This window comes from Gordonibacter sp. RACS_AR49 (genome assembly GCF_030418435.1).
Taxonomy (GTDB): Bacteria; Actinomycetota; Coriobacteriia; order Coriobacteriales; family Eggerthellaceae; genus Gordonibacter; species Gordonibacter urolithinfaciens.
In genome coordinates this window covers 288,358-345,132 of sequence record NZ_JAIUDM010000001.1, presented here as the reverse complement: position 1 = coordinate 345,132, position 56,775 = coordinate 288,358, and the positions used below count along the sequence as shown (strand labels likewise).

General features: G+C 67.2%; 52 protein-coding genes (2 of these 52 cut by a window edge). 42 read left to right on the top strand and 10 right to left on the bottom strand.

All coding sequences use genetic code 11. The features are described 5' to 3' along the window. On the top strand, window positions 1–469 hold the final stretch of the coding sequence (locus LB310_RS01445) for a folylpolyglutamate synthase/dihydrofolate synthase family protein (protein ID WP_227153799.1). Its footprint begins 851 nt before the window's first position; 469 of the gene's 1,320 nt are visible here — the last part of the coding sequence; its start codon lies beyond the left edge, outside the window; the stop codon is at window positions 467–469. Window positions 470–658: 189 nt separating this feature from the next. Here the strand turns inward: LB310_RS01445 and LB310_RS01440 are convergent, their stop codons facing one another. Further along, on the bottom strand, window positions 659–877 hold the full coding sequence (locus LB310_RS01440; RefSeq protein ID WP_301154138.1) for an acyl carrier protein: 219 nt from the start codon (window positions 875–877) through the stop codon (window positions 659–661). Between the two features lie 120 nt (window positions 878–997). Between LB310_RS01440 and LB310_RS01435 the strand changes: the two genes are divergently transcribed. Then, window positions 998–1,609 carry an SOS response-associated peptidase gene (locus LB310_RS01435; protein WP_301154137.1) on the top strand — a complete coding sequence of 204 codons (612 nt, stop codon included), beginning with the start codon at window positions 998–1,000 and terminating at the stop codon, window positions 1,607–1,609. Window positions 1,610–1,627: 18 nt separating this feature from the next. On the opposite strand, the gene LB310_RS01430 is transcribed toward LB310_RS01435, so the two are convergent. Together LB310_RS01430 and raiA are read right to left on the bottom strand one after the other, a co-directional pair. Next, complete coding sequence (locus LB310_RS01430) at window positions 1,628–3,166, bottom strand: serine hydrolase (RefSeq protein ID WP_301154135.1); 1,539 nt, start codon at window positions 3,164–3,166, stop codon at window positions 1,628–1,630. 18 nt (window positions 3,167–3,184) lie between these two features. After that, window positions 3,185–3,760 carry a ribosome-associated translation inhibitor RaiA gene (gene raiA, locus LB310_RS01425; protein ID WP_087189928.1) on the bottom strand — a complete coding sequence of 192 codons (576 nt, stop codon included), beginning with the start codon at window positions 3,758–3,760 and terminating at the stop codon, window positions 3,185–3,187. A gap of 338 nt (window positions 3,761–4,098) precedes the next feature. On the opposite strand from raiA, the gene nhaA reads away from it, so the two are divergent. The 4 genes from nhaA (at window position 4,099) to pth (ending at window position 9,510) form a co-directional block, all read left to right on the top strand. Beyond that, on the top strand, window positions 4,099–5,919 hold the full coding sequence (nhaA, locus tag LB310_RS01420; RefSeq protein WP_087189927.1) for a Na+/H+ antiporter NhaA: 1,821 nt from the start codon (window positions 4,099–4,101) through the stop codon (window positions 5,917–5,919). Window positions 5,920–6,203: 284 nt separating this feature from the next. Next, window positions 6,204–7,583: a bifunctional UDP-N-acetylglucosamine diphosphorylase/glucosamine-1-phosphate N-acetyltransferase GlmU gene (glmU, locus tag LB310_RS01415; RefSeq protein ID WP_278806959.1), complete on the top strand. Its 1,380-nt coding sequence runs from the start codon at window positions 6,204–6,206 to the stop codon at window positions 7,581–7,583. Between the two features lie 397 nt (window positions 7,584–7,980). Further along, the gene (locus LB310_RS01410) at window positions 7,981–8,946 is read left to right on the top strand and encodes a ribose-phosphate pyrophosphokinase (RefSeq protein ID WP_015539507.1); all 966 of its coding nucleotides are present in this window, start codon (window positions 7,981–7,983) and stop codon (window positions 8,944–8,946) included. Window positions 8,947–8,952: 6 nt separating this feature from the next. Then, window positions 8,953–9,510: an aminoacyl-tRNA hydrolase gene (pth, locus tag LB310_RS01405; protein WP_227153796.1), complete on the top strand. Its 558-nt coding sequence runs from the start codon at window positions 8,953–8,955 to the stop codon at window positions 9,508–9,510. A 209-nt stretch (window positions 9,511–9,719) separates the two neighbouring features. On the opposite strand, the gene LB310_RS01400 is transcribed toward pth, so the two are convergent. Next, window positions 9,720–10,382, bottom strand: coding sequence for a DUF1648 domain-containing protein (locus LB310_RS01400; RefSeq protein WP_227153795.1), 663 nt, complete (start codon window positions 10,380–10,382; stop codon window positions 9,720–9,722). A 248-nt stretch (window positions 10,383–10,630) separates the two neighbouring features. Between LB310_RS01400 and LB310_RS01395 the strand changes: the two genes are divergently transcribed. The 4 genes from LB310_RS01395 (at window position 10,631) to LB310_RS01380 (ending at window position 16,832) form a co-directional block, all read left to right on the top strand. Then, on the top strand, window positions 10,631–12,007 hold the full coding sequence (locus tag LB310_RS01395) for a DHA2 family efflux MFS transporter permease subunit (RefSeq protein WP_227153794.1): 1,377 nt from the start codon (window positions 10,631–10,633) through the stop codon (window positions 12,005–12,007). Window positions 12,008–12,407: 400 nt separating this feature from the next. Then, window positions 12,408–12,842 carry a PadR family transcriptional regulator gene (locus tag LB310_RS01390; protein WP_227153793.1) on the top strand — a complete coding sequence of 145 codons (435 nt, stop codon included), beginning with the start codon at window positions 12,408–12,410 and terminating at the stop codon, window positions 12,840–12,842. A gap of 244 nt (window positions 12,843–13,086) precedes the next feature. After that, on the top strand, window positions 13,087–13,467 hold the full coding sequence (locus LB310_RS01385) for a NifB/NifX family molybdenum-iron cluster-binding protein (protein WP_227153792.1): 381 nt from the start codon (window positions 13,087–13,089) through the stop codon (window positions 13,465–13,467). A 455-nt stretch (window positions 13,468–13,922) separates the two neighbouring features. Then, on the top strand, window positions 13,923–16,832 hold the full coding sequence (locus LB310_RS01380) for a hypothetical protein (RefSeq protein WP_301154128.1): 2,910 nt from the start codon (window positions 13,923–13,925) through the stop codon (window positions 16,830–16,832). A 9-nt stretch (window positions 16,833–16,841) separates the two neighbouring features. On the opposite strand, the gene LB310_RS01375 is transcribed toward LB310_RS01380, so the two are convergent. Then, window positions 16,842–17,771 (bottom strand): LysR family transcriptional regulator, encoded by a 930-nt coding sequence (locus tag LB310_RS01375; RefSeq protein WP_157005578.1) that lies wholly within the window; start codon window positions 17,769–17,771, stop codon window positions 16,842–16,844. 441 nt (window positions 17,772–18,212) lie between these two features. Here LB310_RS01375 and LB310_RS01370 point away from each other — a divergent pair, with 441 nt between their 5' ends. The 14 genes from LB310_RS01370 to LB310_RS01305 all read left to right on the top strand — a co-directional run bounded on the left by LB310_RS01370 (window position 18,213) and on the right by LB310_RS01305 (window position 32,936). Further along, window positions 18,213–19,076, top strand: coding sequence for a respiratory nitrate reductase subunit gamma (locus tag LB310_RS01370; RefSeq protein WP_227153790.1), 864 nt, complete (start codon window positions 18,213–18,215; stop codon window positions 19,074–19,076). 6 nt (window positions 19,077–19,082) lie between these two features. Then, window positions 19,083–20,699, top strand: a complete 1,617-nt coding sequence (locus LB310_RS01365) for a (Fe-S)-binding protein (RefSeq protein ID WP_096227826.1) — start codon at window positions 19,083–19,085, stop codon at window positions 20,697–20,699. Window positions 20,700–20,804: 105 nt separating this feature from the next. Continuing rightward, a complete protein-coding gene (gene hemA / locus LB310_RS01360) occupies window positions 20,805–22,166 on the top strand; it encodes a glutamyl-tRNA reductase (protein ID WP_278806955.1) in 1,362 nt (453 codons plus the stop codon). Beyond that, window positions 22,163–23,092, top strand: a complete 930-nt coding sequence (hemC, locus tag LB310_RS01355; protein WP_278806953.1) for a hydroxymethylbilane synthase — start codon at window positions 22,163–22,165, stop codon at window positions 23,090–23,092. The genes hemA and hemC overlap by 4 nt, the downstream gene beginning before the upstream one ends. Window position 23,093: 1 nt before the next feature. Next, complete coding sequence (cobA, locus tag LB310_RS01350; protein WP_278806952.1) at window positions 23,094–24,626, top strand: uroporphyrinogen-III C-methyltransferase; 1,533 nt, start codon at window positions 23,094–23,096, stop codon at window positions 24,624–24,626. After that, window positions 24,623–25,600 (top strand): porphobilinogen synthase, encoded by a 978-nt coding sequence (gene hemB, locus LB310_RS01345; RefSeq protein WP_301154125.1) that lies wholly within the window; start codon window positions 24,623–24,625, stop codon window positions 25,598–25,600. Before cobA ends, hemB begins: the two co-directional genes overlap by 4 nt. Window positions 25,601–25,652: 52 nt before the next feature. Next, window positions 25,653–26,939 (top strand): glutamate-1-semialdehyde 2,1-aminomutase, encoded by a 1,287-nt coding sequence (gene hemL, locus LB310_RS01340; protein WP_096227831.1) that lies wholly within the window; start codon window positions 25,653–25,655, stop codon window positions 26,937–26,939. Window positions 26,940–27,002: 63 nt separating this feature from the next. Next, window positions 27,003–27,191, top strand: a complete 189-nt coding sequence (locus tag LB310_RS01335) for a 4Fe-4S dicluster domain-containing protein (protein ID WP_087189912.1) — start codon at window positions 27,003–27,005, stop codon at window positions 27,189–27,191. A gap of 37 nt (window positions 27,192–27,228) precedes the next feature. Next, window positions 27,229–28,419: a dissimilatory-type sulfite reductase subunit alpha gene (dsrA, locus tag LB310_RS01330; RefSeq protein ID WP_096227832.1), complete on the top strand. Its 1,191-nt coding sequence runs from the start codon at window positions 27,229–27,231 to the stop codon at window positions 28,417–28,419. 51 nt (window positions 28,420–28,470) lie between these two features. Then, window positions 28,471–29,526, top strand: coding sequence for a dissimilatory-type sulfite reductase subunit beta (gene dsrB / locus LB310_RS01325; RefSeq protein WP_087189910.1), 1,056 nt, complete (start codon window positions 28,471–28,473; stop codon window positions 29,524–29,526). Between the two features lie 149 nt (window positions 29,527–29,675). After that, a complete protein-coding gene (locus tag LB310_RS01320; RefSeq protein ID WP_087189909.1) occupies window positions 29,676–31,037 on the top strand; it encodes a YeiH family protein in 1,362 nt (453 codons plus the stop codon). Window positions 31,038–31,040: 3 nt separating this feature from the next. Then, window positions 31,041–31,415 carry a hypothetical protein gene (locus tag LB310_RS01315; RefSeq protein WP_087189908.1) on the top strand — a complete coding sequence of 125 codons (375 nt, stop codon included), beginning with the start codon at window positions 31,041–31,043 and terminating at the stop codon, window positions 31,413–31,415. A gap of 99 nt (window positions 31,416–31,514) precedes the next feature. Next, window positions 31,515–32,390, top strand: a complete 876-nt coding sequence (locus LB310_RS01310) for a hypothetical protein (protein ID WP_278806947.1) — start codon at window positions 31,515–31,517, stop codon at window positions 32,388–32,390. 69 nt (window positions 32,391–32,459) lie between these two features. Continuing rightward, entirely contained in the window at window positions 32,460–32,936 is a 477-nt protein-coding gene (locus LB310_RS01305; RefSeq protein ID WP_278806946.1) for a hypothetical protein, read from the top strand. A gap of 109 nt (window positions 32,937–33,045) precedes the next feature. Here the strand turns inward: LB310_RS01305 and LB310_RS01300 are convergent, their stop codons facing one another. After that, window positions 33,046–33,690: a bifunctional precorrin-2 dehydrogenase/sirohydrochlorin ferrochelatase gene (locus tag LB310_RS01300; protein WP_278806945.1), complete on the bottom strand. Its 645-nt coding sequence runs from the start codon at window positions 33,688–33,690 to the stop codon at window positions 33,046–33,048. 105 nt (window positions 33,691–33,795) lie between these two features. Between LB310_RS01300 and LB310_RS01295 the strand changes: the two genes are divergently transcribed. The 10 genes from LB310_RS01295 to hisS all read left to right on the top strand — a co-directional run bounded on the left by LB310_RS01295 (window position 33,796) and on the right by hisS (window position 43,318). Further along, the gene (locus tag LB310_RS01295) at window positions 33,796–34,191 is read left to right on the top strand and encodes a hypothetical protein (protein WP_278806944.1); all 396 of its coding nucleotides are present in this window, start codon (window positions 33,796–33,798) and stop codon (window positions 34,189–34,191) included. Window positions 34,192–34,200: 9 nt separating this feature from the next. Beyond that, entirely contained in the window at window positions 34,201–34,713 is a 513-nt protein-coding gene (locus LB310_RS01290; RefSeq protein ID WP_087189903.1) for a hypothetical protein, read from the top strand. Further along, on the top strand, window positions 34,710–35,699 hold the full coding sequence (gene dsrM / locus LB310_RS01285; RefSeq protein WP_096227838.1) for a sulfate reduction electron transfer complex DsrMKJOP subunit DsrM: 990 nt from the start codon (window positions 34,710–34,712) through the stop codon (window positions 35,697–35,699). The genes LB310_RS01290 and dsrM overlap by 4 nt, the downstream gene beginning before the upstream one ends. Window positions 35,700–35,704: 5 nt before the next feature. Further along, the gene (dsrK, locus tag LB310_RS01280) at window positions 35,705–37,369 is read left to right on the top strand and encodes a sulfate reduction electron transfer complex DsrMKJOP subunit DsrK (protein WP_191411631.1); all 1,665 of its coding nucleotides are present in this window, start codon (window positions 35,705–35,707) and stop codon (window positions 37,367–37,369) included. After that, window positions 37,362–37,751 (top strand): sulfate reduction electron transfer complex DsrMKJOP subunit DsrJ, encoded by a 390-nt coding sequence (gene dsrJ, locus LB310_RS01275; protein ID WP_096227840.1) that lies wholly within the window; start codon window positions 37,362–37,364, stop codon window positions 37,749–37,751. The genes dsrK and dsrJ overlap by 8 nt, the downstream gene beginning before the upstream one ends. 55 nt (window positions 37,752–37,806) lie before the next feature. After that, window positions 37,807–38,583: a sulfate reduction electron transfer complex DsrMKJOP subunit DsrO gene (gene dsrO / locus LB310_RS01270; protein WP_087189899.1), complete on the top strand. Its 777-nt coding sequence runs from the start codon at window positions 37,807–37,809 to the stop codon at window positions 38,581–38,583. After that, window positions 38,576–39,841: a sulfate reduction electron transfer complex DsrMKJOP subunit DsrP gene (dsrP, locus tag LB310_RS01265; protein WP_227153785.1), complete on the top strand. Its 1,266-nt coding sequence runs from the start codon at window positions 38,576–38,578 to the stop codon at window positions 39,839–39,841. The genes dsrO and dsrP overlap by 8 nt, the downstream gene beginning before the upstream one ends. Window positions 39,842–39,914: 73 nt before the next feature. After that, window positions 39,915–40,229, top strand: coding sequence for a TusE/DsrC/DsvC family sulfur relay protein (locus LB310_RS01260; protein WP_123673287.1), 315 nt, complete (start codon window positions 39,915–39,917; stop codon window positions 40,227–40,229). A 53-nt stretch (window positions 40,230–40,282) separates the two neighbouring features. Continuing rightward, window positions 40,283–41,821 (top strand): cobyrinate a,c-diamide synthase, encoded by a 1,539-nt coding sequence (locus LB310_RS01255; protein WP_123673285.1) that lies wholly within the window; start codon window positions 40,283–40,285, stop codon window positions 41,819–41,821. A gap of 135 nt (window positions 41,822–41,956) precedes the next feature. After that, window positions 41,957–43,318, top strand: a complete 1,362-nt coding sequence (gene hisS, locus LB310_RS01250; RefSeq protein WP_278806376.1) for a histidine--tRNA ligase — start codon at window positions 41,957–41,959, stop codon at window positions 43,316–43,318. Between the two features lie 64 nt (window positions 43,319–43,382). Here hisS and LB310_RS01245 read toward each other — a convergent pair whose 3' ends face one another. Together LB310_RS01245 and LB310_RS01240 are read right to left on the bottom strand one after the other, a co-directional pair. After that, entirely contained in the window at window positions 43,383–44,345 is a 963-nt protein-coding gene (locus LB310_RS01245; RefSeq protein WP_096227844.1) for a D-2-hydroxyacid dehydrogenase, read from the bottom strand. Between the two features lie 708 nt (window positions 44,346–45,053). Next, complete coding sequence (locus tag LB310_RS01240) at window positions 45,054–46,220, bottom strand: TDT family transporter (protein ID WP_162611496.1); 1,167 nt, start codon at window positions 46,218–46,220, stop codon at window positions 45,054–45,056. Window positions 46,221–46,726: 506 nt separating this feature from the next. Between LB310_RS01240 and LB310_RS01235 the strand changes: the two genes are divergently transcribed. From LB310_RS01235 to LB310_RS01200, 8 genes are all read left to right on the top strand, one after another. Further along, window positions 46,727–47,683 carry a homocysteine S-methyltransferase family protein gene (locus LB310_RS01235; RefSeq protein ID WP_224767913.1) on the top strand — a complete coding sequence of 319 codons (957 nt, stop codon included), beginning with the start codon at window positions 46,727–46,729 and terminating at the stop codon, window positions 47,681–47,683. A 3-nt stretch (window positions 47,684–47,686) separates the two neighbouring features. Further along, window positions 47,687–47,956 (top strand): hypothetical protein, encoded by a 270-nt coding sequence (locus LB310_RS01230; protein ID WP_087189892.1) that lies wholly within the window; start codon window positions 47,687–47,689, stop codon window positions 47,954–47,956. Window positions 47,957–48,277: 321 nt separating this feature from the next. Continuing rightward, window positions 48,278–50,605 (top strand): anaerobic ribonucleoside triphosphate reductase, encoded by a 2,328-nt coding sequence (locus LB310_RS01225; RefSeq protein ID WP_087189891.1) that lies wholly within the window; start codon window positions 48,278–48,280, stop codon window positions 50,603–50,605. A 282-nt stretch (window positions 50,606–50,887) separates the two neighbouring features. Next, on the top strand, window positions 50,888–51,433 hold the full coding sequence (gene nrdG / locus LB310_RS01220) for an anaerobic ribonucleoside-triphosphate reductase activating protein (protein WP_301154114.1): 546 nt from the start codon (window positions 50,888–50,890) through the stop codon (window positions 51,431–51,433). A gap of 85 nt (window positions 51,434–51,518) precedes the next feature. Then, window positions 51,519–52,088, top strand: a complete 570-nt coding sequence (locus tag LB310_RS01215) for a helix-turn-helix domain-containing protein (protein ID WP_087189889.1) — start codon at window positions 51,519–51,521, stop codon at window positions 52,086–52,088. An 85-nt stretch (window positions 52,089–52,173) separates the two neighbouring features. Beyond that, on the top strand, window positions 52,174–52,881 hold the full coding sequence (locus LB310_RS01210; protein ID WP_301154111.1) for a zeta toxin family protein: 708 nt from the start codon (window positions 52,174–52,176) through the stop codon (window positions 52,879–52,881). 203 nt (window positions 52,882–53,084) lie between these two features. Beyond that, the gene (locus LB310_RS01205; protein WP_123673277.1) at window positions 53,085–54,041 is read left to right on the top strand and encodes a mechanosensitive ion channel family protein; all 957 of its coding nucleotides are present in this window, start codon (window positions 53,085–53,087) and stop codon (window positions 54,039–54,041) included. Then, on the top strand, window positions 54,038–55,123 hold the full coding sequence (locus tag LB310_RS01200) for a DUF2804 domain-containing protein (RefSeq protein ID WP_157005548.1): 1,086 nt from the start codon (window positions 54,038–54,040) through the stop codon (window positions 55,121–55,123). Before LB310_RS01205 ends, LB310_RS01200 begins: the two co-directional genes overlap by 4 nt. A 181-nt stretch (window positions 55,124–55,304) precedes the next feature. Here the strand turns inward: LB310_RS01200 and LB310_RS01195 are convergent, their stop codons facing one another. After that, a complete protein-coding gene (locus LB310_RS01195; protein WP_301154109.1) occupies window positions 55,305–56,378 on the bottom strand; it encodes a type IV pilus twitching motility protein PilT in 1,074 nt (357 codons plus the stop codon). Between the two features lie 10 nt (window positions 56,379–56,388). After that, window positions 56,389–56,775: the 3' portion of a S4A5 electrogenic sodium bicarbonate cotransporter 4 gene (locus tag LB310_RS01190; protein WP_087189884.1), read on the bottom strand. 81 nt of this gene lie beyond the right edge of the window; the window shows 387 of its 468 coding nt (coding positions 82–468); its start codon lies off the right edge, out of view — the gene reads right to left on this strand; the stop codon is at window positions 56,389–56,391.

Genomic DNA, 56,775 nt, shown 5'->3' with positions numbered 1-56,775 from the left:
GGGCGTCGCCGAAACCGTGTGGCCCGGGCGCTTCGAGATCGTGCGCGCGGCGGCGGGCGAGCCCACGGTCGTGGTGGACGGCGGTCATAACCCGCAGGGGGCCCGCGCGCTCGCCGATTCGCTGGCCGACGTGTTCCCCGGCTGCAAGCCCGTGTTCGTCGTCGGCGTGCTGGAGGACAAGGACTACCCGTCCATGCTGGAGACGGTGCTGCCGCTCGGCGCGGCGTTCGTGTGCGTGGCGCCCGACAATCCCCGCGCGCTTCCTGCCGACAAGCTGGCCCGTGCCATCCGCTGGACGGGCCAGGACCTCTTGGGATGCTCGGCATGCACGCGCCCCTACGTTGCGCGCGACATGCCCGACGCGCTCGCTCGTGCCTGCGAGCTGGCCGGCCCGGACGGCCTCGTGTGCGCCTTCGGCAGCCTTTACTCGGTAGGGTCGGTGAAGGCGGCGCTCGGGACGCCGGCTTGAAGGCTCTACCGCAGGATCGTCCCGCGTAGCAAGGGCTTCGCCCTGACGTCGATCGGGACCGTCCCCTAGGTCGCGGCAAGGGCGGATCCCTTGCCGCGCGTTCAACCCGCGAGAATCGGTGGGGCGGAGCTTTCGCTACAGCTTCTTCGAGGGCGCATCCTGCGCCGCCGGCGTGCTAGGATGGAGGCGCTACAGGGAATCGACGTATGCCACGAGGTCGCCCACCGTGTTCAGGCCCTCGGGCTCTCCGAAGTCCACCTCGCAGGTCTCCTCGAGGTCGCAGATGAGCTCCACCATGTCGAGCGAGTCGATGCCGAGGGAATCGAAGGTGGACTCCGCGGTCACGGTGGACGGGTCGATGTCGAGATTCTCCTGCAGGATGTTCGTGATGGTGTCGATGGTGGCCATGGGCCTTCCTTTCTATGGGAAAACGTCGGCACTCATGGTAGCAGACGCGGGGGGCGTGCGCAGCCCCGCGCACGGAAAGGGCGGCGCTCGGAGTTCGGGCTCCGCGGTAAGGAGGCGGCGATGTGCGGACGGTTCGTCATGATCCCGCGCGACGTGGTGGAGCGCATCGTGCGCGAAGTGGAGCAGGGTTTGCCGCCTGACGTTCCCGACTACGAGCTGGCCGGCCTGGACGCGTTCCCCGGCGCGTGCGTGCCCGTGGTGGTGCCGGGGGAAGGCGCGAACGGGTCGGGGCGCCTGGCGGTGGCGGAGCTCGATTGGGGGTATCCGGTGAGCTGGGCGAAGCGGCCCGTGTTCAACACGCGCGTGGACACGGCCACCGGCCCGCGCGGCCAGATGTGGCGCGAGTCGCTTGAGCAGCGCCGCTGCGCCGTCCCCACGTTGGGCTTCTACGAGCCCCACCGAACCGAGCGCGCCGTGAGCCCCAAGACGGGCCGCGAGGTGAAGGTGCAGTGCGCGTTCGGCCTGCCGGAGAACCCGGTCACGTTCTTGGGCGGCATCTACGAGGACGGCCATTTCTCGATCATGACCTGCGAGCCCAACCGCTGGGTGCACGACGTGCACGACCGCATGCCCCTCGTGCTGCGCCCGTCCGAGCTGGGCGATTGGCTGGGCCCGCGCTACGCCGACCTGTTCGACCGCCGCGACGTGGAGCTGGCCTGCCGCGTGGCGTGACCGGACGAGGCGCGTCCCCTACGCCAGGTCGCCGCGCGCGGCGAACACGGCGGCGATCACCACCTCGAACAGGTCGACGTTCGAGGTGGTGTACGGTATGTTCGACATGACGCTCACCAGGTAGCGGCGGCCGTCCTTCGCCACGATGCCCGCATCGCACAAGGCGTTGTACTCGCCGTTCTCGAACGATTCCATGGACCAGCCCGGCTTGCTCTGTACCTGAACGCCTTCGTCCTTCAGAGCTTCGCGCAGGTAAGATGTCTCGTCCCTCTCGAGCAGCCCCGCGAGCCACTGGGCCGTCTCGGTGCCGGAGGACAGGTACTCGCTCGCGTTCAGCCACAGCCGCACGCCGTCGCGCACCGTATAGTGCGGGAACCACGTGTCGTAGGCCAGCGCCGGGTCGACGCCCAGGCCCTCCAGGTACGCTGCCAGCGCGTCGTCGCTGTAGTCGTAGCGCAGGGCGCCGTAGGTGTCGTTGCTGGAGAACAGGATGGCGCTCTCTATCATGCTGCCTATGAGGTCGGAGCCCTGCGAGGAGAACACGCCCGACTCGCTCATGACGCCGCTCGTGACGAAATCGTCGCGGGTGACGAGGCCCGTCTCTATCTGGCTTTGGCAGAAGTAGACGCAGTACGGCCCCTTGAACGAGCTGGCCCCGTAGAACACGGCGTCCACGTTGCTCGCGATGCCGCGGCCGGTGCCCAGGTCCACAAGCGCGAACCCGAAGGAGCGGTCGTTTTCCGCGAAGGGGGCGAATGCCTGGTCGATCGCCGCTTTCGACGCGTCGGACAGCACGGGCTGCACGGCCACGGCGCTGCCTTCCGCCGGGGCGGGGGCGAACGCTTGCGGCTCCGTACCCGTCGGAAGGTCCAGCTCGGCCAACCCCGTCTCGACGGCGGGCAGCGCCGCAAGGCGCTCCTCGGGTGTGGGAGGGCTCTCGGCCTCGGCCTCGGCGGCGGGCTCCTCTTCCGTCGGGGGAGCAGAGCAGGTGCTGAACAGGTTTGATATCCCGAAAAAGAGCAATGCGCACGCGGCTACGACGCCTGCGACGAGCACGATCCTCCGCAGCGGGTTCTGGTCGGGCCCGCTGCCGGCGTAGAGCGTGGGGGCGGGGCGCGCGGAGGAGCGGGTCGCCGGGCGCTTGGACGGGCGGGCGGCGGCCTGTCCGGCGGGATGGGCGTCGGGGCGCGGTGCGGTGCGGTTCGCGGGGCGCTTTGAAGCCGAGGAGGTACGCTCGGCCGGCCGGGACGCTGGGCGTTCGGTCACGTGCGCGGAAGGCCGGGCCGAGGGGCGCTGCGGGCGGTTCGACCGGGTCTGCGGCCGAACCGCATCCCCGTTCTCGGGTGCCACTGCCTCGCCGCACGTGCGCGTCTGCGCGTCCTCCGGGGTCGACGACCTCCGGTTTCCCGCATTTTCCGCGGCCGGGCCGATCTGCTCGGCCGTCTGGCCGGGGGTGCTCTTCAGGTAGTCCCGGGCGGAGAGCACGACCCGCCCCGCCCGGGCAGGGCGGGGAGAACGGGAGGACCGAGCGTCATCGTGCTTGTTGGGACCGGTCACCGTTCTCCCCTTCGGATGCTAGGCTTCTTCGCGCTGCTTGAGCAGGCCGTAGCCGCCGTCGTCGCGGCGGTAGAGCACGTTTACCATGTTGGTGTCGCGGTCGGTGTAGGCGAAGAAGTCGTGGCCCAGCAGGTCGATCTTCACGAGCGCCTCCTCCTCGGTCAGCGGCTCGAACTCGATCTCCTTCACGCGCACAACCTCTTCGTCGGCTGCAAGCTCCTCCATGAGCTGGTCGAGGTCCTTGGTCGGCACGGGCTCGGTGCGGATGGTCTCGTCCACGGCGCGCAGTTTGCGGTCGATGACCTTCGTCTTGTACTTGCGCAGCTGGCGGACCACCTTGGCGGCGGCCACGTCGATGGCTGCGTACATGTCCTCTTCGCATTCCTCCACGCGGATGATATGGCCCTTCGTGCGCAGGGTGACCTCGCAGCAGGCAGGACGGGGATTCGCGGGATTCTTCTCCACGTACAGAACAACCTCGGCAACGAGAGGGTCGATGTCCATGACCTTCATCGAGTTGCCGATCTTCTCCTCGGCGTATTGACGCAGTGCATCGGTTACGGGCATTTTGCGTCCGGCTACGGTAATGCTCATAGCACTCACCTCTTACCTCGTGGCGAATAAAAAAAGCTTGGCCGGAAGCCCTGGCCGAGGTCGTGCGGGGCGGATACCGATATGCCGCTCATGCAAGACCCAAGTCGACTCCTCACGCCAAACTGATGGGTACAGCATAGCGCAAAACGCCCGACTGCGGCAGGGTATTTTAGAGTCGTTGGCAAAACGGCGCACGCGGCGGGGGCATGCGGGGTGCCGTCTTGGAGAGAATGCGCTACGTTGTGAAATCGGGTTGGAAACGAGTGGCGAATGCGTGGCCCACGAGGGTGTATAAGGGATAATACGACCTTCAGGCATTGTCGACAGATAGGGCGGACATGGCATCCACACCGGCCAAAGAGCAGAAGCTGTTCATCAACGAGGTGCAACGCCATCAGGCGCGCTACCGCAAGCTCATCCAATTCACGCACTCTTCGACGAAGGCCGCGGGCGCCATGCTCTTGGCGGCCGTCGTGGCGCTGATCGTGGCGAACACCGGGGCGTACGAGGCGTTCCTGGACTTCTGGCACACGGAGGTGGGCGTTTTCTTCGGCGATGGGTTCGCCGGCATGTCGCTCGGACACGTCATCAACGACATCTTCATGGCCATTTTCTTCCTGCTGGTGGGCCTGGAGGTGAAGTACGAGCTCACGGTGGGCGAGCTCACGAACATCCGCCAAGCGCTGCTGCCCATCGTGGCGGCCGTGGGAGGCGTGCTGGCTCCCATTGGCATCTACCTGGCCTTCAACGCGACGAACCCGGAGACGGCGCACGGCTGGGGCGTGCCCACGGCCACCGACATCGCGTTCGCGCTGGGCATCCTGGCGCTCTTGGGCAACCGCGTGCCGAACGGCGTGCGCGTGTTCCTGAGCACGCTGGCCGTGGCCGACGACATCATCGCCATCTTGGTCATCGCCATCTTCTACGGGCACAGCCCGTCGCTGCCGTGGCTGGCCGTGGCCGCCGTGGTGCTGTTCGTGCTCGTGCTCATGAACCGCAACCACATCTACTCGCTCATTCCGTACCTGCTGGTGGGAGCCGTGCTGTGGTACTGCGTGTACATGTCCGGCGTGCACGCCACCATCGCCGGCGTGCTGCTGGCGTTCACCATTCCCTCGGGGTCGCGCGTGAACATCAAGAGCTTCCTCACCTGGTCGGGCGACAAGGTGCGCGAGGCGCGCTCGGCCTACCAGCCCGAGACGCCCGTCATCGCGCAGGGAGGCTACATCGAGACGGTGCAGGACCTGAGCCGCGTGGCGCGCCAGGTGGTGCCGCCGGCCACGCGCCTGGAGCACCGGCTGTACCCCTGGGTGTACTTCGGCATCCTGCCGCTGTTCGCCCTCACGAACGCCGATGTGAGCTTCCTGGGTGTGGACGTGGGCGCCATGCTCTCGAGCCCGGTGCTCTACGGCGTGCTGCTGGGCCTGCTCGTGGGCAAGCCGCTTGGCATCATGCTGTTCAGCATGGCGGTGGTGAAGTCGAAGCTGGCGTCGCTGCCGGAGAACGTGAACTGGTTCCACATGCTGGGCGCGTCCATCCTGGGCGGCGTGGGCTTCACCATGGCCATCTTCGTGGCGAACCTGGCGTTCCCCGACGAGGGCCTGGTGGCCACGGCGAAGCTGGGCATCCTGGCGGCGTCGCTCCTGGCCGGGGTGCTGGGCTTCGTGCTGCTGCTGCTGCAGGCGAAGGCGGCGCAGAAGCGCGGCGTGGCGTACCTGTCGTCGAGCGCCGACGACATCACGCGCCAGACGGCGGGCGACGAGGCCGCGCGCGAGGCCGAGGAGCTGCTGCGCGATTTGGAGGATCCGGCGATCAAGGACGAGGTCGAGGCGGCGAAGAAGCGCGGCGGCGTGTTCGAGATAGCCGTGGACTTGGGACCGACCGGCCTTTTGGGCGGCGGCTCCATCGGGGACGTGCGCGAGGCCGTGCGCAACGAGGTGGTGCGCGTGCTGCGCGAGGAGGGCAAGGACGACCTCCTGGAGAAGGTGCAGGAGGAGTTCAAGGAGCACGCCGGCGAGCCCCCGCTGGCCAGCGTGGAGGAGACGCTTCTGCGCGAGAGGGGCGAGGACGCCCTTTTGAGGGCGATTCGCCGCGAGAGCGACGACGTCGTCGGCATGAGCGGTGGCAAGGGCGGGGACGAGGACGAGCCGCGGGATTAACGGCCTCCGGTATCCACGCAGGGGGGGGGCGTGCCGGTGCCCGGTATGCGCCCGTCCAGGCCGCCGAGCTTCCGTTCTCCGCGCGAGCCGTGCCGCACCTGCGCCATGCCGCGACCGCCGGTGCCGCGCTTCCGCACTGCCTCAGGCTGCGCTGCGCGCGAGCCCCGAGAAACGGTTGGCCGGAGCCTCGCTGTCCGCGTGGCTTCTGCGTGGGGTTCGCGCCCGCCGTGCGAGCCCTGCGCTATACTGTACGGTCGAAAATGCCATGCGAACGAAGGGAAACCATGGAAGCTGCCGCCATCGTGCTCGCCGCGGGTGCCGGAACCCGCATGAAGTCGAAGAAGCCCAAGGTCGTCCACGAGGTGCTGGGCAAGCCGCTCGTGCGCTGGGTGGTGGATGCCGCCCACGAGGCCGGCATCAGCCGCGTCGCGACCGTCGTGGGCCACGAGCGCCAGCAGGTGGAGCCGCTTGTGGAGGCCGACACCGACGTGGTGGTGCAGCCCGAGCGCCGCGGCACGGCCGACGCCGTGGCCGTGTGCGCCGAAGCGCTCGCCGGGTTCGACGGCTCGCTCGTGGTTCTCTCGGGCGACTGCCCGCTCATCACCGCCGACACCATCCGCCGGCTCGTGGACATGCGCGAGCAGGCCGACGCGGCCGTGGTGGTGCTCACCATGGAGCTGGAGAACCCCTACGGCTACGGGCGCATCGTGCGCGACCGCGTGGGCGCCGTGGAGCGCATCGTGGAGCAGAAGGACGCGAACAGCGCCGAGGCCGCCATCTGCGAGTGCAACTCCGGCTTCTACTGCTTCGACGCCCGCGCGCTGTTCGACGCGCTCGGCCAGGTGGACGACGACAACGCCCAGGGCGAGTTCTACCTCACCGACGTGCTGGCCATCTGCCGCGCCGCCGGCCGCCCCGTGCTGGCGCTCCCCACCGACGATCCGTCCGAGTGCCTGGGCGTGAACTCGCGGGCCCAGCTGGCCGAGGCCACGAAGTTCGCCCAGCGCCGCATCAACGCCGCGCACCTGGCGGCCGGCGTGACCATGACCGACCCCGACCAGGTGTGGATTGGGCCCGACGTGGTCATCGAGCAGGACGTGGAGCTGCTGCCGCAGACGTTCCTCATGGGCAGCACGTCCGTGGGCGAGGACAGCGTGATCGGCCCGAACTCGCGGTTGACCGACACGGTGGTGGGGCGCGGCTGCACCGTGGACGAGACGGTGGCCGTGGAGGCGCTCATCGACGACGGCGCCTCGTGCGGCCCGCGCGCCTACCTGCGCCCGGCTGCGCACCTGTGCGAGGGCGCCAAGGCCGGCACCCATGTGGAGATCAAGAAGTCCACGGTGGGCAAGGGCTCGAAGGTGCCGCACCTGTCCTACATCGGCGACACCACCATCGGCGAGGACGTGAATATCGGCGCCGGATCCATCACCTGCAACTACGACGGCAAGAAGAAGTGGCCCACCGTCATTGGCGACGGCGCGTTCGTGGGGAGCGACACCATGATGGTGGCCCCGGTGAGCATCGGCGCGGGCGCTATCATCGGCGCGGGCTCCTGCATCACGAAGGACGTGGCGGCCGACGCGCTGGCCCTGACGCGCCCCGAGCAGCGCGAGATCTCCGGCTGGGCCGCCAAAAAGCGTGAGCAGCAAGCCCAAGGGTAGGTCTGCCGCTTCCTGCCCAAGGGTTCTTCGCGAAAACGGGGTCGGAAAGTCACCGTTTTGGCCGCTGTGAAGTGTTTTGACGCGCCCGGAGGCCCTCCGGGCGCGTTTTTCGTGGAGCACAAGCGCATTTCCCCTGGTCGGCGAAAGCACGTGGCCCACTTTAGGCGTCCGAGAGCTTCACGGCGTCCAAAACTGTGCATCGAGTTCCCTGAAAGGTCGAAATGCCCCGAAGGGGGGGCAATTCCCGATCAGGATATTTCGTTGCGCTCAATCTGCGAAGATACCGAAGTTGTCACTGTGCGGGCACGCTGCCTGCGGATACAATAGTGCCCATGTGAGAGGGGGCGACTGCTGCGGCGGGCGCGGCGGCCCCGCGGCAACATGAAGGAGCGCGCACATGACGGAAGTGCAGAAGAGCATGGCCTTGTTCTCGGGGTCGGTCAACCCCGAGCTCGCCGACGAGATAGCGAAGCACCTGAACGCCTCGCTCGGCAACGTGAAGCTGGAGAAGTTCGCGAACGGCGAGATCTACGCGCGCTACCAGGAGAGCGTCCGCGGCGCCGACGTGTTCCTCATCCAGTCGGTGTGCGGCGCCGAGGGCTACGACGTGAACGACGCGCTCATGGAGCTGCTCATCATGACCGACGCCGCCAAGCGCGCCTCCGCGCGCTCCGTGTCGGCCGTCATCTCGCACTACGGCTACGCGCGCCAGGACCGCAAGGCCGCGCCGCGCGAGCCCATCACGGCGAAGCTGGTGGCCGACCTCTTGGCCGCGGCGGGCGTGGACAACGTGATCACCGTCGACCTGCACCAGGACGCCATCCAGGGCTTTTTCGACCTGCCGGTGAACCACATGACGGCCATGCCCATCTTCGTGGACTACTACCGGTCCATGGGCTTTGACCCCGAGCAGCTGTGCGTGGTGTCGCCTGACGTGGGCCGTGCGAAGGCGGCGAAGAAGTTCTCCACCATGCTGGACTGCGACATCGCCATCATGCACAAGGATCGTCCGAAGCACAACCAGGCCGAGATCACGGCGCTCATCGGCGACGTGAAGGACAAGGTGTGCATCCTCAACGACGACATGATCGATACGGCCGGCTCGCTGGTGGCGGCCGCGTCCACCCTCAAGGCCAAGGGCGCCGCGCAGGTGTACGCGTGTGCCACCCACGGCCTGTTCAGCGGTCCGGCATACGACCGCATCGCCAACTCCATCATCGAGGAGGTCGTGGTGACGAACGCGGTGCCCGTGCCGCTGGAGCGCCAGACCGGCAAGATCAAGGTGCTGTCGCTGGCCTCCCTGTTCGCGAAGACCATCAGCAACGTGTACGACAACGGCTCCGTGGCCTCGCTGTTCGAGTAGGGCGCAATGTACCTGATCGTAGGCCTGGGGAATCCGGGCGAGGAATATGCGCACACGCGCCACAACGCCGGGTTCGACGCGGTGGATGCCATCGCGGGCGAGGTGGGAGCGCGCTACTGGAAGACGGAGTGCGGGTCGCTCACGGCCAAGGGCGCCTACCGCGACGTCGACCTCGTGCTCGCCAAGCCCCAGAGCTACATGAACACGTCGGGCGGCCCGGTGAAGCAGCTCATGAACGCCTACGGCGTGGACGCGGAGCACCTTATCGTCATCCACGACGAGCTGGACATCGATCCCGGCACCGTGCGCGTGAAGTTCGGCGGCGGGCATGCGGGGCACAACGGCCTGCGCTCCATCTGCGACAAGCTGGGCACACGCGATTGGAGCCGCGTGCGCGTGGGCATCGGCCGCCCGCCGGGACGCATGCCCGTGGTGGACTGGGTGCTGTCGCTGCCAAAGAAGGATGCCGCCGACGACTTCGCCTACGCCGTGGACCGCGGCGCCCAGGCCGCGCTCTCGCTGGTTACGGCGGGCTTGGAGAAGACCCAGCAGGCGTTCAACTAGGGGAAGCGCCGATTCTCGCCGCATTGGCGCTGGTGCTGTAAAGCAAGGGCTGGGCCCTCGTTGGAAACCTACGGTATGTTACCTGTTGAGCGGCAAAGGCAGTGCCCCTGCTCTGCGGGACGGCTGCGGCGCGCCTAGCGCTCGCCCCGATGCGGATGCGCGGGTTTGCGCTTCAGCAGCTCCTTGTCTGCAATAAAGCCGTTTCTCGCTCATCTCATCGTCACTATCCACACCACGAGCAAGAACGCCGTGACAAGCAGCAGCAGCGCGCCGATGGCGCGCGCCTGCTGCTTGTCGGCTCCCAGCTTCCGCTCCAGCTCGCTCGATCCCGGGTGGGAGTTCACGAACTGCAGCCCCTTGCCCGTGATCAGCATGTACAGCGAGAACGCGAGCAGGCCGAACACGATCGCGCCCATCCCGAGGTCGACGAGCAGTTGCGCCACGTCGACAGGCGCGGCGAACCCGGCTTCCGCGAAGCACATCGCCACGCTTGCCGCCTGGAAGAGGTCGAGCACGGCGAACACGCCGGCGACGACGGGAAACGACATCTGACCGCCGAAGCTGTCCGACACGAGCCAGTCCTCGCGCCCGGTCGCTCGCTGACGCTCGAAGACGGCGAACAGGAGAGCGACCGCGATCTCGATGACGAAGAGAATGCCAGCGCCGACGAAGAGCTCTGCTTTTGATCCCCAACGGTCGGGCCCGTCCACGTCGAAGTGCACGGGAACCGTCTCCGGCAGGAACGGGTGGGCGGCGGCGGTGAGGACGAGGGGAAGCGCGGCGAGCGCGATGAGGGCCGCGATGCGCCAGCGGCTCCGCCGTGCAGGGACTTGACCATCGGCAACGCAGTTGTGCTCGGAGTTGGAAGACATGGCCGCCGTCCTTTCGAACGCTCGCATAAGCATATTTAGCAATACTAAGTATAGACGAAGAGGAATCAACGAGGCAAGCGGGTCCCGGGCGCTGCGTCCTGCCGGGCGCTTGACGGCAGGACGCCTGCCCAGGGAGCGCACCTCGGCCGCTCCGTCCGGAGCGTTTCCCCGATTTAGGAGCGTTTGGGCCGCGGCGCTTGGGCTATACTTGAAGGGATGGCGAAGGTACGGAGGCAAAGGAGGCTGCGGTGCGGGAGTTGGTCAAGGGCGAGCGGGGGCGCGTGTACGCGCTGTTCGCCATCGTGATGCTGGCCTCCGCTTTCGGCAACCTCTCGCAGACGGCCGTGAACGCCATGATGCCCGAGATCATGGGCGAGTTTGCACTCGACGTGAGCTTGGGCCAGTGGCTTACCACCAGCTACATGCTGGTGCTGGGCATCGCGGTTCCCGCGGCCACGTTTTTGGGGAAGCGGTTCACCACGCGCCAGCACGTGTTCATCGCCCTGGCGTTCTTCCTGGTGGGGGCCCTTGCCGACTGCCTGGCCTCGAATTTCGCCGTGCTGCTGGCCGGGCGCATCTGCCAGGCCGTGTCCACGGGGCTTCTGCTTCCGCTCATGCAGACTATCGCCATGACGCGCTTTCCCGAGGGTCGCCGCGCCACGGCCATGGGCATTGCGGGCATCGCCATGGGCTTTGCGCCGAACATCGGACCGACTGTCGGCGGGGCCTTCAGCTTCTCGTTCGGATGGCGCAGCTTCTTCGTGCTGCTGCTGGCAGGCGTGGTGGTGCTGGGGGTTGCCACGGCGCTGCTCGTGCGCGGCGGGGAGGGCAACCGCAGCGAGCGGTTCGATACGCTGTCGTTCATGCTGTCGGCGCTGGGCTTCGGCGGCTTGCTGCTGGGGTTCTCCGAGGCGAGCAGTTTCGCGCTCACCAGCCCGTTCGTCTGGGGCCCGCTCGTGGCGGGCGCGGTGTTCCTCGTGCTGTTCGTGCAGCGGCAGAAGCGCGTGGACGATCCGCTCATCAACATGGACATCTTCAAGTCGGGCCAGTACACGGTCGGTTTCGCGGTGTTGTGCCTGCTGCATGCCTCGTTCATGGGCGTGACGCTGGTCATCCCGCTGTACGTGGAGGGGCCATGCGGCGGCACGGCGCTCGACGCGGGGATCGTGCTTTTGCCCGGCACGTTGGCGGCGCTGTTCCTGAACCCGCTGGCCGGCGTGCTCACCGATCGGTTCGGCATCCGTCCCGTGACGCTGGCATCGGGCGCGCTCTTGGCGGTCGGATCGGTGCTCATGGTGTTCCTGGACGAGGAGACGCCGCTCGCCGTCACCACGTTCTGCCAGGCCGTGCGCGCGTTCGGCGTGTCGGGGCTCATGGGCCCGCTCATCTCGTGGAGTCTCGCCGGCCTGCCGGGGCGTATCGTTACCGACGGTAGCTCGTTCTCCATCGCGGGGCGCCAGGCGTGCGCCTCGCTCGGCACGTCGGTCATGGTGCTGCTCATTGCCCTGGCGGGCACCTCGGCTGCCGCGGCCTCCAACCCTGCACTGCCCTACCAGCTGGCGTTCGCCTTCTCGGCTGTGTTCGCCGTGGCCACGTTCGTCGGCATCGTGGCGAAGGTGCGCTAGGACCGCTTCGGGCACGCTCTGGGACGGATAGCGCTGCTGCAGCTCACCTGCTCGGGTATCGCCGAACCAGGCTGTGGCTGGCGCGGGCATGTTGATATCAGCGCAACGACCGGATGACGGCTTTTCGGGACGCATGGCGGCATGGGCAAAGATATATGTTGACAACATAGATGTTTCGGGAGTATATATGTTCATGTCATATAGCTGTAGACGACAGAGCGGGCGAACGGCGAATGCCGGCAGATCGCGGAGGAACGACGACCGCCGCAGAAGGGGCGGCCTGACGGCGTAAAGCTTGCGGCCCGCTGAGGCAGCGCGACGGAAGCGCCGCGTTGGCCGGTGCAAGCCGCTAACCCGCCGAAGAGACGGCCGACGGGCCGAGGAAAAGGAGGCGACGCGCATGCCGCGAGGCGACTGCGGAGGAGAGGGTGCCCGGCAACCGTGCTGTCGACGGCGCGGCGGGGGCGGCGGAGCGTTGGTGGAGCCGGCGGCGTTGGCGGCCCTGCTGTATGCCGGCGGCTACGGCTACGACATGCGCCGCACCATCCTCGACATGACGGACGGCGAGGTGGACGTCGACGTGGGCGGGCTGTACCGTTCGCTGCGGAGGCTGGAGGACGAGGGCGCTGTGGCGTCGCGCTGGTGCGAGGACGCCTCCGGCCCGCGCCGGCGCGAGTACGAGCTTACGGAACAGGGCCTGGAGCTGGCCGAGCAGTGGCTCGACGCGCTTCGGGCACGCCAGCGGCTCGACGAGCTGCTGGTGGGGTTGCTGGAAGGCGGCCTGAACGCCGCCGGCCGAAGCCGCGAGAGCGCGCAAGCGCCGAGCGACGGCTGAAGAACGCCGGATGGCGTGCGCTAAGCTGTAGGCGATGGGCGCGAAGGCTCTTACCGGCCCAGTGAAACGGCGGATGACGGTGCGGGCGCGAAGGCGCGCAGATGGCTGCCGGCCGTCCGTCCTGCTGAATCGGCAAGGCGGTGTCTGCGCGGGCGTTCGGGAAACGAGAAGGGCACGACCCGAGGCGACGAGGCCTCGGAAGACGATAAGCGGAACGGCGACGTTCCGGGAAAGAAGGGTCATCATGGGAGAAACGCTGAAACTCGCGGTGCCGACGATGGGCGCAGCCGACCTTGCATCCGAGCGCTCGGGCCATTTCGGCCACTGCGACTGCTTCACCATCGTGGACATCGAGGACGGCGAGATCAAGGGCACGTCCGCGCTGGCGAACCCGCCGCACGAAGAGGGCGGCTGCCTGCGCCCGGTGGGCCTGCTGGCCGACGCCGGCGTGGACGCCATCGTGGCGGCCGGCATGGGCATGCGCCCGATGATAGGTTTCAACGACGCGGGCATCACGGTGTACTTCGAGAACCAGACGCCGAACGTGGGCGAGGTCGCGAAGCTCGTGGCGGCCGGCAGCGTGCCGATCATGGGCGCCGAGAACGCCTGCAACCACCATCACTGAGTTCGCAAAACGATCGATTGCGAGGGGCGCCCGCCGAACGGCAGGCGCCCCTCGTGCGTTCTAGGGAGAGACTGATTAACGTAACGACGCCCTTCTTGATTGCGCTAGGTTTGCAGCATTTGAACACGGCCCTTTAAATACGACTGAAAGAGTCATGGACTAAATCAGAGGCTAGAGCATGCTTGAACGAATTTCTGCCGACACGAATCCGAGAAACCTCTGGTGGCGAAAAGCCGTCCCCGAGGTTCGCCGTCGAAAACATGCCATAGCCTCCGACTTCGTCCCGCCCCTTCTGCGGTGCTTTTCTGCTGTGCCCTTTTGGCGGCTCTAGGGAAGCACCGTTAACCAGCGTCTTCCTAGGGGATGGCGTGCACGTATGCCATGCAGACGTGCTGGGTTTTGGGCGCAGGGCTGCCTGGTCGTGCTATCCTGCTCGGTGAGAGAAAGGAGCGGGCTTGGGCCGCGGAGAGGAACAGGGACGAAGCGCAGGGCAAGGCGGGACGTACGTCGTGTCGGCGGCCAGGTCATTGCTTGGCGCCACGCGCCGCGTGCTGCCCGATGCCGTGCCGTCGCCGTCCGCGCCTGCAGCGGCAGACGCGCAGGCGCCGGTATACGGCTGGATTGCCGGGGCCTGCGCGGCGCCATCCAAGGGCGACCGCTACGTGGTGGAGTTCACGGGCAGGCGGGAGTTCCGCATCCTAGCCTACGTGGACCGCTTCGGGCGCGCGTTCTCCACGGACCGGCCGCTCACTGCGCCGCCTGCCCGCAGGCCCGATCTCGACTTCGCGCGCTTTGTCGACGAGGGTCCCGCGGACATGGGCCGTGGCCCTGCAGAGACGTGCGCGGACGGGCATACGGCCGTCCGGGGAGCGCGCACCGACGCGGAGCGCGGCCCGGGGGCTCGCCCGGACGGGGAGCACGGCTGCGTGGAGGTGCGCACGGGCGGCGAGGACGAGCGGCAGGTGGCGCGGTACTTGTGCAAGGGCGGCCGCTACACGTTCACGGACACGTGGTTCGACTTCGGGCCGCACGCCGCAGGCCTCTCCTACGACGACGCCCTCGCCCGCGCCTACCTGGCGTTCGTGCACCGGCCCCGGCTGGGCGGGGCGGAGGTGCCCGAGAGGGGCACGGCCTTCGTCCACGAGCGTCTGCGGGAAACCCCGCTCCTACCGGTCCTGCGCACCATCGTCGACGAGGTGCGCAGCGCTGAGAGCGACCCGGTGGTGCAGCCGCCCGCCCTGGTGAGAGGCCTTGTGCGGTGGCTCGAGGAAGCCGGCCTGGACGGCCTGCGCCCGCCGGCCGTGCCGGACGAGGCGCTGCGGCTCGTGCGCACCGCGCGCTACGCCAACCTTTACTACATAGCGCAAGAGGACGAGGACGCGGCCGTCGACCGCCGCACCGTCTGGGCCCTGGAGGCCGCGCTCAACCGGTTCACCCTGATGGAGGAGGCGTTCGGTGACCGCGCGACGCTGGCCGGCGACGCGGACTGCGCACGCTGGGATGCCTACCTGATAGAGACGGCGGGGGCGCAGGCGTTGGGCGCCGAGCGCCTGGCCGGCACGCCCCGAGGGTCCGATGACGGTGAATGGGAGGCGCGTTGCCGCCTGGCCGGCGTGCTGGAGCGGCTGAAGCTGCCGGTGCGCATCGAGGCGCAGATGCAGGCGAACGTGGCGGAGGGCCTTGCAGCTTTCCGGCTGACGGTGCCGGACGCCGCGCTCATGCCCGCGCGCCGATGGGTCGAAGGCCCGGCAGGTGCCGGCTGGGAGGACGTGCCGACCGCCGAGCGCGACGCCCAGGCGCGCCGCTACGCCATGCACTTCGGCCTGGCGCTCGCCACCGCGGCGTTCGAGGCCTCTCCGGCCATCCGCCGCGTCGACGTGGCGGCCTGCCCGCTCGGGGACGGCGCTCCGCCTGCCGCGTCCGATGGCTGCGAGAACCCTGCCTCGCCGGACGCCGAGTTTCCCGCCGATCGGCAGGAGGCGGCCTACTACCAGGTTGCGCTCACCCGCCGGGCCTACGAGGAGTCGGGCTGCTTCCGCAGCGCCCTCGAGGGCGACCCCGCGCCGCTGCTCGCGTATTGCGGCGCCGTGTGCGACCTGCCCGGGGCCGACCCGTTCGCGCTCATGCAGGCGCTGCCCTCCACCGTGCGGCGCCAGGAGCTGCCCGAGCTGGACGACGCGCCCCTGCCGCAGGCCGTGCGGCCCGTGCTCGGCGCCGACGATGCGCGCGACCTGCGCATCGCGGCCGAGGCTCGCCGCCGTCGCGTGGGAGAGGGGTTGGCCGACCGCATCGCGCGCGCCGGCAGCGCCACCGAGGCCATTCGCATCGTGCGTAAGGAGCAGCACGCCGCCCGCACCCTCGGGGACGACCAAGGGGTCTCGGCCTGCACGCGCCTCATGGCGGCGCTCGCGGAGGGAACGCTGGACACCGAGGACCAGAACGCCGCGGTGACGTGCTTCCTCGGCGAGGACCGCTGCCTGGCCGCCCTCGCCCGCGCCCGTGCGCTCGCCCCGCGCGACCCCGCCGAGGCGGTGGCCGTGCTGGCGGACGCGGTGTCCGAAGCCGCCGCGCTCGACGGCTACACGGACGGCGCCGTGACCGCATACCGTGCGTTCGACTCGTACGCGGCGCGCGTGCGGTACTCCCGCGCCCTGCGGGCCGTGCGCCAGAGGGGCGCCGGCGGTTCGCAACCATCAGCCCCGTCCGACGCGCCCGCTGTGCCGACCCTCGCCGCTCGGGCGGCCGCGGACGCGGGCAGGAGCATCCAGCTGGCGCCCGACTCGTTCTTCCTCTGCCATTTGGAGATCGTCACGCTGCTGGAGCGCTCGTTCGACCGCGTGGACGACGCCTTGCGCTACGGCAGGCGCGCCATCGAGCTGGCGCCCGCCTCGGCCGGCGGTTACCGCCAGCTCGGCCGCGCCTACATGCTGGTGGGCGATATGGACAGCGCTGCGGCCGTGCTGGAGGCGGGCCTGGATGTGGCCGCGCAGCCGAACGACGTGGCCATTGCCTACTACCAGCTGGCCTATGCGCTGTGGAAGGCGGGCAGGCCCCGCGCGGGCGCGGCCTGCTACCTCAAGTCGGTCATGACGTCGCCCGTGATGGCGCTGCAGGCCGTGGCCGAGCTCAAGGAGCTGGCCGCAGAGCACGGCATAGAGCCGATCGAGCGCGATGCCGTGGATGACGAGCTGCGCAGCGCAGGGATAGTGCTGGCGCCGACGGAGGAGATGTTCGAGACCCTGGACGCGGGTGCCGCGGCCGCTGTGGACGCCGGCCTGTTCCCGGTCGCCCGAAACCTGTTGTCGCTGCGCCTGCACTACCGCCCGGACGACGCTCTGGTGAACGTGCTGAAGTCGCTGGAGTGAAGAACGCGTTTACGGGATGATGGGCTTGGGCAGGATCTCGCTTAGCTTCTTGCGGTTGCGCAGCAGCAAGAGGAAGGACTCCTCGTCGGCTGTGAGGTTGCCCTTGGTGTGCGTGAGGATGCTGAGCGCCCGCGCGAACGAGCAGTCCTTCACGCGCAGCGCCGTCATCTGCCTCAGGCGGCACTCCTCCTGAACGGTCAGCGCGGAGATGACGGCCACGCCCATGTGGCACCTCACCGCCTGCTTGATGGCCTGCGTGCTTCCCAGCTCAAGCCGTATGTTCAGATCCTGGTGGTTGAAGCCGCTGCGCGCCAGGGCCAGCTCCATGACCTTGCGCGTGCCGGAGCCCTGCTCGCGGGTGATGAGCGTCTCGGACGCCAGCTCGCTGAAGCTGATGGACTGGCTCGTGCTCCACGGATGGTCGCTGGGTACCACGACCACCAGCTCGTCATGCCAGAACGTCTCCACGGTGAAGTTCGGCTCGTCGGGCACGGGTCCTTCGATGAGCGCGACGTGCAGCCGCTTGTCCATGATCTCGCGCGCGAGAATCTCGGTGTCGGCTATCTGCACGTCGATGTCGGCATCCTGCTCGTTCGTGTAGTACTCGCGCAGGAAGAAGGGCAGGAGGTACTCGCCGATGGTGAACGTGGCCCCGATGCGGATGCCGTGATGGCAGGTGGCCGCTTTGAGCACGGCCTCGCGCGCCTCGCAGATGAGCTGCACGATCTCCTTCGCGTAGCCGTAGAACACCTCGCCGCTCTCGGTGAGGGTGACGCCCCGGTTGGTGCGGTCGAGGAACTGCGTGCCGTATTCCTTCTCCAGGTTCTGGATGTGGATGCTCACGCTTGGCTGGCTCATGTGCAGTCGTTCGGAAGTGCGGGTGATGTTGCCGGTGTAGGCAACGTCCTTGAATACGAGAAATTCCTCTAAAGAACTCATGCCGCCCCCTCATGCTTTGCAAAAGGCCGACAAGGCCCCTTGTTAGACAACGAACGGTACCCTCCCCGGAAAAAAGTATAAGTACAACGGTGTCAATTTGGCCATAGAGAGAACAGGGGATGCCATACGTAATTCCGATTCCAGGGAAACGCTGCCCCCCACGTTGCCGAATCCTTGTCCTCCTCTTGCTGCGCTCATGGTGCCGCAGCAGAGTATCACCAGATGAATCGATGGTTTTCTTCTTCATTGCACAGAGGGGGCCCAGCGTTTGCGCAACCATTCTACCGCAAGTCATAGCCGCTTCTTATGACGCTATCGCAAAACTGAATTTTACACTTCGGCAACCGTGCCGTAGCTTTAACGTCATGCCGGTGCATCACGCCGAGACGGTTTTTCCACCGATGTGCGCTCCGGAAAAAAGGGCGTAGGGGGGCGGTTTCAATGACGGTTGACATGCTCGTATCCGTGTTCATTCTGCTTGCGATGTTCGGTTTCTTCGCGCTGTCCTTGAGGAAAGCCTACAAGTTCGCGCACATGCAGATCCATGCGCGCCTCGACCTCTATCCCGTTCCCAAGGAAGGCGGCGGGCGGGCGGCCTACGGCGGCTCGTACATGGAGGAGCCCGAATGGTGGACGAAGCCGCGCAAGATCGACCGGGTCAACGAGGCCGTCGACATCATGAAGGAAATGCTGTTCATCAAGAAGCTATTCGTGCACCAGCGCGTGCTGTGGTGGGCGTCGTACTCCATGCACCTGGGTATCTACGTCATGCTGGGATGGTCGGTGCTGCTGCTGGTCAGCGTGGCATGGCATCCCGACTGGTACGTGCTCGTGGTGACCGTCGTCGGGGTCGTCGGCTTCGCGCTGTCGACGGTCGGCTGCGTGCTGCTGCTGGTGCGCCGCGTGTCGGACCGCGTGCTGGCTAAGTACACCACCCCGCTCGAGTACTTCAACATCGTGCTGCTGCTGACGGTGCTGCTCACCGGCGCGTACTCGTGGCTGTTCGTCGCGTCGCCCTTCGCGGTGGCCGCGCAGGTGTTCACGCTGAGCGCCACGGACCTGCCGCCCATCGTGCTCGTGCACCTCGCGCTGCTGGGCATCATGTTCCTGTACATCCCGCTTTCCAAGATGAGCCACTACGTGGGCAAGTTCTTCTGCTTCCACAAGGTGCTGTGGGACAACGATCCCAACCTGCCGGGCAGCTCCGTGGAGCGCCGGTTCGAGGACGCCGCAGCGCATCCTGCCCATACCGGCTGGTCGGCTGCGAAGCAGCAGGCGCCCGCGTCCGAGTCGTCGAAAGGATAAGCGGTCATGGCCATGGAATACAAGAACGTGCGGACCACGGACATCTCGAAGCGGGAAGGCCTGCTGAGCGCCCTCGACGACTTGTCGCCCCTGCCCGCGCCGTACGACAAGAACGGCCTGGAGCCCGCCTTCAAGGACCCGAAGCCCGAATGGGCCGAGACGAACTGCTGCTCGCTCGACGGCTTCTGCGCCATCGACACGATGAAGCGCCCCGAGACGCAGGAAGAGGAGGACGAGCTCAAGGTCAAGTTCCTCAAGGGACTGGAGAAGCTGTTCCTCGACGCCAACAACAAGTACCTGCAACCGCTCAGCTTGACGATGGAGTACTGCGCGAAGTGCAACACGTGCTCGGAGGCGTGCCATGTGTACAAGGCGGCGAACGGCGACGAGATATACCGTCCCATCTTCCGCGTGGACGTGCTGCGCAAGCTGTACAAGAAGTACTTCACCCGCTCGGGCAAGCTTCTCGGCTCCCTCACCGGGGCGGACATCGACCTGGATTGGGAGACCATCGCGCGGTTGGGCGAGTCGGCCTACCGCTGTAACCTGTGCCGACGCTGTGCGCAGGTGTGCCCGATGGGGCTGGACAACGGCATGGCAGCCCGCGAGATACGCAAGATATTCAGCATGGAGATGGGCCTGGCCCCCACGCCCGTGCACGCGAAGGGCACGCAGCTGCAACTGAAGACGGGTTCCTCCACGGGCCTTACGAGGCCGGCCCTGATGGACACGCTCGAGTTCATCGAAGAGGACACCTACGAGCGCACGGGCCGCAAGATAAAGTTCCCGCTCGACAAGAAGGGCGCCGACGTGCTGCTCTTCCACAACGCGGGCGAGTTCATGGCCTGGCCCGAGAACCCGGCGGCCTTCGCCATCCTGCTTGACGAGGCGGGCGTCGACTGGACGCTCAGCACCGACGTGGTGGGCTACGACAGCGTGAACTACGGCATCTGGTACGACGACGTGCAGGCCAAGAACGTGGCCATGGCGCAGTTCGAGGCGGCCAGGAAGCTGGGCGTGAAGCGCATCGTCATCGGCGAGTGCGGCCATGCCCACAAGGCGGCCGTCGTGGGCGCCGACCGCATGGCCGACAGCCAGGAGCGCGGCGTGCCCGTGGAGAGCTTCCTGCCCATGATGGCCGAGTTCGTGCGCAACGGGCGCCTGAAGTTCGACCCTTCGAAGAACGACTTCCCCGTCACGTTGCACGATCCGTGCAACATCGTGCGCCAGATGGGCATCGTGGAGCCTCAGCGCGAGATACTGCGTGCGATAGCGCCGCAGTTCCGCGAGATGACGCCCCACGGGGTGGACAACTACTGCTGCGGCGGTGGCAGCGGGTTCGCCATCATGAACTCCTACAACTTCGGCGACTTCCGCACGAAGGTGAGCGGGCGCATGAAGTTCGCCCAGATACTCAACGCGTTTGCGGACGAGATGGAAGACCCCGACATAGTGAAGTACGTCTGCGCTCCGTGCTCCAACTGCAAGGGCACGATACGCGACCTCCTTCAGGCGTACAAGGCCACTGCGCGCTACAACGTGCAGTACGGCGGCATCGTCGAGCTCATGGTCAACGGCTTGGCGAGCATGGATCGGCCCTACTTCGAGTTCTTGGAGGAGTAGGCGCTGCCCGGGGTCGCGCAAAAGGCGCGCGGCCCCGGGGTTGACCGGGTTTCGCGCGCGCCTGCTGGGGAGCGGGCGGCAGGGGGATGAGACGGGAGCGGGACTATGCATACCATCGTCGTGGGGCTGAGCATCAAGCGCGCCCCCCTTGAGATTCTGGAGCAGTTGAGCGTGCACCACTCGCAGAACGCGCTGTGCGTGCAGGATGTGAAGGCGGCGGCGGGGCTGTCCGGTGCCGTGGTGCTGAGCACGTGCAACCGCCTGGAGTTCTACGGCGTGTGCGAGGACGCCGACGAGGGCGTCGCGCGGGTGTGCGACTTCATCCTGGGCCAGAACGGTGCGGCTGACGCCGCCCAAGCGCGGCAGTTCCGCGAGCTTCTGTACGCCTTCACGGACGGGCGCGCCGTGCGCCACCTGTTCGAGGTCGTGTGCGGCCTGGACTCGCTCATAGTGGGCGAGACGGAGATAGCCGGCCAGGTGTCGCGCGCCTACCGGGCCTCCTGCAAGGCGGGAGCCAACGACAAGATGGTCAACGTGTGGTTCCAGCGCGCGCTGTCGCTGGGCAAGAAGGTGCGCTCCGAGACGCGTATCAGCCGCTACTCCACCTCCATCGGGCGCATCGCCGTGGAGCTGGCCGTGCGCGAGCTGGGCGGCATCGCGGACAAGCGCGTGCTCATCCTGGGCGCGGGCGAGATGAGCGAGCTGACCATGAAGTACCTCGTGGCGCAGGGCGTTTCGGTGGCCATGGTGTCGAACCGCTCGCTCGACAAGGCGCAACGGCTGGCCGGCCAGTACGGCTTCGGCGCCTGCTCCCTCGACGAGCTGGATACCTGCCTGGAGCAGGCCGACGTGGTCTTCGCGGCCACGGCGGCGAAGAGCTGCCTGGTGGGGCGGGAGCGCCTGGCCGCCATCATGGAGCGTCGCGCCGAGCGGCCGCTGCTGTGCATCGACATGGCCCTTCCGCGCGACATCGACCCGGATGTGCGCGACATTCGCAACGTGAGCTGCTACGACATCAACGAGCTGCGCGACGTGGCCAACCGCCACCAGAACGAGCGCCTGCGCGCGGCAAAGACGGCCGCCCAGCTCATCGACGAGGCGGCGGCCGACTTCGAGCGCTGGCAGCACTCGCTGGAGTACATCCCCACTATCGACGCGCTCTACCGCCAGGCCGACCGTATCAAGGCCGACAAGCTGGAGCGCGCCATGGGCAAGCTGTCGGGTCTCACGCCCAGTCAGAAGCAGGCCGTGCAGTGCCTGGCCACGTCCATCGCCCACCAGCTGGTGCACGAGCCCGTGGCGTCGCTGAACGCCATGGCGGGTTCCGAAAAGAGCCGTGCGTACGCCGCCATGCTGCAGGAGCTGTTCCACCTCGATCCCGAGGAGGAGCCTGCGAGTGCGGACGCGCCGGTGCCTGCGGAGGCGGGAGCGGGCCCTGGGGATGCGTTGACGGGAGGTTCGCGATGAAGCGCCTGGTCATAGGCACAAGAAAGAGCGAGTTGGCATTATGGCAGGCGAAGTGGGTGCGCGAGCGCCTGATCGAGGCGCATCCCGGCCTGGAGGTTGAGCTGGCCGAGACGGACACGGCGGGCGACCGCGACCTGGCGACCCCCCTGCCGCTCGTGGACGGAAAAGGCGTGTTCACGGCCGAGATCGAGGAGGGCCTGCGCGACGGGACCATCGACCTGGCCGTGCACAGCCTGAAGGACCTGCCCACCGAGCTGCCAGAGGGTTTCGAGATCGGTGCGTACTGCATGCGCCACGACCCGCGCGACGCGTTCCTGGGCAAGGATGGCCTCGTGCTGGCCGACCTGCCCGAGGGGGCGCGCATCGGCACCTCGAGCCTGCGCCGGGCCGCCCAGGTGCACCGCGTGCGCCCTGACGTGGAGTGCGTGAGCATCCGCGGGAACCTGGCCACCCGCTGGCGCAAGCTGCAGGAGGACGAGGGCATGGCCGGCATCATCCTGGCCGTGGCCGGGGTGGCGCGCCTGGGATGGCGCGACCGCATCACCGAGTACCTGGCACCCGACGTGGTCATGCCGGCCGCGGGCCAGGGCATCATCGCGGTGGAGGTGGCTGCGGGCCGCGACGACGCCGCCGCGCTCGTGCGGGCCGTGAACCATGTGGAGTCCGAACGTGCGGCGCGTGCCGAGCGCAGCTTCCTGGCGGCGCTCGAGGGCGGCTGCCAGACGCCCATCGGCGCGCTGGCCGTGTGCACCGGCGACGTGGTCAGGCTCTCGGGCATGGTGTGCAGCCTGGACGGCGGTCACATGGTGCGCGTGGAGCGCACGGGCACTCAGCCCGAGCGCGTGGGCCGCGAGGCCGCCGAGGACGCGCTCGCGCGGGGCGCGGCGGATATCCTGCCCGCGGGCGCAGATCGGGCGGGGGTGTGACATGTCGCATTCGACGGGAGAGACCCGGGTATACCTCGTGGGCGCCGGACCCGGCGACCCCGGCCTGCTCACGCTCAAGGGCCGGGCGGCCATCGAGCGTGCCGACGTGCTCGTGTACGACCGGTTGGTGTCGCCGCGCCTGCTGGGCTATGCCCGGCCGGACTGCGAGCTCGTCTACGTGGGCAAGACCCCCGACCACCACACGCTGCCCCAGCACAAGATCAACGCCCTGCTGGTAAAGAAGGCGCTGGCCGGCAACGTGGTCGTGCGCCTGAAGGGCGGTGACCCGTTCGTGTTCGGGCGCGGCGGCGAGGAGGCGGAGGAGCTGCGCGACCACGGCCTGCCCTACGAGGTGGTGCCCGGCGTGACGTCGGCCATCGCCGCCCCCGCGTATGCGGGCATCCCGGTGACGCACCGCGACGCGGCCTCGTCGTTCACGGTGATCACGGGCCACGAGCGCGACGGCAAGGGCAACTCGGCTATCCCGTGGGGGCAGGTGGCGCGCCTCAAGGGCACGCTCGTGTTCCTCATGGGCATGGAGAACCTGCCGCGCATCGTGGACAACCTCGTGGGGCACGGCATGGATCCCGCCACCCCTGCGGCCGTCGTGCGCTACGGTACCTGGCCGATGCAGCGCACGGTGTGCGCCCCACTGGCCTCCCTCGAGGAGCGCGTGGGCGAGGAGGGCATCGAGAACCCGGCCGTGATCGTGGTGGGGCAGGTGGCCGCGCTGCGCGAGCGCCTGTCTTGGGCGGAGCGCAAGCCGCTGTTCGGCAAGACCGTCGTGGTCACGCGGGCCCGCCACCAGGCGTCAGCCCTCGCGTCCTCCCTCGAGGAGCGCGGCGCGCAGGTCCTCGAGTTCCCGGCCATCGAGATAGCCCCCCCGACCGATCCGCGCCCGCTCGCCGAGGCGGTGGCCGGTATCGAGGCGTACCACTGGGTCGTGTTCACGAGCGCGAACGGGGTGGACGCCTTCTTCGCCGAGGCCGCGGCCCAGCACCTCGACGCCCGCTGCCTGGCAGGAGTTGAGGTGGCGGCCATCGGCACGGGAACCCAGGCGGCGCTCGCGGCCCACGGCATCACGCAGGTCCAGGTTGCGCGGGAGTTCTGCGCCGAGGGTCTCGCAGGGCTGCTGGCGGATAAGGTGCGCGCGGGAGAGCGCGTGCTCATTGCCCGTGCCGAGGAGGCCCGCGACGTGCTGCCCCGGGCGCTCGAGGAACAGGGTGCCCTGGTGAGCGACGTGGCCGCGTACCGCACGCAAGCGGTGGCGGAGGGCGCGGAGGCGCTCGCGGCCGCCCTGAGCGCGGGCGACGTGGATGCCGTCACGTTCACCAGCTCGTCCACGGTGACGAACCTGCTGGCATGCCTGGGGGGCCCGACGCTGCTCGAGGGGACGGACCTGTACTCCATCGGCCCCGTGACCACGGAGACGCTGCGCGCAGCGGGCCTCGAACCCCGCGCCCAGGCGGCCGAGTACACCATCGCGGGCCTCGTGGCCGCGCTCGTCGATTCGCAAGAAGGAGAGCTCCCATGAAGATGCGCAAGCGCCCCCGCCGCCTGAGGGAAACGGCCGGCCTGCGGGCCATGGTCCGCGAGCACCACGTGCGCGTGGACGATCTGGTCTACCCGCTGTTCGTGTGCAGCGGCACGGACAAGCAGGAGCCCGTGCCCTCCATGCCCGGCGTGTTCCACTACTCCCTCGACCGGCTCGGGCCGGTGCTCGACGAGGTGGCGGGCAAGGGCATTCCCGCCATCCTCCTGTTCGGGCTGCCGCCCTTCAAAGACGCCCGCGGCACGCAGGCCTATGCCGAAGACGGCATCGTGCAGCAGGCCGTGACCCTTGCCAAGGAACGGCAGCCCGGGCTCACCGTCATCACCGACGTGTGCCTGTGCGAGTACACCGACCACGGCCACTGCGGCCTGGTGGACGGCGAGCGCGTGCTGAACGACGAGTCGGTGGAGCTGCTGGCCGCCACGGCCGTGTCCCATGCCCGGGCGGGGGCCGACATCGTGGCGCCGTCCGACATGATGGACGGCCGCGTGGGGGCCATCCGCGACGCGCTCGACGAGAACGGCTTCGCTCACGTGGCCGTCATGTCCTACGCGGCGAAGTTCGCCTCGGCCTTCTACGGGCCGTTCCGCGAGGCGGCCGACTCGGCGCCGCAGTTCGGCGACCGCAAGAGCTACCAGATGGACCCGGCGAACGGCGACGAGGCCCTGCGCGAGGTCATGCTCGACGTGGAGGAGGGCGCGGACCTCGTCATCGTGAAGCCGGCCATGGCCTACGGCGACGTGCTGTGCCGCACGAAGCAGGCCTGCGGCCTGCCCGTGGCCGCCTACTGCGTGAGCGGCGAGTACGCCATGGTGAAGGCCGCGGCCGCGCAGGGGTGGATCGACGAGCGCCGCGTGGTCATGGAGGCGCTGCTGGGCTGCAAGCGCGCGGGCGCCGACCTGCTTATCACGTATCACGCCCTCGACGTTGCCGGGTGGCTGCACGAATCGATGTGACCGACCGCGCCGGCAAGACGGCCGGCGCGGGGAAGAAGGAGGTGTGCCGGGCATGCTCGACACGACGAGAAGCGAGGAAGCGTTCCGCATTGCCTGCCGGGTGATACCGGGAGGGGTCGACTCGCCCGTGCGCGCCGCGCGCGCGGTGGGGCGCAACCCGGTGTTCCTGGCGCGCGGCGAGGGCGCGCACGTCTGGGACGTCGACGGAAACGGCTACGTGGACTACGTGGGCTCGTGGGGCCCGCTCATCTGCGGGCACGCCCATCCTGCCGTGGTGGAGGCCCTGTGCCGCGCAGCGCAGCAGGGGTCTTCCTTCGGCGCGCCCACCGAGGCCGAGACGGCGCTGGCCGAGGAGATACGCCGCGCATACGACGCGGTGGAGATGGTGCGGTTCGTGAACTCCGGAACCGAGGCAACCATGAGCGCCCTGCGCCTGGCGCGCGGCGCCACCGGGCGCGACTACATCGTGAAGTTCGAGGGCTGCTACCACGGCCACTCCGACAGCCTGCTGGTGAAGGCCGGCAGCGGTGCGCTCACCAACGGGAATCCCAGCTCGGCCGGCGTGCCGAAGGAAGTGGCCGAGAAGACGCTCGTGGCCCGCTACAACGACAGCGAGAGCGTGGCCGCGCTGTTCGACCAGTACCGCGAGCGCATCGCCGCGGTCATCGTGGAGCCGGTCGCGGGCAACATGGGCGTGGTCCCGCCCGATCCCGGCTTCCTGCTCGACCTGCGCGCGCTCACGCTGGAGCAGGGAACCGTGCTCATTTTCGACGAGGTGATGACGGGCTTCCGCGTGGACTACGGCGGCGCCTCGCGCTATTACGGCGTGCTGCCCGACCTCGTATGCCTGGGGAAGGTCATTGGCGGCGGGCTGCCGCTCGCGGCCTTCGGCGGGCGCGCCGACCTCATGCAGGGCTTGGCCCCCCTCGGCCCGGTGTACCAGGCGGGCACCCTCTCGGGCAACCCGCTGGCCGTGGCGGGCGGCTTGGCTACGCTCAAGCTGCTGCAGGAGCCCGGCACCTACGAGAACCTTTTCAAAACCACCGCCGACCTGGCTGACGGCCTGGAGGGCATCGCGCGCGATTGCGGCGTGCCGCTGCAGGTCAACCGCGTGGGGGCCATGTTCTCGGCCTTCTTCGCGGACGAGCCGGTGGTCGACTACGAAAGCGCCTGCAACGCCGATGCCGACAGGTTCGCGCGCTACTACCGGGCCATGCTGGAGGCGGGCGTGTACCTTGCCCCGAGCCAGTTCGAGGCGGCGTTCGTCTCGACGGCCCACAGCGGGCAGGACATCGCGTTCACGCTGGAGCAAGCCGAGCGCGCGATGCGCGCCCTTTAACGCATCGCGCGGTACGTGCGTGCAGCTCGAAGACGAGTTCGCAACGGGAAGGAGGTGATTGGTATGTATATGGTTTCTCTTGACGAGGAGGCGTGCACCGGGTGCAACTCATGCGCAGACGGTTGTCCCGCGGGCATTTTGGATTTCGACGGGGAGAAGGCCTCTATCAAAGGCGACCCGTGCGACTGCATGGGCTGCGAGGCCTGCACGACGGTATGCCCGTCCGGCGCTATCACCGTGATGGAACTGTAGCGCCAACGAACCCCCCCCCGGAAAACAGGAGGATATTATGGCAGAGAAGAGAGAAACCCCCCAGCTCGACGAGCTGGAGAAGGGTCCGTGGCCAAGCTTCGTGACCCAGATCAAGCGCGCCGGCGAGAAGAACGCCATGGCCGACGATCTGCTGGGGCTGCTCGAGACGTCCTACGAGGACAAGGTCGGCCACTGGAAGCACGGCGGCATCGTGGGCGTGAAGGGCTATGGCGGCGGCGTCATCGGCCGCTACACCGACATGCCCGAGGAGTTCCCGAACATCAGCGAGTTCCACACGGTGCGCGTGGCCCAGCCGAGCGGCTGGTTCTACACGACCGACATGCTGCGCGAGATCTGCGACGTGTGGGAGGAGCGCGGCAGCGGCCTCACGAACATGCACGGTTCCACCGGCGACATCATCTTGCTGGGAACGACCACCGACCAGCTGCAGCCCATCTTCGACGACATCAGCGACCGCGGCTTCGACCTGGGCGGCTCCGGTTCTGACCTGCGCTCGCCGAGCTGCTGCGTGGGCCCCGGCCGCTGCGAGCATGCCTGCTACGACACGCTTGACATGTGCTACGACCTGACCAACGAGTACCAGGACGAGATCCACCGTCCCATGTGGCCGTACAAGTTCAAGTTCAAGATGTCCGGCTGCGCGAACGACTGCGTGGCGGCCCAGGCGCGTGCCGACTGCTCGATCATCGGCACCTGGCGCGACTCCATCATCATCGACCAGGACGAGGTGAAAAAGTACGCCGCCGACGGCCTGGACATCCAGATGGACGTGTGCCACCGCTGCCCCTCGCACTGCCTGACCTACGACAAGGATACGCAGGAGCTCTCGGTGAACGCCGAGGAGTGCACGCGCTGCATGCACTGCATCAACGTCATGGGCAAGGCCATCAAGCAGGGCAAGGAGAAGGGCGCCACCATCATGATCGGCGCGAAGTCGACCATCGTGAAGTCCGCCTTCATGTCGTGGGTCATCGTGCCCTTCATGAAGATGGAGCCGCCCTACACCGAGTTCAAGGAGATGATGGACCGCATCTGGGACTGGTGGGACGAGAACGGCAAGACGCGCGAGCGCATCGGCGAGCTCATCTACCGCCTGGGCATGGGCGAGTTCCTGCGCGCCACGGGCATTCCGGCCGTTCCCCAGATGGTGTACCGTCCGCGCGCCAACCCCTACGTGTTCTGGCAGAAGGACGAGATCGAAGTCTAGCGCGCTCGCGCTTGAACCGTATTGTTCCCGTTGAAAGATGAGGTGAGTTACATGCCCAAGATCGACAATGGACCTCCGGACTACCGTAAGAACCTGCCGCCTATCGTGGAGCAGAACTACGGCAAGTGGGAGTACCACGAGTCGCCGCGTCCCGGCGTGCTGAAGCACGTGGGCCCGGCCGGGGCGCTGTACAGCGTCCGCTGCGCCTCGCCCCGCCTCGTGTGCGTCGACTTCATCCGCGACGTGTGCGCGCTGGCCGACAAGTACTGCGGCGGCTACCTGCGCTTCACCAGCCGCAACAACATCGAGTTCCTCGTGTCGGACGAGCAGAACGTCGAGCCGCTCATCGAAGAGTGCGAAGCTCAAGGGCTGCCCGTGGGCGGCACCGGCGCGTCCATCAGCAACGTCGTGCACACGCAGGGCTGGGTGCACTGCCATACGCCGGCCACCGACGCCTCCGGCATCACGAAGGCGGTCATGGACGACCTGTTCGAGTACTTCAAGCGCGACGACCTGCCCAACAAGCTGCGCATAGCCATGGCGTGCTGCCTGAACATGTGCGGCGCCGCCCACGTGAGCGACATCGCGCTCGTCGGCATCCACCGCACCGTGCCGCGCATGGACCACGATGCCATCCGCAAGGGCACCGAGATCCCGAGCCTGGTGGCCTGCTGCCCCACGGCGGCCATCCGCCCCGACCCGAAGAACAAGAGCGTGACCATCGTGGAGGAGCGCTGCATGTACTGCGGCAACTGCTACACCATGTCGCCCGGCATGCACATCATGGACGCCAAGAACGACGGCGTGGCCATCTTGATCGGCGGCAAGGTGTCCAACGCCCGCACCGCGCCCAGCTTCTCGCGCATGGTCATCCCGTTTCTGCCGAACAACCCGCCGCGCTGGCCCGAGGTCACCGAGGCGGTGCGCCACATCGTGGACCTCTGGATCGCCAACGCCCGGAGGGGCGAGCGCCTGGGCGAGTGGGTCGAGCGCATCGGCTGGGAGCGCTTCTTCAGCCTGTCGGGCATCCCGTTCACCGACAAGCACATCGACGACTACATCTTCTCGCGCGAGACGTTCAGGACGTCGGCGGCGTTCAAGTACTAGCGTTTCGAGCTCTCAATCCGCGTCGGCGGGGCCGGCGGAACCGGTCGGCGCGGATTGGTCAACGATAGCCGATGACATCGCTTATCGCTGATCGAGTGTTTGAGGGACGAGCGGCGATGCAGCTGCTCGAACAAAGAAAAGGGGATATTATGTCAACAAACAATACCAAGACCAACGGCGGGGGCCTCAAGAGCCTCTATTTGAAGGAGGACTGGTGGGCCGTATGGATCGGCCTCGGCATCGTCATCGTCGCCCTGATCCTCTGGGCAACCGGGCAGTCCGGCATCCTGGGCGCCCTTAACGTCAAGTTCGCAGGATACAGCGACTTCTCGGGCCTGCTGCCGTGCGTGACCGGGATCTTCCCGAACGCCATCATCCTCTACGTCGTATTGGCAATCATCTTCTCGGTCGTCATGGGAATCATGGGAAAGAACGTTCCCAAGTTCCTCGGGGGCTTCACGCTCCTGTACGTGATGGCCATCTTGGTCCAGATCCTTTCCGCTTGGAGCCTGGCGAAGCAGTTCAGCCTCGAAGCGCCGGTCATGGCCCTGATCGTGGGCATCATCATCGGCAACTTCGTGAAGATCCCGGACTGGTTCGAAGCCGGCATGCGCACCGAGTTCTACGTGAAGACCGGCATCGTGCTCATGGGCGCCACGCTTCCCTTCACGCTGATCCTGCAGTCCGGCCCGGTGGCCCTCATGCAGGCCACGGTCATCGCCGTGTCCACCTTCCTGGTGATCTACTTCTGCGCCACGCGCCTGTTCAAGCTTGAGAAGCCGTTCGCGGCGACGCTGGCCACCGGCGGCTCCATCTGCGGCGTTTCGGCCTCCATCGCCATCGGGTCTGCCGTGAACGCCAAGAAGGAGCATGTGTCCGTCTCCATCTCCATGGTGGTCATCTGGGCCACCATCATGGTGTTCCTGCTTCCCATCATCTGCCGTGCCCTGGGGCTTTCCGACGGCGCTTCCGGCGCCTGGATCGGCACGTCCGAGTTCGCGGACGCCGCCGGCATGGCTGCTGCCGCCCAGTTCGGCGACGGTGCCATCACCACGTTCACCCTCATGAAGGTCGTCGGCCGCGACATCTTCGTGGGCGTGTGGGCCTTCATCCTGGCCATCATCTCCGTCACCATGTGGGAGAAGGGCGAAAGCGCCGACGGCACCCGCCAGAAGCCGTCCGCCGGCGTTATCTGGGAGCGTTTCCCGAAGTTCGTCGTGGGCTTCTTCATCGCCTCCATCATCATCACCGTCGTGACGCTGGCCAGCACCCCCGACGTTGCGGCCACCATCGACAAGCAGGTGCTCGGTCCCATCAAGGGCCTGCGCGGCTGGGCGTTCATCCTGTGCTTCCTCTGCATCGGCCTGACCACGCGCTTCAAGGCGCTGGCTGCCACCGGCTGGAAGCCCTTCGCAGCCTTCACCTGCGGCGTTGTTGTCAACGTGGCGCTCGGCTTCCTCTTCTCCACGATTATCCTGAACAGCTACTGGACGACCGTGGGACTTGGGTAAGCAATGGACGAGCCAACCGTAGTCAAGCATACCTGCATTCAAAGCGCCTGCTTCTTCCTCCCGTTCTTCGAGGCGGGGGAGTGGCGCCGGAGGGGGAAATCGCCTTGGAAGTCCGTCAAGAAGATCGAGGCGACTCCGGATGCGATTCGCGAGCTCGCGGCCTACACGAACCGGTGCATGTCGCACAGCGCGGCCGTCATGGAGTTCCTGCTTAGCATCCATGACGACTGGGAGATCACCGTCAAGAAGGACGGGGTGTGGATGGAAACGGAGACGATGATCTACGAGGACATCCTCCCCAAGCTCGAAGAGGCGGGGATCAGCGAGAACGACTACGCGCTCTACAGCGAGTACACGCGCAAATGGGGCATGATCTAGCCCCGGAGGTTCATGCTTGAAGCCGCAAGCGGTCTCGCGAAAACGGGGCTGCCTGCGGTTTTTTCACCACAGGGGCGATGCGAGGGGAAAGGGAGCAAGATGAGAGCTTACGAGCGTATCGTGGAGGTGCTCGGCGACGAGGCCGACGCGGAGTCTCGCGAATGGGTGCGCCGCAAATACACCGTCAGAGTGCGCGTCGCGGGGGTTGCCGCCTTCGCGTTCTTCGTGATGATCATGGGGATGTCGGGTACTCCCTGGTTCGCCATCAGCACGTTCGTCCTTTTGCCGCTCATGATCGTCGCGGTGTTCTTCGGGGTGTTCATGAGAGGCTCGGTGAACAAGGGCCTCACGCGCCTCATCGACGACGACTGCGACCCGCTCCTGTGCGCTCGCCGGACGCTCGCCCTGCTCGAGAAGGACAAGAAGAACGCCGACCCGCGCAGCGGCCTGTTCAGCTATGCCTACGCCCTGCGATGGCAGGGGAAGTGGAACGAGGCGGCCAAGCTCATGCGGGATTTGGAGGACGATCCCGACCCCCAGAGCGGGTTTCTCTACCACAACCTTATGGCGTACTGCGCGTTCGACAAGCGCGACCTCAAGGGCCTTACGGCCGAGGTCAAGGCCTTAAAGGAGCTTCCCAGCGAAGGGCTGCCGAAAGATGTGCCCGCCCACATTGCCGAGCACGTCGCCCTGCGCGATATGCTGGCCAAGGAGCTCAACGGGAAGACGTCCAAAGCGGCGGCCGACTACATCCAGGTTGCCGACGGCCCCAAGGCCCTTCCTGCGCATCGCGTGCTGTTCTCGCTGAAGGCGGCTGATTGTCTGGCCGATCCCGCCGAGCGGCACGCGCGCCTTACCTACGTGGGGGAGCAGGGCGGCACCACGTGGTGCGCTGCGGAAGCGAAGAAGCGGCTCGAGAAGGAGTCACGGAAGAAGCTCACCGACGCCCCGGCGGATACGACGGCGTCCCTTTGATTCCCGGCACGGCGGCCCGGCTGCAAGCGGCCCGGGTGGCTCTTTTCGGCGGGGAGGGAGCGATCTAACTTGGATAAGATCACGAAAAGCGGCATTCGCGTTCTGGTGGAGGCCGGCGACGAGCGGGCGGTGCTGGCGCTTTTCGACGAGGATCCGCATCGGGTGCAGCGCTTCCTCAAGCGGCTGGCCTGCGCGCCCGACGCAGCGTGCCATGCGCGCACCATCGCGTGCTTCCGCATGCTCTCGCGCGAGCGGTCGGCGCGCATGCCCGAGTTCTTCCGGGAGACCGTCCGGCGCAGCCTGTGGGAGATGAACGAGGAGGGCGGCAACGTGGCGTGGTCGGCGCCGGAAATCGCCGCCGCCGTGGTGGCCGGCGCGCCCGAACGCTACGGCCAGTTCGCCTCGTACCTGATCATGGCTGCCCTCGACGAGCCCACGTTCCAACCGAGCCTGCTCGCCGCCGCCGACCTCCTGGCCGAGGCCGATCCCGCGCTGGTAGAGGAGTTCCTGCCGGAGCTGGAGTCCGTCAGGTCTGCGCTCGGGTAACCGACACCTGGAAGGCGTAAAGAGGAGCCTGTCGCCGGTCATAGGGAGATGACTGCGTTCGGCAGCTTGCTTCGATTGCAGCGGAACAGGTTTGCGCCCGCCAAGCGGCTCATGCCTTGCGCGTCTCGCCTTCCAGCAGCTCTTCAAGCAGGTGCTCGGCGGCCTCTTCGTCGGCGGCCTGCACGAGGCGCTGGACGCGGCCGTCGGTGGCCTGCTGCCAGAAGCGGTAGCGTGCCGTCTCGTCGGGCAGGGCGGCGATGGCGCGCGGGCGCCAGGCGGCCAGCAGGTTGAGGTAGGCCTCGAAGCCCCCGGGGATGCGCTCCTCCAGCTCCTTGCGCAGCCGGCGCGCCGTGAGCGGGCTCGCGCCCTCGGTGGACACGGCGATGGACAGCTTGCCCCGGCGCAGCACCGAGGGGAGGAAGAACGTGCAGAGCTCCGGCTGGTCGGCCACGTTCACCATGAGATGGGCCTCCGACGCGTCGCGGTAGGCCCGCGCGTTCACGTCCTCGTCATCGGTGGCCACGAACACGATGTCGGCGCCGTGCAGGTCCTCGGCATCGTAGGCCTTGGCGCGCCAGGCGCACCGGCCTGCGTTGACGAGCGCGCGGAGGGCGTCCGTGACCTCGGGCGCTACGACGGTGACGGCTGCCTCGGCGGCCAGCAGCCCCTCGACCTTCCGGGTGGCGACGGCGCCCCCGCCCACGACGAGCGCGGCGCGGTCCTGCAAGACGAGCGAGACGGGATACGTTGGCATGGCGCCCCTTTCCCCAAGGCGTGATCGGGCTTGGCGCCCGCGCCTGCCATTGTAGCGCACACGGTGGCGGACGGCTGTCGAAGCGCGGGGCAAAAAGCATTAAAAATGATGGTTGAACAGGTATTAAAGGTGGTCATCGCGTTTCGTAATGCCTTGATGAAAACCTTTTATTTTACAGGTGGCGAGCAGGATGATTTACTGGTAGCTGCGTGGGGAAGGGCAACGGGTTCGGCCCGGTGCGCCTTCCTTGGCACGCGCCCTATCGAGGAGGAGGCTCGTATGCAAAAAGGTGCTGCAGATCCTGCCATCAAGCAAAAAGTTCTCGATTACCTTGACACGGTGGAGAAGGCGAAGAGCAAGGAGATAGCCAAGGCGATCTCTGAGGAGAAATCCGCCGTCGACCTGGCCGTCAAAGAGCTTGCGTTCGAGGACAAGGTCGAATACCTCTACATCACCACCACGTTCGTCGCCCTGAAGGGCAAAGTCGCCCCTCCCGAATAAGACGTGCTCATGGGCACGGTCTACGGGGAGATCGACGCGAGGAGAAGTTCTCTCTTCAAGGCTTGGAGGGCGTGTTTCGACGGCGGGTCCGAATCCGCCTTCCCTGTTGCGGCGGGGAAGGCGGGCCGGTTTTCCAATCCCGCCGCCTATCTTGCCGACGAGTGCGCGAGCGACGTGCTCGCCTGGTTGGCAGACGCGGGGGAAGAGGCGGATATTCCCGCCTCGGTGGCCGACTGGTGCCGCCTGCGAGCCGTCCAGGAGACGGATCAGGCGCATGCGTTGCGCCCTCTTCTCGATCTGAAGCAGGTTGTACGCGACGCTGTGGGCGTCGCAGCCGGCGACGAAGAGCTCGCCTCGGTGGACGAGCGCATCGACGCCTTGGGGCGCTACGCGTCCGACCGGTACGTCGAATCTCGGGAGAAGCTGAACCAGATCAGGTTGGACGAGATGCAGAGAGGTGAGGGTCTCATGAACAGAAGGCTGGCCCGTGAACGGGCCCGGCGCGAGGGGGACGCGGTATGAGGATCGTCGGCCCCCTGATCTTGACGTTGGCCCTCGCCGCCGTGGCCTGGGTGGGCACGCAGTACGCGGGCCTCTACGCCGTGTTCGGCATCGTCATTCCCTATCTCGCCCTGGCGAGCTTCGTGGGCGGGTTCGTGTTCCGCCTCGTGAAGTGGGGTAAGTCGGCCGTGCCGTTCCGTATCCCCACCACCTGCGGCCAGCAGAAGTCGCTGCCGTGGGTCAAGCAGAACAAGATAGAGAACCCCTCGTCCTTCGCGGGCGTCGTGGGCCGCATGCTGCTCGAGGTGCTGGTGTTCCGGTCGCTGTTCCGCAACACGAAGACCGAGAAGCAGGGCGAGGCCCTCGGCGTGGGCTCGGCGAAGTGGCTGTGGCTCGGCGCGCTCGTGTTCCACTGGTCCATGCTGATCATCGTGCTGCGCCACCTGCGCTTCTTCCTGGAGCCGGTGCCGGGGGCCATCGTGGCCCTCGAAGGCGCCGACGCGTTCTTCCAGATCGGGCTGCCGGCACTCTACCTCACCGACCTTTTGATCGTGAGCGCGCTCACGTTCCTGTTCATCCGGCGCGTCGTGATCCCGCGCGTGCGCTACCTGTCGCTGCCGAACGACTTCTTCCCTCTGTTCCTGTTGCTGGGCGTGGTCATAGCCGGCATCGCGATGCGCTACTTCTTCCGCGTTGACATCGAGGGCGTCAAGGAAGTGGCCATGGGGCTGGTGACGCTGCATCCGGTGGTGATAGCCGGTATCGGCTCCATATTCTACGTGCACCTGTTCCTGGCGAGCGTGCTCATCGGGTACTTCCCGTGGAGCAAGCTCATGCATGCCGGCGGCATCGTGCTGTCGCCCACGCGCAACCAGGCCAACGACAGTCGCGCGGTGCGCCACGTGAACCCGTGGAACCCCGACCTGCCCGTGCACACGTACGCCGAATACGAAGACGAGTTCAAGGACAAGCTGGTCAAGGCCGGGTTGCCGCTGGATGCGGAGTGAGGGCGATGGCGAAACTACCGAAACAAGACGAGCTTCTGGACTTCTCCTTCGACGTGCCCAAGACGGGCTGGATGCACACGCCCACCGAGTTCAAGGAGGGCATGTACTGCTACGGCACGAAGCCGAAGAACCTCGAGGTCGTGGGCATGCCGAACGGCCACGACTGGTCGCCGGCCGACGAGGACTGGCACCTGCCGGAGGGCTGGAAGGACATCGTCCTCAACGGCATGGAAGACCTCATGAAGAAGTACCGCTCGTTCAAGCTGTACATGGACGTGTGCGTGCGCTGCGGTGCCTGCGCCGACAAGTGCCACTTTTACCAGGGCACGGGCGACCCCAAGAACATGCCGGTGGTGCGCGCGGAGCTGCTGCGCTCGGTGTACCGCCGCTATTTCACCACGTCCGGCAAGCTGCTCGGCGAGCTGGTGGGCGCGCGCGACCTCACCGAGGACGTCATCAAGGAATGGCACTACTACTTCTACCAGTGCACGGAGTGCCGCCGCTGCTCGGTGTTCTGCCCCTACGGCATAGACCAGGCCGAGATCACCCTCATGGGCCGCGAGCTGCTGAACCTGCTGGGCCTGAACACGGAATGGATAGCCGGGCCGGTTGCCAACTGCTACATGAAGGGCAACCACGTGGGCCTCGAGCCCCAGACCATCATGAGCAACATCGAGTTCCTCATGGAGGACCTGCAGGACATCACCGGCAAGACCATCAACCCGTCGTTCAACCGCAAGGGCGCCGAGATCCTGTTCGTGGTGCCGTCGGGCGACTTGTACGCCGAGCCCGGCACGTACACGTTCATGGGCTACATGCTGCTGTTCGAGCAGCTGGGGCTGGACTACACGCTGTCCACGTACGCATCGGAGGGCGGCAACTTCGGCTTCTTCACGGCCAACGACATGGCCAAGCGCCTGAACGCGAAGATGTACGCCGAGGCGAAGCGCCTGGGTGTGAAGTGGATACTGGGCGGCGAGTGCGGCCACATGTGGCGCCTGGTGAACCAGTACATGGACACGTGGAACGGCCCGGCGGACTTCCTGGAGGTTCCCGTGTCGCCCATCACCGGCACGCGGTTCGAGAACGCGGCCTCCACGAAGATGGTGCACATCACCGAGTTCACGGCCGACCTGCTGTACCACGACAAGATCAAGGTGGACCCGAGCCGCAACGACCATCTGGTGGTCACGTACCACGACTCGTGCAACACCTCGCGCGCCATGGGCCTTTTGGAGGAGCCGCGCTACATCATCAACAAGGTGTGCAACCACTTCCACGAGATGCCCGAGGAGACCATCCGCGAGAAGACGCTGTGCTGCGGCAGCGGGTCGGGCCTGAACGCGGGCGAGAACATGGAGCTGCGCATGCGCGGCGGCTTCCCCCGCGCGAACGCCGTGCGCCACGTGCGCGACAAGTACGGCGTGAACACGCTGGCGAACATCTGCGCGCTCGACCGCGCGTCGTTCCCGGCCCTCATGGACTACTGGGTGCCCGGGACGAAGGTCATGGGCGTGCACGAGCTGGTGGGCAACGCACTCGTGCTGGACGGCGAGGGCGAGCGCACGCTCGACCTGCGCCTGGAGGAGCTGCCGAAGAAGCCCGCGCCGGCGCCCGCGGAGGGCGCGGGGGCGGCGCGCGACGGGGAAGGCGGGGCGGACCATGTATAAGGGAGGAAGGATCATCGCCTTCGCGGCGCTGTTCTGCCTGGCGGTGCTGTCGCCGTTCATCGTGAACCTGGCCAACGCCGCGCCGGCCCCCGAGACGAGCCTCGACACGCCCGCCATCAACGCGCAGCAGGCGAAGGAGTGCGTGGCGTCGACGGAGTACATGAAGGACAACCACATGCAGCTGCTCGACGAGTGGCGCAACGACGTGGTGCGCGACGGCTCGCGCGAGTACGAGAGCGCGTCGGGGCAGGTGTACGAGAAGAGCTTGGACGGCACCTGCCTGGAATGCCACTCGAACCGCGAGGAGTTCTGCGATTCCTGCCACGACTACGCGTCGGTCGATCCGTACTGCTGGGACTGCCATGACGGCGAAGCGTCATGAGGCGCGGGCGGCCATGGCGTTTCACGGGGGCGATGAGAGGAGCCGGGTACCGGTCATGAAGAGACGTGATTTTCTGATAGCGGGAGCTGCGCTCGGCGTTGCCGGCCTGGGGTGTCTGGGCGGCTGCAGCTCGTACACCGGGACGGCCCGGGCGTCCGCAGGCGGCGTCGAGGGCCGGCATTGGGGGTTCGTGGTCGACGTGGAGCGGTTCAACCGCGAGGCCGACATGGGCAAGATCCAGGCGGCGTGCCATCATGCCCACAACGTTCCCGACATCGGCGATCCGAAGGAGGAGGTCAAGTGGATATGGGGCGAGCCTTTCGAGGCCAGCTTCGCCGACATCCACTCCGAGCACCCCTCGCGCGAACTGGAAGAAGCCACCGTGCCGGTGCTCTGCAACCACTGCGAGGAGCCGCCGTGCGTGCGCGTGTGCCCCACGAAGGCCACGTTCAAGCGAGACGACGGCATCGTCGAGATGGACTACCACCGCTGCATCGGCTGCCGGTTCTGCATGGCGGCCTGCCCCTACGGTGCGCGCAGCCTGAACTTCCGCGATCCGGGGCCGTACCTCGACGAGGTCGATCCCTCCTATCCCACGCGCACGAAGGGCGTGGTGGAGAAGTGCATGATGTGCGCTGACCGCATCGACGCGGGCGAGCTGCCGCTGTGCGTGGAGGCGTCGAACGGCACCATCCTGTTCGGCGACCTGAACGATCCGGACTCCGACGTGCGCCGTGCGCTCGACGAGTCGTTCGCCGTGAGAAGGCGCACGTCGCTCGGCACCGGCCCGAGCGTCTACTACATGATCAAGGGAGGCGAGGCGCATGCTTGAGAAGGCTTTGCGCGGCTCTAAGGGCTACTATGCCTGGGTCGGCATCCTGCTGCTGGGCATCGTCGCGGGCGTGGCCGCCTATGCGAACCAGCTGGCGAACGGCCTCACGCTCACCGGCATGAGCCGCGACGTATCGTGGGGCCTGTACATCTCCCAGTTCGTGTTCCTAGTGGGCGTGGCGGCCTCGGGCGTCATGGTGGCCATCCCGTACTACCTGCACCATTTCAAGACCTACGCGAAGATCGTCGTCATCGGCGAGTTCATGGCGGTGGCGGCCGTGCTCACGGCCGTGCTGTTCATCGTGGTGGACTTGGGCCAGCCCATGCGCGTGCTGAACGTGATCCTGTTCCCCACACCGAACTCCATCCTGTTCTGGGACATGTGCGTGCTCTCTTCGTACCTGGTGGTGAACCTGGTCATCGGGTGGACGGTGCTCGGCGCCGAGAAGAAGGGCTTCCCACCGCCCCGGTGGACGCATGTGCTGAGCATCATCGCCATTCCGCTGGCCATCGGCATCCACACGGTCACGGCGTTCTTGATCTCGGGTTTGGCGGGGCGCGAGTACTGGCTCACGGCCATCATGGCTGCGCGTTTCCTGGCTTCCGCGTTCGCCGCAGGGCCGGCGCTGCTCATCGTGCTGTGCCTGGTGCTGCGCAAGACCGCGCGGTTCAACGTGAGCGACAAGGCCATCGACTCGCTCGCGAAGACGGTGTGCTACGCCATGATCGCCAACGTGTTCTTCTTCATACTCGAGGTGTTCACGGCCTTCTACAGCAACATGCCCGGGCACAAGGCGCCCATCGAGTACCTGTTCTTCGGCTTGGACGGCCATGCGCAGCTCGTTCCCGTCATGTGGCTGGCGGCCGTGCTGGCCATCGGGGGCATCCTGCTTCTGCTCGTGCCCAAGCTGCGGCGTTCCCACAAGGTGCTCGTGCCGGCGCTTGCGGCGGTGTTCTTCGCCTGCCTGATCGACAAGGGGCTGGGCCTCGTGCTGGGCGGCTTCGTGCCGAACTCGTTCGAGCAGGTGGTGGAGTATATCCCCAATCCGAACGAGCTCCTGGTCATCGTGGGCGTGTACAGCATCGGGGCGCTCGCGCTCACCGTGCTGTGCAAGGTGGCCGTGGGCGTGCGCGCCGAGAACGGCGACCTCGCCCCGGTGCCGGCGGCGCCGAAAGGCGCGGGCGCGGAGGCGGGCGACGGCCGCGCGGAAGGCGGCGTCGCGATGGGCGGCGCCCTGGAGGAGCCGGCCGCCTCATAGAGACGAGCATCGGCCGGCGGAGCAGTCCGTCGGCTGGTCATAGACGATGCACGACGATCAAAGGAGGATAGCTATGGCTGAGTTGGTGGTAGGAGACCGCACGCTCGCGCTCGACGAGGACGGTTTCCTCGAGGATGCGAGCCAGTGGGACGAAGAGGTTGCGGAGAAGCTCGCCGAGACCGAGGAAGTAGTGCTGACCGACGAGCACTGGGAGGTCATCAACTACCTGCGCGGGTACTACGCCGAGTTCGGCGTGGCCCCCATGGTGCGCAAGATGCTGAGGGACACCGGCAAGTCCAACGCCGAGATCTACGAGCTGTTCCCCAGCGGCCCCGGCAAGGGAGCCTGCAAGATCGCCGGCCTGCTGAAGCCGACCGGCTGCGTGTAGGCCTTCGCGTCCGGGCGCGTTGGAGGGAGACGCGCCCGGACGGGGGACGTTTTATGTCAGCTATAGAGACGACAGGCCCGGTTGTGCCCCGGGTCATGATTGCCGCGCCCCATGGCAGGAGCGGCAAGACGGTCCTCACGCTGGGGCTGCTGCGCGCGCTGCGCCGGCAAGGGTGCGCTGTCCAGCCCTTCAAGAAGGGCGCCGACTTCATCGACCCTGGCTGGCATACGGTGGCAGCCGGCAGGACGAGCCGCAACCTTGACCGCTACTTCATGGAGCCCGACCAGATACGCGCCGTGGTGCGCGGGGCATCGGCGGGCGCCGACGTGTGCGTGGTCGAGGCCGCCATGGGCCTGTACGACGGGCTGGATGCCGAGGGCAGCACGTCATCGGCCGAGATAGCTAAGATCACGGCCACGCCGGTCGTCCTCGTGCTGGACGTGACGCGCATGACGCGGACGGCGGGCGCCCTCGTTCTGGGATGCTGCGCGTTCGATACGGACGTGCGCATAGCGGGGGTCATCTTGAACCGGGTGCGCGGGGCGCGGCAGCGCGCGCTGGTCACGGAGGTGATCGAGCGCACGTGCGGCATTCCCGTGGTGGGCGCGGTTCCGGCCGATGCGCGGCTCAACGTGCCCGACCGCCATCTGGGCCTCGTGACGAGCGGCGAGACCGATGAGCGGGAGCGCCTGCTCGACGGTATTGCCGACGTGGTGGCGGAGTGGGTGGATCTGGATGCCGTGAGGGCCATCGCGGCGAGCGCGGGGGAGCTGCCGGCAGCGGAGGCATCGACCGACGCGGTGCCCCAGGCGGCGTGGGCGGCCGCGCACGGCGAGGCTGAGAGCGAAGTCGCCGCCTCCGCCCCTACCGGCGCGCAGGCAAGCGGGGTTACCGGCCCTGCTGCACCGGCTGGAGTCGTGCGCGGGGATGCTGATGCCGCGCGGGCGACCATCGCCGTCGTGCGCGACGAGGCGTTCTCGTTCTACTACCCCGAGAACCTTGCCGCGCTCGAGCGCGCGGGCGCGCGCCTGGTGTTCGTGCGCAGCCTGGGAGACGAGGCCTTGCCGTCCGACGTGGACGGGCTGTACGTGGGCGGCGGCTTCCCCGAGGAGTTCGCCGAGCAGCTGCAGGCCAACGAGGCTTTCCGCCGCAGCGTGCGCGAGCGCGCCGAGCACGGCCTGCCCGTGTACGCCGAATGCGGCGGCCTCATGTACCTGGGACGCCGCCTGGTGCATCGCGGCCGGAGCTACGACATGGCGGGCGTGCTGGGCTTGGACACGGTCGTGCAGGACAGGCAGACGGCGCACGGTTACGCCCGCGCCGTCGTGGACGCGTCCGGCTCCTGGCTCGATCCCGGCATGGTGCTCGTGGGCCACGAGCACCATCACTCGCAGGCGACGGACCTCGACCCCGCTCTGCGGTTCGCCTATGCGGTGGAGCGCGGCCGCGGCATCGTGCCCGGCTTCGACGGCGCGTGCACCGGCAACGTGGTGGCCGGCTACCTGCACGTGAACGCCCTCGCCTCGCCTGCATGGGCCCCCAGCTTCGTGCGGGCGGCCGAGCGTTACCGCGCGCTACGCAGCGCGCGATAACCATCTCGAAGCGGCTGCGCGGCAAGCCTCCCCCTGGGCGCCGCGCACGCCGCCACCGTTCCTTCTCCGTGCATGGTCGCCGGATGCGCTACAATAGCGGGCAATCGAAACGCACGAGACGAAAAGGAACTCTCCATGGCAATCCAATCCCCCGAAGGCACGCGCGACCTGCTTCCCGACGAGGCGAAGTTCTGGGCGCACTTCAAGGCCGTGGCCGCGGACATCTTCGGCCGCTACGGCTACCTGCCCATCGAGACGCCGCTGTTCGAGCAGACGGAGCTCTTCGTGCGCGGCATCGGCGAGGCCACCGACGTGGTGTCGAAGGAGATGTTCACCGCCATCTCGGGCCAGAACCTGCAAACGCTCCTTGACGGCGGCTCCATCAAGGCGAAGAGCCGCCTGTCGCTGCGGCCCGAAGGCACGGCCGGCGTCGTGCGCGCCGTGGTGCAGCACGACCTGGTGCCGCAGGGCGCGCAGCCAGCGAAGCTCATGTACGCGGGCCCGATGTTCCGCGCCGAGCGCCCGCAGAAGGGCCGCCAGCGCCAGTTCAACCAGGTGGGCATCGAGTGCCTGGGCGCCGAGGAGCCCAGCGTGGACGCCGAGGGCATCATCATGCTCATGCGCTTCTACGCCGCCATCGGCATCCCGGTGGAGTCCACGCGCCTGCTCGTGAACTCCATGGGATGCGACGCGTGCCGCCCGGCCTACCGCGAGGCCGTGCGTTCCTACCTGGCCGAGCATGCGGGCGAGCTCTGCGAGGAATGCAACCGCCGCGCGGAGATCAACCCGCTGCGCGCGTTCGACTGCAAGAACCCCGGATGCGCCGCCGTCATGGAGGGCGCGCCGAAGATCACCGACCACCTGTGCGACGACTGTCGCGAGCACTACGAGGCCGTGAAGTCCTACCTGGACGGCGCGGGGCTCGCCTACGTGGAGGACCCGAAGCTCGTGCGCGGGCTCGACTACTACACGCGCACGGTGTTCGAAGTGCAGGTGACCGAGGGCATGGGCAGCCAGAACGCCATCGGCGGCGGCGGGCGCTACGACAAGCTGGCCCAGGAGGTGGGCGGCCGTCCCACGCCCGGCTTCGGCTGGGCGCTCGGCTACGAGCGCTGCGTGCTGGCGCTCGAGGCGGCGGGCGGCGCGTTCCCGCCGGCTGCGCGCTGCGACTTCTTCGTGGCGTGCGTGGACGACTCGGTGCGCGTGGAGGCGTTCTCGCTCGTGCAGGCGCTGCGCGATGCCGGTTTCGCCGGCGAGGTGGATCACCAGCATCGCAGCCTCAAGAGCCAGTTCAAGCTGGCCGACAAGCTGCATGCCTCCCATGTGGCCGTGCTCGGGCCCGACGAGCTGGCCGAGGGCAAGGTGAAGGTGCGCGACATGCAGACGCACGAGGAACGCCTCGCAGACCTTGCGGAAGCGAAGGCGCTGCTAGCCCGCTTGTCCGCCGAGGCCCAGGGCTGCGAGCCCCCGAATATCGACGACGTGTTCGGCGCGTAGGGGCCCTGCACGCCGCGCGCGGGAAGCCCGGTGCCGCGCGCGGCCGCGCGTTTCGGAAGCCGTTCTAATCGACGACGTTCTGCGGGTGGCCGTCCACGAAGGCCCCCACGTTGGCGGCGACGGTTGCCAGCAGGCGCTCGCGGGCCTCATGGGTGGCCCAGGCGATGTGGGGCGTGACGACGATGTTCTCGCCCTTCGCCTGGAGCAGGGGGTTGTCGGGGCGCATGGGCTCGACCGACACCACGTCGGCGCCGAAGCCGGCCAGCTTGCCCGAGCGCAGCGCGTCCACCACGGCCTGCTCGTCCACGAGGGAGCCGCGCGCGGTGTTCAGCAGGTAGGACCCTTCCTTCATCTTGGCGAGCGCTGCGGCGTCCATCAGGTGCTCGGTCTCGGGCGTGGCCGGCACGTGCAGCGAAACCACGTCGGCCGTGGCCAGCAGCTCGTCCAGATCCACCTGCCGCACGCCGTCGCCTTCCAGCTGCGGCTTGGGCGAGCGGTTCTCGAACACCACGGGCATGCCGAAGGCGCGGGCGATGCGGCCCACCGCCTGCCCGATGCTGCCCATGCCGACGATGCCCATCGTCTTTCCCGCCAGCTCCACGAGCGGCGTGCTCCAGAACGAGAAGTCCTTGGCGCGCGTCCAGCCGCCGTCCATGACCAGCTGGGAATGCTCGCCCACGTGCAGGCACAGCTCCAGCAAGAGCGCGAACGTCATCTGCGCCACGTCGGGCGTGGAGTAGGCCGGCACGTTCGACACCACGATGCCGCGTGCGCGCGCCGCATCGAGGTCGACCACGTTGTAGCCGGTGGACGTGAGCGCGATCATCTTGAGGCGCGGCGCCCAGCCGAGCGCCTCGGCGTCCCAGACCGTCTTGCTCGATACGACGATGCCAGCTTCGGCCACGCGCTGCGCCAGCTGGTCGCGCGGCGTGCGGTCGTACACGGTGACGGTGCCGTACGATTCGAGGGCGTCCCAGCTAAGGTCGCCGGGGTTGTTCACGTATCCTTCGAGAACCGCGATGTTCATGGGCGCTCCTTCCCGCAGGTGCACTGTTCGGCTTGCTCTGCTCGGCTTGCTCTGCCGGCGATTGTAGCACCGCGTGAACGGTGCGGCCTTCCGGGTGCCGAAGCGATGCGATGCGGTAACGCGGGCGGCTGCCCCTCGGGGCGGGCAGGCAGGGAAGCGGGTGGCCTGAAAAGGATCGGCCCGGCGAGAGGGGAGCTCGCCGGGCCACAAGGAGGGGGATGTGCAGCGTTCTTGGACGCCGCTACTGCTTTGCAAGGGGTTACAAGCAGTGCAAGTTGAAAGGAGGGGAGCCTTTTCACTTGCTGGGATCAGTATATAAGTTGGCCTTGAAGAACATATGGGCTGCACGTGCGCGTTTTGTCGATTATCGCCCCGTTTGCGTTACGCTCCTGTTACCTGGCGGGAGGCGGAGGGCGGAGCTGGCTGCCATGCCGTATGGGGCCGGGGAAAGCTCTGGAAAAGGATCGGCCCGGCGAGAGGGGAGCTCGCCGGGCCACAAGGAGGGGATGATGCGGTGCCTATTGGGCACCGACTCTGCTTTTAAGGGGTAAAGCAGATGCAAACTGAAAAGGAGGGGAGCCTTTCGTTTGCTGCAGCCTAGTATAAAAGTTGGCCTTGAAAAACATATGACGGAGGAGTGGCCGTTTTGTGAATTAGAGGGCTTGAAAGTAACAATTAGGTAAAGTTGCCGGCTTTTCCGTCCTTCCGTCAGGCGCCGCCTCCCTCAGGATCCGCCTCGCCCTCGTCCGGCCCGCCGACCGGCGCGTCGTCCGCGCCATCGCAGTCGACCTCGCACGCGATGCCCGCCGCCACGGGTACGAAGTCGCCCGCTCCCGGCGCCACGTCGCCGACGCCGCGCCGCAGGTACGCCCGCAGCGCCCGCAGCGCCGCCAGCTGCTCGGGTGCCAGCGCCCCCGACGCGCGGTCGGCCTTAAGCCCGGCCGCCAGCATGCCCAGGAAGCGCGCGCTCACCACGGCCACGATGGTGGTAGCCAGCACCAGCTGCACGCCGGCCAGCTGCTCGACCGCCCATGCTGCGCCCGAGAGCCCGGCGCCCTCCAGGGCCCCGGCCAGCCCGCGCGTGGCCAGCAGTCCCACGGCCATGGGAAAGGTCATGCCCGCGTAGCCGGGGTGGAACGCGACACCGAAGAACTTAGGCAGCTTCGCCACCACGTAGACCAGCGACACGGCCTCGCAGGCGAACAGCAGTCCCATGACCACGAGGTTGGGGTCGGGGAACACGTTCACATACGACACGAGGCACATGCTGCACGGTCCCAGCATGATAGCCTGCGAGTGCATCATGGCCTCGGCCACCTCGCAGCGCTTCATGCGCCACAGCATGAACGGCGTCACCGCCACGTAGATGGCGATTCCCCACACCACGATGCCCACCGCCAGCGGTTCGGGCATGAACGGCATGCCCGCCACCGTTGACACCATCACCCCGTTCGTGGTGACGTACCAGCTGGGCATGAACGTCTTCCATTCGAACCGCCGCAGGAAAAACCGCGCGAAGAACACCGCCACATGCACGCACAGCAGGCCCAGCATGGCGAAGAACACTGCCTGCGCGGCCGCCCATGCGGCCGGGAACAGCTGTGCGTAGAACACGCACAGAACCATGACCAGCATGGGAACCGTCGGATAGAGTGCGGCCAGCATGGGGTTGGCGTACTCGGCCGCCACCACGCTGCGCAGATGGAAGGCGATCTTCAACGCGTACAGCACCACGACCGCCGTGGCGGCGGCAACGGCGAGCCAGTGCACGATCGGGAATCCGAGCGTGTCGTACACGCCGCTCAGCACCAGCAGGCCGAGCGCGGCCGGCACGACGGGGAGCGGCAGCTTCGAGACCTTGTCCTTGACGTACATGCTTCCCCCTTCGTCGGTGCGCCCGCCCGCGGTGCGCGGCCCCATGATAAAGCCGGGGGCCCCTCCGATCAATCAGGTAATTCCCGCCGGGGCAAAACGGTGCGTAGAAAAGGATCGGCCCGGCGAGAGGGGAGCTCGCCGGGCCACAAGGAGGGGATGATGCGATGCTCTTGGGCATCGCTACTGCTTTGTAAGGGGTACAAGCAGTGCAAACTAAAAGGAGGGGAGCCTTTCGCTTGCAGGGCCTATTATAGACGCAGGGGTTGAAAAACCTATGGTGCAGGCGTGTTCGTCTTGTGCAACGGCCGTGCACGGTCGGTGAATTGCAGGCTGGGTCCGCACGGCTGCCGCTCGCGGACGCTCGGCAACCGCTCGCGTGCAAGGCACCTGGCCGGCCGCCGTGCGGCCGTTTCGGCTCCTTCTGTCGAAGGGACGGGTTTTCCCGACGCCCGCTGCGCGTGCCGCGACGTTTGGGTATCATAGTGGAATCGAAGAAAGGAGCCTCCATGCCCGATATCGCGCTGCGCTTCCACAAGGACATGCTCGTGCTGTCCGCCCCCCTCGCCGCCGTGCTCGCCCGCCAGGGTGTCGACGTGGCGCGCGACCTGGAGTACCTGAACCTCATCGAGCCGGAGGCCGTGCGCGACGCGCTGCGCTTGGAGTCCATCGCCGGCGCCCAGTGCCTCGTTGCCGGCACGGAGGGCATCGCGCCCGCCCGCCTGGCCCACCACGGCATGGAAGACCGCTTGGACGACCTCGCCCACGCGGCGCTCGGCATCGTGGGCTCGCTCAAGCCCCAGCACGTGCTGGCGGAGGTGGGGCCGTGCGGGCTGCCGCTCGACGGCTCAAGCGCGGCATCGCTCAACGAGAACCGCAGCCAGTACGCCCGCGCTGCACGCGCGTTCGAGGGCGCTGCGCTCGACGCGTTCCTGCTGGGAGGGTTCGCGAACCCCGTCGACCTCAAGTGCGCGCTCATGGGCTTGCGGCAGGCGAGCGACCTGCCCGTGTTCGCGGCCATCGACGTGGACGGCGACGGCCTCGTTGCCGACGGCCGCATGACGGTCGAGGAAGCCGTGGCCCTGATGGGCGAGTTCGGCGCCTCCGTGGCGGGCATCACCACCGGCGCGCCCGCCGATCGGGCCGCGGATCTCGTCGAGCGTGCCTGCGCCTCGACCGACCTGCCGGTGCTCGTGCAGCTGCGCGTGGCCGAGCATGCGCCGCGGCAGGGGGCCTCCACGCCCGAGAACCCCTACTACTGCCCCGACGTCATGGTCGACGCCGCCGCGCGCCTGCGGGCGGCGGGCGCCCAGTTCCTGCGCACCGTGGGCGATGCCACGCCGGCCTACACCGGCGCGCTGGCCGCGGCCACGGACGGCTTCGACGTCGTGGCGCCCCGCGGCGCCGATCAAGCCGAGGAAGAGGACGATCTGGCGACTCTGCTGTCTGCCGTGCGGGGGAGGTAGCGCATGGCCTCCGGCTCCAACATCGAGCGCAGCCCGCACTACGGCGCCCTGCAGGACCTGGTGGACGGCCTGTTCGCCGGCGCTTCGGCCGACGACGCCGTGCGCCGCCTCGACGCGGTGATAGCCGCCGAGGCCGCCGACCTCCCCGACGACCTCATGGAGGTGGTCAGGCTGCTTCCCCCGGGGTCCTACACCCGCCAGCGCCTCTGCGACCAGATCAACTCGTCTATAGGCGGACACGCCTGGGGCCAGGTCTACGGCACGGTGGAGTAGGCCCCTCTCGCCATCGGTTCAGATCGGGCGTTGAGGGGCCTGCGCTCGGGAAGCCCCTCGCGCACCAAGTCCCTCCGGTCAAGAGCGCCCTGCATTTCTGAAGTTCCTGTGATGCCCTTCGTGATTCACGGATGGAAGTCAATTTGTAACATATATCCCCCTTGTTTTCCTCCTCGCTCGCAGGTACTATATGTCCACGCTAGATCGATAATCCCCCACAACATATTGTGGAAAAATGACTTAAAGGCAGTGGAAACTCGGGGCATAACCGCGGCAAAACCACTGTTCGCAAAAGGAAAACGGCAGAGAGGAACGGCACGCATGGTCACCACCATCATCAAGCGCGACGGGCGCACGGCGGAATTCAACGAGGGCAAGATCGCCGAGGCGGTGGAACGCGCGTTCCAGGCGTGCGGCGCCATGCAGGACCGCACGGCTGCCGAGGGCATCGCGCGCAAGGTGGTGGAGAAGCTGGAGAGCGGCGCCATCGAGGGCGTGCCCACGGTGGAGGGCGTGCAGGACCTGGTAGAGGAGACGCTTATCGAGTCCGGCTTCGTGCAGACGGCCAAGTCCTACATCCTCTACCGCGCCGAGCGCAGCCGTGCCCGCGACGTGAACAGCCGACTCATCCAGACGCTCAAGGACATCACCTTCTCCAAGGCCAGCGACTCGGATATGAAGCGCGAGAACGCCAACATCGACGCCGACACCGCCATGGGCACCATGCTCAAGTACGGCTCCGAGTCGGCCAAGCAGTTCTACGAGATGTGCGTCATCGATCCGAAGTTCGCGCGCGCCCACCGCGAGGGCGACATCCATATCCACGACATGGACTTCTACACGCTCACCACCACGTGCTGCCAGATCGAGCTGAAGAAGCTCTTCAAGGGCGGCTTCTCCACGGGACACGGCGTGCTGCGCGAGCCGAACGACATCACGAGCTACGCCGCGCTCGCCTGCATCGCCATCCAGTCCAACCAGAACGACCAGCACGGCGGGCAGGCCATCTGCGACTTCGACTACGGCTTGGCCGAGGGCGTGAAGAAGACGTACCGCCGCCTGTACAAGAAGCACCTGGCCGAGGCGGTCGACCTGCTGGTCGACGGCGTGGTGGACGATGCGCGCGCATTCGCGCAGGACGTGCTTGCGGCCGTCGAGGAGCAGACGGGCCTCTGGGCCAGCCTCAAGATGGACGAGGGCTTCGAGGCTGCGGTGCGCGAGGCGCTCGTCGCAGCCGGCGTGGGCGAGCCGCTTGCGGACAAGGCGCTCGCCTACACGGCGAAGAACGCGCACGCCGACACCGACCGCGCCACGTTCCAGGCCATGGAGGCGCTCGTGCACAACCTGAACACCATGCACTCCCGCGCCGGCGCGCAGACGCCGTTCAGCTCGGTGAACTACGGCATGGACACGTCCCCCGAGGGGCGCATGGTGGTGAAGAACATGCTGCTGGCCACCGAGGGGGGCCTCGGCTCCGGCGAGACGCCCATCTTCCCCGTGCAGATCTTCCGCGTGAAGGAGGGCGTGAACTACAACCCCGAGGACCCGAACTACGACCTGTTCAAGCTGGCCATGCATTGCTCGGCAAAGCGCCTGTTCCCCAACTTCAGCTTCCTGGATGCGCCGTTCAACATCCAGTACTACCAGGGCACGCCGGAGACCGAGATCGCCTACATGGGCTGCCGCACGCGCGTCATGGGCAACGTGTACGATCCTGACCGCGAGGTCACGCCCGGGCGGGGCAACCTGTCGTTCACGTCCATCAACCTGCCGCGCCTGGCCATCCGCAGCAAGGGCGACCTTGACCTGTTCTTCGACCTGCTGGACGCGAAGCTGGCGCTCACGGTGGGGCAGCTCGACGAGCGCTTCGAGATACAGGCGCGCAAGAAGGTGTACAACGCGCCGTTCCTCATGGGCCAGGGCGTGTGGATCGACTCCGAGAAGCTGGCTCCCGGCGACGAGCAGCGCGAGGTGCTGAAGCACGGCACGCTTTCCGTGGGCTTCATCGGCCTGGCGGAGGCGCTCGTGGCGCTCACCGGCCAGCACCACGGCCAGTCGCAGGCGTCGCAGAACCTGGGGCTCGAGATCATCGGGCACATGCGCGGCTACCTGGACCGCCTGTCGGCCGAGCGCAAGATGAACTACGGCCTGATCGCCACGCCCGCCGAGGGCCTGTCCGGCCGCTTCGTGCGCATGGACCGCGCGCGCTACGGCTCCATCGAGGGCGTCACCGACCGCGACTACTACACGAACGGCTTCCACGTGCCGGTGTACTACGACATCAGCGCGTTCGACAAGATAGAGATCGAGGCGCCTTACCACGCGCTCACGAACGCGGGCCATATCTCCTACGTGGAGCTCGACGGCGACCCGTCCGAGAACCTCGAGGCGTTCGAGGCCGTCATCCGCCACATGAAGGACAGCGGCATCGGCTACGGCTCGGTGAACCATCCTGTCGATCGTGACCCGGTGTGCGGCTACAACGGCATCATCGGCGACGTGTGCCCCAAGTGCGGCCGCACGGAGGAAGAGCACGGCATGGCCTTCGAGCGCATCCGCCGCATCACCGGCTACCTGGTGGGCACCCTCGACCGCTTCAACGACGCCAAGCGCGCTGAAGAGGCCGATCGGGTCAAACACCAGATGTAGGTGGTTCCGGCGGCCTGGCTTTGTTCCGGCGGCCTGCCGGCCGCCGGAACCTGCCGATGCTGCGGCCGGCTCCAAGTTCCGTCGGCCTTTCGGCCGCCGGAATTCCTCGACGCTGCGGCCGGCCGTGGCACCCGATCTCGTGGGGATGGCGGAGGCTCGCGTACCGAAGTACGCTTCGCCTCCGCCATCCCCACGATCTCGGGCACCACGGCCGGCCTCGCTGACTTACTACGCCAACCTGTTCGATTATTATGTGCCCCTCGGGTGCATGCGAGGCTGCTTATGACTGCTCCCAACACTATACGTCTCTTCGGCACGGCCCCGGACTCCATCGTCGACGGGCCGGGGCTGCGCTTCGCCGTGTTCGTGCAGGGGTGCACGCACGGCTGCCCCGGCTGCCATAATCCCGAGAGCCAGCCGTGCGCGGGCGGAGAGGAGCGCGACATCGACGGTCTTGTGGCCGAGATCGCGGCCAACAAGCTGGCGCAGGGCGTGACCATCTCGGGCGGGGAGCCTTTTGAGCAAGCGGCCGCCTGCGCCGAGCTGGCGCGCCGCTGCCATGCGCTCGGCCTGAACGTGTGGACGTATTCGGGCTACACCTACGAGCAGCTGACCGCGGGCGTGCCCGACCCGGCGGCGCGCGACCTGCTCGAGCAGACCGACGTGCTGGTGGACGGCCCGTTCGTGCAGGTGAAGCATTCCTTCGACCTTAAATGGCGCGGTTCCTCCAACCAGCGACTCGTGGACGTGCCCGCCACGCGGCGAGAGGGCCGCATCGTGCTTTGGGAGACGCGCGAGGTCGAGCCGCCGAAGCCCCCTTCCTGGTAAGCTTCGCGCCCTTCCCTTTTCCCCTTGCACAAAAGAACGATCATGTGATACTATCCTTTCAATCATTTGATTGAAAGGATAGGCTATGAGCGACGATATCACTCCTTCCGAGATCAAGCGCATCCGCAAGAAGTACGGCTTGACGCAGCAGGCGTTCGCCCGGCTTCTCGGAATCGGCGAGGCCAGCATGGTGCGTTACGAGAACGGCCAGCCTCCTAGCAAGGCGAACGCTAACCTTATCCGCGCCGCCGCACACACCGCTTTCATGCGCGAATGCCTGGAGCGCGATGGCGAGTCCATCCCGCCCGCGCAGCGCGAGAGCGCGGAGAAGGTCATATACGCGATGGTCACATTCGACGACAAGGGGGAGATCATGGATATCAACGAGATGTACATGCTCACGCTCGAGCAGGAGATCCTCAACGAGAAGGCCGCCGAGATCCTGGCGGAGGTGTCGCGGCTTCGCCGCGAGGCGGAGAAGCGGGGCGACGAAGAGGGCATGCTGGTCTATGACGATGTCATTTCGCTGATCGCCGAGAGGAAGGGGCAGATCATCAGGGAAGTGGACGGGAGCGAGAAAAAGCTCGCGGAGATACGCGGGGCCATCGACGGGCTCGCGCGCTTCGCGCGTTTCCATGCGGCGAAGGCCGCATGATGAAAGCCGATCCGGGCGCTTTTAGCGAGGAAGAGTTTGCCGGCGAGTTTCAGTCGATAGCTAAGCACCTCGTGCTCGAATCGCGTTGCGCGCCGTCTGCACATCCTCGGGCGGTTCTGCTCGGGGGCAGAGCGGAGCGGGGAAGACAGCGCTCCACGAGCTTTGCGTCAAGGGTTTCAAGGATGGGAGCATCGTCATCAACGGCGACGAGTACCGCTCACACTATCCACGCTTCGCCGAGCTGGACGCCCAGTACGGGCCCGAGGCGGTGGCTCATACCGCCGCATGGGCGGGACAGTTGGTAGAGGCGCTGGTCAAAGCTCTATCATCCGCCCGCTACAACCTCGTCATCGAAGGAACGCTGCGCACCTCGCAGGTGCCGCTGGACACGGCTGCGCTGCTGCGGGGCAAAGGCTATCGCGTGTCGTTGGCGCTCATGGCCGTCAAGCCCGAGATATCGCTCGTCAGCTGCCAGATCCGCTACGAGCTCATGCGCATGGCCTGCACGACGCCGCGTGCGACCGATCCCGCCCACCACAACAAGATCGTTGCCGACATCGTCCAGAACGTGGGCGTCTTGGAAAGCTCGGGCCTGTTCGACGAGATCCGGCTCTACTCGCGCGAAAGAGAGTTGCTGTACCCGCTTGAGGGGGGCACGCGCCGCGCCGCCGACGTGCTCGAGGCGGTGCTTTTCGGCCCGTGGACTCCTACGGAACGGGAGCACTACGAGTTCCTGGAGGCAAAGCTCGCCTCGCTGCAGGGAGGGGCGTCCCTCCCGTCGGAGCGGCTTTAGAGCCGCGGGACCGGCCGGAGGTGCACGAGGCTGGCCGCAGGGGACGCCGAGGTCGCCCCGAGCCGCCCAGAGGTCGCCCGGAGCTGCGCCGGGGGTCGCCGGTGAGCCACACCGAGGTTTCCGGGGGTCGCCCTTGTGTAGTCCCGTACTTGGTAACATGCCCGTTAGGTTCGTTTCGCGGCATTCCGTGGTAGGATAAAAACATGGAACAACTCGAACACTATATACAGGGCATCGTGCACGTCGATTGGCTGACCACAGCCTTGGCGGCTGCCGTCATCCTCGCGGTTACGGCCATCTTCGCGCGCCTTACCGTTCGCTTCATGCGCAAGATGCTGCACTACAACGAGGAGAAGAACCTTCCCTCCAGCTCCATCTTCGTCAACATCGCCCGCGGCGCCGTATGGCTGCTGGGCGTGTGCATCATGCTGTCCACCTGCTACGGCGTGGACGTGAGCGCCGCCATCACCGCGCTCGGGATCGGCGGCATCGCCATCTCGCTCGGCTTCCAGGACACCATCGCCAACCTCATTGGCGGCTTGCAGGTCAGCCTGCTGCGCATCATCAAGCCCGGCGACAACATCGAGGTGGGCTCGTCGTCCGGCGTGGTGAAGGACATCACCTGGCGCCACACCACCATCAGGAACAGCAAGGGGGAGGAAGTCGTCATCCCCAACTCCATCATCAACAAGACGGCGCTCACGCACCTGCCGCCCACGAACCAGGTGAGCCTGCCCATCGTGGTGGTCACACCCGGCGAGCACCTGAACGACGTGGCGGCGGCCATCGAGCACGAGGCATCCGAGGCGGCGGGGTCGGTGGCGAAGCTGACGAAGGAGCCGAAGCTGTCCTTCTCGGCCATCACCGACGGCGGCTATGTGGGGTCCATCACGTTCAAGGTGGCCGACAGCCGCACGAGCGCCCGGGCGGGCGATGCCGTGCTGCGGGCCGTGGCGCCCCTCACGCGCGCCGGAGCGCCCGAGGCGGCCGGCAAGGTTCTCGAGGAGGCTCGGCAGGAGGCCGAGGAAGCATCGGAGGAGGCTGCCGAGAAGCCCAAGTCCAAGCCCGCGGCAAAGGCGAGCAGCAGGCAGGCCGCTCCTACGAGTCTGCGCAAGCGCATGGCGCGCATGTTCCGAACGAGCAAAGGGGGTCGATCATGAACGAGAAACGCCTTGAGGGCCCGGGTCCGCTGCATCGCGAGGACGGCGCGCTCTCGGCATGCGGGTGGGCCACGCAGCTGGAGCTCGCCTACGACCGCACGCGCATCAAGGCGCCCGGATGGCGCATCAAGGAGTGGGACTACTACCTGGTGAACGACGGCGCCTATGCCGTGGCGCTCACGCTGGGCGACCTGGGCTACCTCGGTCTTGTCTCGGCGTCGGTCATCGACTTCGCGCAGGCGGCCTACAAGACCACGAGCGTCATCACGCCCTTCCCGCTCGGACGCTTCCGCCTTCCTTCCACCTCGCGGGAAGGCGTCTCGTCCTTCGAGAACGGGCGCGTGTCCTTCCGCTTCGAGGCAGGGAACGGCGAGCGCCGGCTGCACGCCCGTTTTGCACAGTTCGACGGCGACGACGACCTCGTGTTCGACGCCGTGCTCTCCGACGAGCCCGAGGATACCATGGTCATAGCCACGCCGTGGGCCGAGGATCCGCTCGCCTTCTACTACAACCAGAAGATCGTGGCCATGCGCGCCCGTGGCAGCTTCAAGAAGGGCCTGCTGGTACACGGGTTTGCACCCGACGACTCGTTCGGCTTGCTGGATTGGGGCCGCGGCGTGTGGACGCGCGACAACACGTGGTTCTGGGGCGTGGCGCAGGGCTGGCAGGACGGGCGGGGCGGAGCCCGGCCGGGCTCGCACTGCTTCGGCCTGAACCTGGGCTACGGTTTCGGCGACACGTCGGCCGCCTCGGAGAACATGGCGTTCGTGGACGGCGTGTGCCACAAGCTGCACCGCGTGGACTTCGGCGTGCCCGAGAAGCCTGCCGCGGCCAACGCCCGCAAGGTCGCCGACCGCTACGACCTGCTGGCCCCTTGGCACGTCACCGACGACGAGGGCCGCCTCGATGTGACGTTCACCCCGCTGCTTGACCGTGCGGACTGCATCAACGCCCTGGTCGTGCGCACCGACCAGCACCAGGTGTTCGGTGCGTTCGATGGCACGGTGGTGCTCGACGACGGCACGCCCTTTCGCATCGCCGGCCTGCAGGGATCGGCCGAGGTCGTGCACAACGTGTACTAGGGCGTGACAAGGGTGACAAGGGGACGGGGATAACGTCACGTTCTTGGGCGCTTTGCGGCCTTGCGTCTCATTGGGGAACGTGACATTATCCCCGTCCCCTTGTCACCCTTGTCACACGGAGCGGCCCGCCGATCGGCGGGCCGCTTTTCACGTTCCAGGCAGGCTTGCAGCGGCCGGCTTCCTACAGTCCCTCGGCTTCGAAGCGCTTCTTCAGCGCCTCTTGGTGGATGCTGTACTGCAGCGCCATCTCCTTGGCCACGCGCCCGCTCTTCACCAGGTCGAACAGGCTCTGGTCCATCGTGCGCATGCCCTCGGCGCCGCCGGCGGCTATCACGCTGTCTATCTGGTGCGTCTTCTCCTCGCGGATGAGGTTGCGGATGGCCGTGTTCGTGACCATGATCTCGAAGGCGGGCACCACCTCGCCGTCCACCGTGGGCACGAGCTGCTGCGACACGATGGCGTCCAGCACCATGGACAACTGCATGCGTATCTGGCGCTGCTGCGAGGCGGGGAAGGCGTCGATGATGCGGTCCACCGTGCCGGCCGCGCCCGTGGTGTGCAGCGTGCTGAACAGCAGCTGAGCCATCTCCGCGGCGGTGACGGCCGTGCCGATGGTCTCGTAGTCGCGCATCTCGCCCAAGAGGATGACGTCCGGGCTCTCGCGCATGGCCGAGCGCAGCGCCTCGCCGTAGGTGGCGACGTCGGTGGGCACCTCGCGCTGCGTCACGATGCAGCTGCCGTGCTTGTGCACGTACTCGATGGGGTCCTCCATGGTGATGATGTGTCCGCTGCGCTCGTGGTTCAGCTTGTCGATGATGCAGGCCAGCGTCGTGGACTTGCCCGCGCCCGCCGGTCCCGTGACCAGCACGAGGCCCTTCTGCAGGCGGGCCAGGCGCAGCACCTCGTCGGGGATGTGGAAGTCGGCCGGGTTCGGCAGGCCGAACGGGATGACGCGGATGACGGCGCCGAACGACCCGCGCTGGCGGAACACGTTCGAGCGGAAGCGCCCCACGCCCGCGATGGCGAACGAGAAGTCGTCGTCGTGGTTGCCGTTGTCCACGAAGCTCTTCATGCTGCGGCCGCTCACCTCGTAGATGGCGCGCACGAACGTCTCGGTGTCGTCGGGCATGAGCGGCGCCGAGTCCAGGCGGATCTGCCGCCCGCTCACCTCGTAAGACAGCGGCAGGCCTGCAATGATGAAGATGTCGGACGCCTTCGCATCCACCATCTCCCGCAGCAGCTCTTCAAGTTTCATCTCATCGCTCCTATCGTGTCTGCGCAGCGCCCGACCACAGCGTCTCGCCTGCGCCGTTCTCCGTCCACAGCGTCGTAGCCTTCCACGACGCCACGCTGTAGGTGGCGTCCGCGTGTATCTGCAGCACGACGGCGAGGGCACGCCCGCTGTCGGCAGTGAATTCCGCCTTGACCGTCGACCCGTCCAGCTCGGCATCCGCCGGCAGCGCCGCGCGAACGGCGGCCAGCGCCTCGGCCAGCCCGCCGCCCGCCGCCCGTACCGGTGCCAGCGCGGCGTCGATGTCGGCTGCGAACTCCTGGCCCGCCCGCTCGTTGGCGTACGTGTCGGCGGTGAAGGACGCCTGCCGCTCGGCGGCGGCGTACGTAGCCTGCGCCGTCGTCACCGAGAGCACGGCCAT

Coding starts and splice junctions, on each gene's coding strand:
- LB310_RS01440 (WP_301154138.1), bottom strand. CDS start 877: ATGGCCACCATCGACACCATCACGAACATCCTGCAGGAGAATCTCGAC.
- LB310_RS01435 (WP_301154137.1), top strand. CDS start 998: ATGTGCGGACGGTTCGTCATGATCCCGCGCGACGTGGTGGAGCGCATC.
- raiA (WP_087189928.1), bottom strand. CDS start 3,760: ATGAGCATTACCGTAGCCGGACGCAAAATGCCCGTAACCGATGCACTG.
- nhaA (WP_087189927.1), top strand. CDS start 4,099: ATGGCATCCACACCGGCCAAAGAGCAGAAGCTGTTCATCAACGAGGTG.
- glmU (WP_278806959.1), top strand. CDS start 6,204: ATGGAAGCTGCCGCCATCGTGCTCGCCGCGGGTGCCGGAACCCGCATG.
- LB310_RS01410 (WP_015539507.1), top strand. CDS start 7,981: ATGACGGAAGTGCAGAAGAGCATGGCCTTGTTCTCGGGGTCGGTCAAC.
- pth (WP_227153796.1), top strand. CDS start 8,953: ATGTACCTGATCGTAGGCCTGGGGAATCCGGGCGAGGAATATGCGCAC.
- LB310_RS01400 (WP_227153795.1), bottom strand. CDS start 10,382: ATGTCTTCCAACTCCGAGCACAACTGCGTTGCCGATGGTCAAGTCCCT.
- LB310_RS01390 (WP_227153793.1), top strand. CDS start 12,408: ATGCCGCGAGGCGACTGCGGAGGAGAGGGTGCCCGGCAACCGTGCTGT.
- LB310_RS01385 (WP_227153792.1), top strand. CDS start 13,087: ATGGGAGAAACGCTGAAACTCGCGGTGCCGACGATGGGCGCAGCCGAC.
- LB310_RS01375 (WP_157005578.1), bottom strand. CDS start 17,771: ATGAGTTCTTTAGAGGAATTTCTCGTATTCAAGGACGTTGCCTACACC.
- LB310_RS01370 (WP_227153790.1), top strand. CDS start 18,213: ATGACGGTTGACATGCTCGTATCCGTGTTCATTCTGCTTGCGATGTTC.
- LB310_RS01365 (WP_096227826.1), top strand. CDS start 19,083: ATGGCCATGGAATACAAGAACGTGCGGACCACGGACATCTCGAAGCGG.
- hemA (WP_278806955.1), top strand. CDS start 20,805: ATGCATACCATCGTCGTGGGGCTGAGCATCAAGCGCGCCCCCCTTGAG.
- hemC (WP_278806953.1), top strand. CDS start 22,163: ATGAAGCGCCTGGTCATAGGCACAAGAAAGAGCGAGTTGGCATTATGG.
- cobA (WP_278806952.1), top strand. CDS start 23,094: ATGTCGCATTCGACGGGAGAGACCCGGGTATACCTCGTGGGCGCCGGA.
- hemB (WP_301154125.1), top strand. CDS start 24,623: ATGAAGATGCGCAAGCGCCCCCGCCGCCTGAGGGAAACGGCCGGCCTG.
- hemL (WP_096227831.1), top strand. CDS start 25,653: ATGCTCGACACGACGAGAAGCGAGGAAGCGTTCCGCATTGCCTGCCGG.
- LB310_RS01335 (WP_087189912.1), top strand. CDS start 27,003: ATGTATATGGTTTCTCTTGACGAGGAGGCGTGCACCGGGTGCAACTCA.
- dsrA (WP_096227832.1), top strand. CDS start 27,229: ATGGCAGAGAAGAGAGAAACCCCCCAGCTCGACGAGCTGGAGAAGGGT.
- dsrB (WP_087189910.1), top strand. CDS start 28,471: ATGCCCAAGATCGACAATGGACCTCCGGACTACCGTAAGAACCTGCCG.
- LB310_RS01320 (WP_087189909.1), top strand. CDS start 29,676: ATGTCAACAAACAATACCAAGACCAACGGCGGGGGCCTCAAGAGCCTC.
- LB310_RS01315 (WP_087189908.1), top strand. CDS start 31,041: ATGGACGAGCCAACCGTAGTCAAGCATACCTGCATTCAAAGCGCCTGC.
- LB310_RS01310 (WP_278806947.1), top strand. CDS start 31,515: ATGAGAGCTTACGAGCGTATCGTGGAGGTGCTCGGCGACGAGGCCGAC.
- LB310_RS01300 (WP_278806945.1), bottom strand. CDS start 33,690: ATGCCAACGTATCCCGTCTCGCTCGTCTTGCAGGACCGCGCCGCGCTC.
- LB310_RS01295 (WP_278806944.1), top strand. CDS start 33,796: ATGATGGTTGAACAGGTATTAAAGGTGGTCATCGCGTTTCGTAATGCC.
- LB310_RS01290 (WP_087189903.1), top strand. CDS start 34,201: ATGGGCACGGTCTACGGGGAGATCGACGCGAGGAGAAGTTCTCTCTTC.
- dsrM (WP_096227838.1), top strand. CDS start 34,710: ATGAGGATCGTCGGCCCCCTGATCTTGACGTTGGCCCTCGCCGCCGTG.
- dsrK (WP_191411631.1), top strand. CDS start 35,705: ATGGCGAAACTACCGAAACAAGACGAGCTTCTGGACTTCTCCTTCGAC.
- dsrJ (WP_096227840.1), top strand. CDS start 37,362: ATGTATAAGGGAGGAAGGATCATCGCCTTCGCGGCGCTGTTCTGCCTG.
- dsrO (WP_087189899.1), top strand. CDS start 37,807: ATGAAGAGACGTGATTTTCTGATAGCGGGAGCTGCGCTCGGCGTTGCC.
- dsrP (WP_227153785.1), top strand. CDS start 38,576: ATGCTTGAGAAGGCTTTGCGCGGCTCTAAGGGCTACTATGCCTGGGTC.
- LB310_RS01260 (WP_123673287.1), top strand. CDS start 39,915: ATGGCTGAGTTGGTGGTAGGAGACCGCACGCTCGCGCTCGACGAGGAC.
- LB310_RS01255 (WP_123673285.1), top strand. CDS start 40,283: ATGTCAGCTATAGAGACGACAGGCCCGGTTGTGCCCCGGGTCATGATT.
- hisS (WP_278806376.1), top strand. CDS start 41,957: ATGGCAATCCAATCCCCCGAAGGCACGCGCGACCTGCTTCCCGACGAG.
- LB310_RS01245 (WP_096227844.1), bottom strand. CDS start 44,345: ATGAACATCGCGGTTCTCGAAGGATACGTGAACAACCCCGGCGACCTT.
- LB310_RS01240 (WP_162611496.1), bottom strand. CDS start 46,220: ATGTACGTCAAGGACAAGGTCTCGAAGCTGCCGCTCCCCGTCGTGCCG.
- LB310_RS01235 (WP_224767913.1), top strand. CDS start 46,727: ATGCCCGATATCGCGCTGCGCTTCCACAAGGACATGCTCGTGCTGTCC.
- LB310_RS01230 (WP_087189892.1), top strand. CDS start 47,687: ATGGCCTCCGGCTCCAACATCGAGCGCAGCCCGCACTACGGCGCCCTG.
- LB310_RS01225 (WP_087189891.1), top strand. CDS start 48,278: ATGGTCACCACCATCATCAAGCGCGACGGGCGCACGGCGGAATTCAAC.
- nrdG (WP_301154114.1), top strand. CDS start 50,888: ATGACTGCTCCCAACACTATACGTCTCTTCGGCACGGCCCCGGACTCC.
- LB310_RS01215 (WP_087189889.1), top strand. CDS start 51,519: ATGAGCGACGATATCACTCCTTCCGAGATCAAGCGCATCCGCAAGAAG.
- LB310_RS01205 (WP_123673277.1), top strand. CDS start 53,085: ATGGAACAACTCGAACACTATATACAGGGCATCGTGCACGTCGATTGG.
- LB310_RS01200 (WP_157005548.1), top strand. CDS start 54,038: ATGAACGAGAAACGCCTTGAGGGCCCGGGTCCGCTGCATCGCGAGGAC.
- LB310_RS01195 (WP_301154109.1), bottom strand. CDS start 56,378: ATGAAACTTGAAGAGCTGCTGCGGGAGATGGTGGATGCGAAGGCGTCC.